Below are 57,671 nucleotides of genomic sequence, written 5' to 3'. Positions count from 1 at the left end.
ATCTATAGAGTTGTTAATCTACTTACGTATTTACCAATAACATCAAACTCTAAATTAACAATATTTCCTAATTTAAGGTTTTTGAAGCCTGTATTTTCTAAAGTATAAGGTATAATTGCTACACTAAACCCTTTCTTTTTAGAGTTTATTACTGTTAAACTTACCCCATTTACAGTAATTGACCCTTTTTCTATAGTTATGTTATTTTTATCAGAATTATAAGAAAATGTAAATATGGTACTTCCTTTTTGATTTTCAATATTTGTACAAATACCTATTTCATCTACATGACCTTGCACTATATGTCCATCGAGTCTATCGCCAAGTTTCATAGCGCGTTCTAAATTTACAGTATCATTTTTTTTGAAACCACCAAGATTAGTTTTGTCTAGCGTTTCTTTAATAGCTGTAACCGTATATTCATCATTTTCAATATTGATAACAGTTAAACAAACTCCATTATGTGCAACACTTTGGTCTATTTTTAACTCGTTAGTTATATTACTTTTAATGGTTAAGTGAAGGTTTTCTTGTTCTTTTTTAAGATTCGTAATTTCTCCAAGTGTTTCTATAATTCCGGTAAACATATTATTAAATTTTGGTTACTTTTGTACAAATCAAAAATACTAATATTACAAGAGTTACTATGGATAAATCTGATAAAATTATAGTTGGAATTTCAATTGGAGATTTAAACGGAATTGGAATAGAGGTAATTCTAAAAACATTTGAAGATAAAAGAATGTTAGAATTTTGTACGCCCGTCTTATTTGGGTCTACAAAAGTAATTTCTTATCACAAAAAAGCTTTGAATATAGATACTCCTATTCATGGAATCACTTCTATAAACCAAGTTGCTCATAATAAAATTAATCTATTAAATATTTGGAAAGAGGAAGTTGCTGTGGAATTAGGAAAGGCAACTAAAATTTCTGGAGAGTATGCCGCAAAATCTTTAGCCTTTGCTGTAAAAAGTTTAAAAGAAAAAACAATTGATGTTTTATTAACTGCACCAATTAATAAAGAGAATATTCAGTCAGAAGATTTTAATTTTCCTGGTCATACAGAGTATTTAGAAGCAAATTTAGAAGGGAAAAGTTTAATGATATTAATGACAGACAAATTAAGAATTGGTCTTATTACAGGTCATATTCCTATTTCTAAAGTCGCAAAAACAATTACACCTGAATTAATTAAAGAAAAAGTTGCTACAATGCATGCTTCTTTAAAGATGGATTTTGGCATTACTAAACCTAAAATTGCTGTTTTAGCATTAAACCCTCATTGTGGAGATAAAGGTGTTATAGGTAAAGAAGATGACGATATTATAAGACCAACAGTAGAAGAAATTAAAGAAACTGGTAAGCTTGTTTTTGGACCTTATGCCGCTGATGGTTTCTTTGGTTCAGAAACCTATAAACAGTTCGATGGTGTTTTAGCTACTTATCATGACCAAGGTTTAGCGCCTTTTAAAGCATTGTCTTTTGGTGATGGAGTTAATTTTACAGCAGGCTTAAGTGAAATTAGAACCTCACCAGATCACGGAACAGGTTATGACATTACTGGTAAAGGTTTGGCGAACTCATCTTCGTTTAAAGAGGCCTTATTTACTGCAATTCAAATTTTTAAAACGAGAACGGAGTATAAAGAACTGACCAAAAACCCGCTTTCAGTAAGGAAAATATCAATAAAATAAATTTTTAATATAAAAGAGTGTATAAAAACAATTTTTTATATCTTTGCCCGCTCAATTGATGTTTGATAATGAAAGTCTTAAAGCAATTCAACATACCGTTTGTAGGATTAACCGAAGGAATTCATTTATTTGAATATAATATTGACAATACGTTCTTTGAAGCATTTAATTATGATGAGTTTGAAAACTCTTCATTAGACATTAAGTTAGAGTTTGTGAAAAAAAGTACTTTGTTTGAGTTGACTTTTTCAGCATTAGGCACCGTAAATGTTCCTTGTGATAGTACAAGCGAATATTATGATCAGCAAATAACTACGGTTTTACCTTTAGTTATTAAGTTTGGGCCAGAGTTTAATGATGATAATGAAGAAATTTTAATTCTACCACATGAAGCTTTTCAGCTAGACGTTTCGCAATTTATTTACGAAATGATTGTGTTAGGACAACCATCAAGAAGAGTGCATCCAAAAGTTTTAGACGGTACAATGGAGTCTAAAGCTTTAGAGAAGTTAAAAGAATTACAATTAAAAGAAGAGAAAACTGTTGATGAACCAGCAGATCCAAGGTGGAATAAATTAAAGAATTTAATAACAGAAAAAAATACATAAAATGGCACATCCTAAAAGAAAAATATCCAAAACTAGAAGAGATAAAAGGAGAACACATTATAAAGCATCTTATCAACAGATTGCTACAGATCCAACAACAGGTGAATCTCACTTGTACCACAGAGCTCATTGGCATGAAGGAAAATTATACTATAGAGGACAAATAGTATTAGAATCTGCAGTTGCTGAAGCTTAAAAACATTAAGAATTAATGTGAAAAACCCTCAATTTTGAGGGTTTTTTTGCGTTTTTAAAGTAAAAATGATTGTTTTTGATAACTTTTAACCTAAAAAGTAAAATAATTTTCATTACTTTGGAATCCCTTAACATTTGGATAACACACAAGAAATATGACTAAAATCACTGCAGCAATTACAGCAGTAGGGAAGTATGTTCCTGAATACGTTCTAACAAATAAAGAGTTAGAAAACTATGTAGACACTAATGATGAATGGATAACTTCTAGAACAGGAATCAAAGAAAGAAGGATTCTTAAAGGAGAAGGTTTAGGTACTTCTTATATGGCAATAAAAGCAACTGAAGATTTGTTGCAAAAGTCAAATTTAGATCCATTAGAAATAGATTTAGTAATAGTAGCAACTGCAACACCAGATTTACCGGTAGCATGTACAGCTGCATATGTAGCAACGGAAATAGGAGCAATCAACGCTTTTGGGTATGATTTACAAGCAGCATGTTCTAGTTTTTTATATGGAATGTCAACAGCATCTAGTTACATAGAATCGGGTAGATATAAAAAAGTACTATTAATTGGTGCAGATAAAATGTCTTCTATTATAGATTATTCAGACAGAGCAACGTGCATTATTTTTGGTGATGGAGCAGGAGCTGTTTTATTTGAGCCTAATAATGAAGGTTTAGGTTTGCAAGATGAATTTTTAAGAAGTGATGGAATAGGAAGAAACTTTTTAAGAATAGAAGCTGGTGGATCTCAAATGCCAACTACAAAAGAAACTGTAGAAAATAAAAAACACTTTGTATATCAAGAAGGGAAAACAGTTTTTAAATATGCCGTTTCTAACATGGCAGATGTTGCAGATAAAATGTTAACTAGAAATAATTTAACAGAACCAGACATTCAATGGTTGGTTGCACATCAAGCAAATAAAAGAATTATTGAAGCTACTGCAAGAAGAGTAGGCGTTTCAACAGAAAAAGTAATGATGAACATTCATAGATATGGAAATACAACATCAGCTACTTTACCGCTTTTATTAGCAGACTACGAAAATCAATTAAAAAAAGGAGATAATTTAATTTTTGCTGCATTTGGTGGCGGTTTCACTTGGGGAGCTGCATACGTAAAATGGGCATACAACTCATAAACCAAACAATTAAATAATAAGAAAAATGGATATTAAAGAAATTCAAAATCTTATAAAATTTGTAGCTAAATCTGGCGCTAGCGAGGTAAAGTTAGAAATGGAAGATATAAAGATTACGATTAAGACTGGTTCAGAAAAAACAGAAACTACTATTGTACAAGCAGTACCTATGCAAGGTATTCCGCAAATGGCAGCACCAATTGCTGTTGCTCCTGTGGCAAGCGAAATTGCAGTAGCTGCAAGTTCAGAAGCAGATGATGCTAAATACATTACAATTAAGTCTCCAATAATTGGTACTTTTTACAGAAAACCATCACCAGACAAACCTAATTTTGCAGAAGTAGGTACAGAAGTAAGTGTTGGTGATACTGTTTGTGTTATTGAAGCAATGAAATTATTTAACGAAATTGAATCTGAAATTTCAGGTAAAATTGTTAAAGTTTTGGTAGATGATTCTTCTCCGGTTGAATTTGATCAACCATTATTTTTAGTTGATCCATCATAAATTAGACATTAGATTTTAGAGGTAAGAAGTTAGACTTTATTTTGGGTCTAAACTTTGAACTTTTAAACTTTTAACTTTAAACTCTAAAAAATATGTTTAAAAAAATATTAATTGCCAATAGAGGTGAAATAGCATTACGTGTTATTAGAACCTGTAGAGAAATGGGTATTAAAACTGTAGCTGTATATTCTACAGCAGATGCAGAAAGTTTGCATGTTAGATTTGCAGATGAAGCAGTTTGTATTGGTCCTGCACCAAGTTCAGAATCTTATTTAAAAATGTCTAACATAATTTCTGCTGCAGAAATTACAAATGCAGATGCCATTCATCCTGGTTACGGTTTTTTATCTGAAAACGCAAAATTCTCTAATTTATGTGAAGAACATAATATTAAGTTTATTGGAGCTTCTGGTAGAATGATTGACCAAATGGGAGATAAAGCAAATGCAAAATCTACAATGATTGCTGCTGGTGTACCTTGTGTTCCTGGTAGTGAAGGTGTCATTGTTGATTTTGAAGATTGTAAGAAAGTTGCATTAGCAACAGGGTATCCTGTTATGTTAAAAGCTTCTGCTGGTGGTGGAGGTAAAGGAATGCGTGCAGTATGGAAACCAGAGGATTTACTTGACGCTTGGGATTCTGCAAGACATGAATCTAAAGCAGCTTTTGGAAATGATGATATGTATATGGAAAAGCTTATTGAAGAGCCAAGACATATAGAAATCCAGATTGTAGGAGATTCTTTTGGTAAAGCTTGTCATTTATCAGAAAGAGATTGTTCTGTACAAAGGCGTCACCAAAAATTAACGGAAGAAACGCCATCTCCATTCATGACCGATGATTTAAGAAAAAGAATGGGTGATGCTGCTGTAAAAGCTTCAGAGTTTATTAAGTATGAAGGCGCAGGAACTGTAGAGTTCTTAGTAGATAAGCATAGAAACTTCTTCTTTATGGAAATGAATACTCGAATTCAAGTAGAGCATCCAATTACTGAAGAAGTAGTAAATTACGATTTAATTAGAGAGCAAATTTTAGTTGCTGCCGGAGTTCCAATTTCTGGAAAAAATTATTTTCCACAAATGCATTCTATTGAATGTAGAATTAATGCAGAAGATCCTTATAATAATTTTAGACCAGCTCCTGGAAAAATTACTACTTTTCACGCTCCTGGAGGTCATGGTGTTAGAATGGATACACATGTGTATGCAGGTTATATGATTCCGCCAAATTACGATTCTATGATTGCAAAGTTAATTACTACTGCTCAAACTAGAGAAGAAGCAATTAATAAAATGAAACGTGCATTAGACGAGTTTGTAATTGAAGGCGTTAAAACTACAATTCCTTTTCATAGACAACTTATGGATCATCCAGATTATGTAGCAGGAAACTATACTACTAAATTTATGGAAGATTTCGAAATGAGCTAAATAACTATTATTTAGCTACAATATAATATCTAAAATAGAGAACACAGTTTGTGTTCTCTATTTTTTTTATCTTTATGCTAAATATTTATTATGAAGATAGACGGAATAGATAAGATTATTATAAAAACGCTTTTAAAAGATGCAAGAACACCTATTTTAAGTATCGCAAGAGAAGTAGGTATTTCTGGCGCTGCAATTCATCAACGATTAAGAAAATTAGAGAAGTCTAAATTGATTAAAGGCTACCAAATGGTTCTTAATCCGAAATTATTAGGTTACACAACTACCGCTTTTGTTGGTGTTTTTTTAGATTCAACTAACCAGTTTTCTAATATAATAAAAAGTTTAAAGTCTATTCCAGAAGTTATAGAAAGTCATTATACAACAGGTAAATATGCTATTTTTATAAAGATTATTTGCAAAAATAATGAAAATTTAATGCACCTTTTAAATAAAGATATTCAAGGTATAAAGGGAGTATTAAGAATAGAGACATTTATTTCTTTAGAGCAACAAATAAATAGACAAGTTCAGGTGTAAGCTTAACGATAATATTAAACCATTCGTCAACTAAATAAAACGATTAAGCTAACAAAAATAGATTTTACTTTTTTTTTTGTCATTTTTGTAAACCCTTTGTAATTTAACCGTTTATTTATAATGAAATCTCTTTCTATACTTTTAATTGATGATGATGAAATTGAAAGATTAAAGTTTAAAAAAGTTTGTAAAGACATTAAATTTTCTTGTTCTATAGTTGAAGCTGTAAATGGGAGTGAAGCTTTTAGTTTTTTAAACAAAATAAAAAACTCTTTTGATATTATTGTTTTAGACTTACATATGCCTAAAATGAATGGTTTAGAGCTTTTAATGAAGATAAAATTGGATAGAAATTTTAAGAATATCCCTATTGTTATTATGTCTAATTCAGAGGATGATGAAGAGTTGAAAAAATGTTACGATATTGGAGTTTCAGGTTACTTTACAAAACCAGCAAAATATACAAAGTATGCAAAGAAAGTGAAGTCTTTGTTGAAATATTGGAAGCAAAACAAGCTTATTTATTAATATCTTATTACAATAAAACTAATTTAATTTAGATGGAAATTCCTAATTTACTATACATAAAAGAACTTTCTGGAGGAGATATTTCTTTCGAAGAGAGTATAATTACTATTTTAAAAAAAGAATTTCCAGAAGAAGTTTTATTGTTTTCTGAAAATTTTAAAAATAAAAATTATACTGAAACTGCCAATAATGTACATAAAATAAAGCATAAAATCAGTATTTTAGGTTTAGAAAAAGGTTTAGAAAAAGGTTTAGAATTAGCTTCTAAATTTGAAATGGAGTTAAAAAAAGAGCAAACAGGTTTATATGAACAATTTGTAAATATTTTAAACAAAATTCACGTATATTTAGAGGATAAATAATCCCTCTAAAGGTTATGAATTGTATTATAATAGATGATGATGCTACTGCTAGACTAATTGTAAGTCAGTTGTGTAAAAAAACAGAAGAAATCTCTGTAATAGAAGAGTTCTCATCTGCAATCGATGCTATTAAATACTTGAATGAAAATAGCATAGATCTTATTTTTCTAGATATCCACATGCCAACTTTTTCTGGTTTCGATTTCATTAAAACCTTAAAATCTTCACCAAAAATTATTTTAACAACTTCAGATAAAAACTTTGCATTAGAAGCTTTTGAATATGATTGTGTTGTAGATTACCTTTTAAAACCAATCTCTTTAGAGCGTTTTGAGAAATCAATACAAAAATTAGCTAATCTTAAAGGTTTAAATACAGAAATTTCAGAGAGTAATGTTAATACTGAAAATTTTGATTATTTATACGTTAATGTTGATAGAAGGTTGGTGAAAATAAATATTCCTGAAATCTTTTTAATAGAAGCTAAAGGAGATTACATTAACATAAAAACAGAAACCAAAAATTACATTGTTCATTCTACATTAAAGAAAATAGAAGAGAAGTTACCATCTTCATTGTTTCTTAAAATTCATAGATCTTATATAATTAATACTTCAAAAATTATAGATATAGAAGACAATACTGTTCTTATTAAAAAGAACGTTATTCCAGTTAGCCGATCCAAAAGAGGTGAGTTAATGAAAAAATTAAACTTATTATAGTTTCGTTGACACCTTTTAACCTAGTAAAACTTCCATTAAACGAACCTTCAAGTAAGGTTGTCGAAATTAATTAAAATTAAGAGCTTATTGTTATTTCTTTGCAGTGTAGTAAGTAGTTTACTACATGATAAAGTTGAGTTAATTATCAATCATAAGTTGGGGGATTTATTGATTGAAAAAAAGAGTAGAATTAATTTTCTACTCTTTTTTTTGTTTTAGAAAGAGTTTAAAAACAAAAAAAAACCGTAACAAATAAATATTACGGTTTCTTGTACTGAAGGCGGGACTTGAACCCGCACGGCCATTACTGACCACTGGATTTTAAGTCCAGCGTGTCTACCAATTCCACCACTTCAGCATGGTATTTATAGAATAGAGCGAAAGACGAGATTTGAACTCGCGACCCCCACCTTGGCAAGGTGATGCTCTACCCCTGAGCTACTTTCGCAGTCTTTTTTTTAATGAACTTATACTCTTTTTAAATATTCTTATTTAAAATTTAAAACTATAACTAAATATGGTTTTAAATAAATAAAGAACTCAATTATTAAGAGCGGTGCAAAGATAATAAGTTTTATTAATACTACAAATACTTTTCACTTTTTTTACTTCAATATATTATATTTATTAAAAAAATAGTTTTCATTATAGTTAACCTCTTGTTTATCAGAATTTTTCTTTGGCTTAAATTTTGTAATAAAACGAGCTAAGAGTTTTAAATTACTCCAAAAACATCATTAAATGACATAAAATCATTTTTTGAACCTATAAAAAAGCAATTACTAAAGTGTTTTTAATATTTTAGTAATTGGTTAATCAATTTATGATTATGAAATATTTAAAAAATGTATTTTTTGTTGATGAAGCTTTTGATGTAAACTTTAATAGTAATTATATAGATGCTTTATGAAGTATAGAAAAAGGTTTTAAATTAACTATAGTAGTTTGGAAAGAAATTAAAAATTTCTCTATTCCAACAATTCAAAACCCAAATTTATTGATTAGTTCTAGAAGTGATAAAAACCCTCAATAAGATATAACAAAGGATATTATACAAGTTTATAATGTTGGTGCTTTTAATTTAGATTCAAAAAAATAGCTAAATGATGGTTATTTGCAGATAGATGATTTTGGGAACTAACATTTTGGTTACCAGGACAATTCGATTTAATTTAACATGTAATTAAATTATTTTTATTACCATAATTACTAATAATTTCTTAAGATAGCACACATAAAAAATATTAAAACATGAAGTTAGAGATACTTATAAGATCAGATAATTTTAACGTTCAAAAAGGAATTATTTCTAAAATTAAAGATTTAATAAACTTTAAGAATTTAGAACCTGGTGAGAAATTACCTTCAGAAAGAATGTAGTCTGAAAAATTTCAAGTATCAAGAAGTAATGTTAGAGAAGCAATTCAAAAACTAAAATTTTATTAGAATTAAAAACAGTAAGATTAGCGGCTACAAGAAGAACAGAAGACGATTTAATATATTTAGCAATTGCAAAAGCTTTTGGTAACAATACCATGAACAACTTTATGCTTATAATTATTACAAATTTTGAAAAACATCATGTATGTGATGCTGGCTTACCTCAAAGAGGTATTAAAGACATCAAGCAATTTTTGATGCTATAAAAGGATAAAACCCTTAATTAGCAAAACAAAAAATGAAAAACCATTTAAAAGAGTTGTATCAATACTGCTATCAAACAGAGCAATAATACTTCAATTATTAACTACACCTCTAACGCAAGTTGGAATGCTGGTGGGTCTGGAGCAGGGATTTATGGTATTTCTAAAGCAGGAATTCATGCTCAAATTAAAGCTACTAAACCAGAAGTATTCGCTTCATGGGCAAACAATATTATGTTAGGTAGATTAGGTCAACCTGAAGATGTTGCAGGAGTAGTTTCATTTTTAGCTAGTAAAGATGCAGCTTTTATTACTGTAGAAACGATACAAGTAGGTGGCGGACAGGCTTTAGGTATTTAATATAAATAAACTTATTTATTAAGTCCCTTTTCATTTTTAATGAAAAGGGACTTTTTTTTATCAATTAAGAAAAATCCGATTTCATTGTTTTCAAAACCTATTTCAAAAAAGGAAGATATTTTATTTTAAGTTTTAATATTTTTTTGAGTCGAGTATTTTTTGAATATCTTCAAACATAATAAAAACAAACTAAAACATAAACAAGATTATGGACAAAAAACTAGTAACATTCGGAGAAGTAATGATGCGTTTATCGCCATCAGGATATACTATGTTTTCTCAAGCAACTTCTTTTGATCTTGTAGTTATTTGGGTATGAAAGCAGCACATGTAACACGTTTTCCAGATAATGCATTAGGTAAAGCTGCAACTCAATTTTTAAGAAAATACTGGTTAAGTACTATAAATGTTATTTATGGAGATAATATGTTAGGTAAGTATTTTCTACAAAAAGGAGCGGTTCACAGATCTAGTGAAGTAATTTATGAAAGAGAAGGTTCTGCCTTTTCATTAATAAAACCAGAAATGGTAAATTAGGAAGAAGTACTTGAAGAAGCAGATTGGTTACATTGAACAGGGATTACTCCAGCCGTTTCAGAAGGCACAGCTCAATGTTGTTTGGACGCAATTAAAACCGCCAATAAAATGAGAATTAAAGTTTCTGGTGATATAAATTCGCGTGATAATATGTGGTAATATGGAAAAACCATGCAAGAAGTAATTCCAGAATTAGTAAAAAATACAGACATTGTAATTACAAGCAATTATGGAATTCATCAAATGTTTGGTCTTGGAGTGTTAGGAAATAGATTTAGCGCTTCAGCTAAATTATTAATGGAAAAATTTCCAAGAATAGAAAAAGTTGTAGGAAAAACAAGAAAATCTATAAGTGCTTCACATCAACAAATTCAAGGTAAAATGTGGGATGGTGAAAAATATATTAAAGCTAAAAAGTTAGATATAACCCACGTAATAGATCGTGTTGGTACTGGAAATGCTTATGCGTCTGGACTTATTTATGGTTTGTTACAATATGAAAAGGACGATAAACAAGCATTAAATTTTGCAACTGCAGTTTGTGCATTAAAACACACAGTTGTTGGAGATGTAAATATGGTTTTATTAGACAATGTACTTAGTTTAATGGGTGGTGATACTTCAGGGAAAATTAAAAGATAAATAGTTTTATTTCTAGAAGCTATTTCCTGCTTTTCGCTGTATCTTTTTTTGAGAAAAACAAAAAAAGGATGTCGCTTCAATCAGGGCTAAACATGTTTGTTGACTATCTGTTTTATATGAAAATAGGTGTTTTTCCTTGTTCTTTTTTTAACTCAAAAAAGCTAACTTCGCTAACTACGTTTATTAAAAGTTGAATAAACGTGAAGACGTTAGCAAACATATGACCCAAACTGTATGAAAATAGGAAAGAAAATAATTAAATTGATTTTATATTTTTTGCTAATTCCAACAACTTATATAATTGTTTCTTTAATTCTATCTTCAATAACAGTTGACAGAATTGTGAATAATGAAAGTTCTGAAAAACTAATATATTTAAATACAAATGGAGTTCATCTAGATATTGTAATTCCAATGGAGAATGTTGACAGTTTATTGTTATCAGGAATAAAATACAACAGAAACGAAAAATATTTATCTTTTGGTTGGGGCGATGAAAATTTCTATATCAATACACCAACTTGGGGCGATTTAACTTTTAGCAATGCTTTTAAAGCAATGTTTTTGGAAAGTTCAACATTAATGCACGTAACTCGTTATAGACAGAAACGTTCAGGTTGGATTGAAATAAAAGTAAATGAATCTGAATTACAGAAATTGAATAGTTATTTACTGAACACATTTGAGATTAATGAAAACGGAATGAAGATAATTCTTGAAAATAAAGGTTATTCCTCAGTAGATGATTTTTATAAATCGAAAGGAAGTTATTCCTGTTTTAAGACTTGTAACAGTTGGGTGAATATCGGGTTTAAAGAAAGTGGTTTAAAGTCTTGTTTATGGACACCTTTCGATTTTGGATTAATGAATAAGTATGAGTAAAATACGTTTGCTAACACAGTATAAGATTAGTTGCTAGTTTTGTGAAACAACGTTAGCGAATGTCAAAATTCTAAGCAAACAAAGTAGCAAAAGATTCTTCAATCTTACCTACTAAAACCAATCTTATTCCGTGGTTTTTAGAAGAAATTTTGTTGTATTTAGAAGCAACTAAAGTTTTATAGCCTAATTTTTCTGCTTCAGTAATTCTTTGGTCAATTTTAGAAACAGGTCTGATTTCCCCTGCCAAACCAACTTCTGCAGCAAAACAAACATTTGGATTAATTGCAACATCTTGGTTGGATGATAAAATTGCAGCAACAACAGCCAAATCTATTGCTGGATCATCTACATTTATACCTCCAGTAATATTTAAAAAAACATCTTTTGCACCTAATTTAAAACCGGCTCTTTTTTCTAGAACAGCTAAAATCATGTTTAAACGTTTTAAATTATAACCTGTTGTAGAGCGTTGAGGTGTTCCATAAACTGCTGTAGAAACCAAGGCTTGTACTTCTATCATTAAAGGCCTAATTCCTTCTAAAGTAGAAGCAATTGCGGTTCCGCTTAAATCTGCATCTTTTTTAGAAATTAATATTTCAGACGGATTTGAGATTTCCCTTAATCCGTTTGAAAGCATTTCGTAAATTCCTAATTCATTGGTAGAACCAAATCTATTTTTTTGACTTCTTAAAATTCTATAGGTATGATTTCTGTCGCCTTCAAATTGTAAAACAACATCTACCATGTGTTCTAAAATTTTTGGCCCTGCAATGTTTCCATCTTTATTAATATGACCAATTAATAAAACTGGAGTTGCAGTTTCTTTAGCGTATTTAATTAATTCTGCAGCAGTTTCTCTAATTTGAGAAATACTTCCTGGAGAAGCTTCTATAGAGCTTGTATGCAATGTTTGAATAGAATCTATTACTAAAACTTCTGGTTCAGTTTCTTCAATATTTTTGAAGATATTTTGTGTGTTGGTTTCTGTAAGAATTAAACAATTAGAATTATTAGCTTCTAATCTTTCTGCTCTCATTTTTATTTGAGATTGACTTTCCTCACCCGAAACATACAATACTTTTTGACTAATATTTAAAGCAACTTGTAATAATAAAGTCGATTTACCAATACCTGGTTCTCCGCCCAAAAGTGTTACAGAACCTTTTACCAATCCGCCACCAAGAACTGTATCTAATTCGTTATTATTGGTAACAACTCTTTCTTCTGGGTTTAGTTGAATGTCAGCAATTTTAAGCGGTTTGTTTACGTTTTGTTTTGCAGTTGTAGATTGTTTCCAAACGCGTTTTTCTTCTTTTTGTATTACTTCTTCTACAATGGTATTCCATTCTTTACAAGCACCACATTGTCCTACCCATTTTGCATGTTGCGTTCCGCAATTCTGACAGAAAAAAGTTGTTTTGGTTTTAGCCATTTTAAAAAAGTTACAAAGTTTTAGAGTAACAAAGTTACAAAGTTTATAAGCATGTAACTTTTAAAATATCTTCTAAAAGTTAGCAAATACTCGCGTTAGTGATTGAAACGACATCCTTTTTGCTTTTTTTGCAAAAAGATATAGTGGAAAGCGAGACCTTTTTAGGGAACGCCCAAAAACTATTTATTCTTATTGTAAATAGGTAACATTAAAAATGCTAAACCACCAAAAACAACAATCATTGCAGTTTGTGCAGTCCACATAATCCAACCAAATGCGGTTGCAGGTTCTGTTGGAATATCAAACAAAGCCAAAGCACCAGCTACAGCAACAGGATATAAACCAACGCCACCATTAGTAGCGGCTATTGAAAAGCCACCAGCTATAAAGCCGATTAAAATTCCACCAATAGGAACATTTAAGTCTTCAATTGCAGGTATTGTTGCCCAAAACATTGCAACATACATTGCCCAAATAAACACAGTATGAAAGATAAAAGCCCATTTGTTTTTCATTTTAAAGATACTTGTAACACCTTCTAATAAACCAGAAACAAAGTTTTTAATTTTTAATAAAAAACCTGATTTTGCTTTTTTTACGAAAGATCTAAAAATGAAAAAACCAATAACTAGAATTGCTAAACCAATACCAATTTTTACTGGATCGAAGTTTTTTGTTAGCAAATCGTAAATAAAATCGAATTGAACAAAAAGTGTGATTACGATTATGGTAAGCATCATTATTAAATCTGCAATACGTTCTGCTACAATAGTTCCGAACCCTTTTTCAAACGGAATTTCCTCGTAGTTTGCCATTACTGTGGCTCTAGAAATTTCTCCTGCTCTTGGCAAAGCTAAATTTACTAAATAACCAACTAAAACTGCTAAAACACTATTTGTGAATTTTGGTTTAAAACCTAAAGGTTCTAACATAAACTTCCACCTGTAAGCCCTAGATAAATGACTTAAAACTCCGAAAAATAAGCCAAGAAATATCCAACTATAATTAGCTTCTTTAAAATATGTACCTAAAGTTTCGAGAGAAATATCCGATAAAGAATACCAAACTAAAAAACCTCCTAAAGCAAGAGGTAAAATAATTTTTAAAATATTTTTAATATTCAAACTACGTAAGTGTATTATCTTTCTCGTTTGGGAAAACCAATGATGGTTTAAAGTTTTTAGCTTCTTCTAATTCTAAAAACCCGTAAACAATTAAGATTAAAATATCGCCTTTTGCAACCTTTCTAGCTGCTGCTCCGTTTAATGTGATTTCTCCACTTCCACGAGGTCCAGGAATTGCATATGTCTCTAAACGTTCTCCATTATTGTTGTTCACAATTTGAACACGTTCTCCTTCTATAATATTTGCAGCATCCATTAAATCTTCATCTATGGTTATGCTTCCTATATAATTTAAATCTGCACCAGTTACTTTAACTCTGTGGATTTTTGATTTTACTACTTGTACTAACATATTACAAAAATAGTACTTTTTTAGTTATTAATTTTTAAACGAATATTATCTATCAATCTAATTTCTCCTGCAAAAACTGCAATAAAAGCTCTGTATTTATTATTAGATTCTTTGATTATTACTGTTTTTAGTGTTTTTTCATCAGCAATTGTAAAATATTCCAATTCTAATAAAGGATGCTTTTTAAATTGTTTTTCTACCCATTTATTAACTTTAGTAACATTTTCTGTACCAAATTTTTTCTTCGTTTTTTTAAGTATTTTATAAATAAGAGGTGCAATTTCTCTATGTTCTTTGGTGAGTCTTGTGTTTCTAGAGCTCATTGCTAAACCATCTTTTTCTCTAAAAATGGGGCAACCTTTAATTTTTACATCTAGGTTGCTTTTCTGTACCATTTTTTTAATGATTTGTAATTGCTGAAAATCTTTTTCTCCAAAATATGCTTTATTGGGTGTTACAATTTCAAAAAGTGTTTTAACTATAGTACCAACCCCATCAAAATGTCCATCTCTAAACTTTCCTTCCATTTGATGTTCTAAACCATCAAAATTAAACTTTTCTGAAGTGATTTTTTCTGAATAAATTTCTTCTACAGAAGGCGTAAATAAAATATCACAAGAAACAGATTTTAGTAATTTAACGTCGTTTTCTAATGTTTTTGGATACTTTTTTAAGTCCTCAACATTATCAAACTGTGTAGGATTTACAAAAATACTGACAACTGTTGTGTCGTTTTTTGTTGCTGCTTTTTTAATTAAAGACAAATGCCCTTCATGTAATGCACCCATAGTAGGTACAAAACCGATGCTTTTATTTTTTGCTTTTATTGTTGATAAATAGTCTTTTAATTCTTGTTTTGTTGTAAAAATTTTCATGCTTAAAAGTTCAGTAATGTGTGCAAACTTACCATTTTAACACGATATTAGCATATTAATTTGTACTTTTGCGCTTCTTATAAAAGAGATTGATTTAATGAAGGACAAGAGAATATTATTTGTTTCGTCTGAGGTAGTACCTTACTTGCCCGAAACAGAATTATCGTCAACAGCATTTACTGCTGCAAAAAACGCACATTCAAAAGGAGTACAGACTAGAATTTTTATGCCAAGATTTGGTGTAATAAATGAACGAAGACATCAATTACATGAGGTTATTCGTCTTTCTGGTATGAACCTGGTTGTTAATGATGTAGATATGCCACTAATTATAAAAGTAGCTTCTATACCAAAAGAAAGAATGCAGGTTTATTTTATTGATAATGAAGAATATTTTAAAAGAAAAGCGGTTTTTACTGATGAAGATGATGAATTGTTTTCAGATAATGATGAGCGTGCAATTTTCTTTGCTAAAGGAGTTATAGAAACTGTAAAAAAGTTGAATTGGGCGCCAGATATTATCCATGTTCATGGATGGATGGCTTCTTTGTTACCTCTTTATTTAAGAGAATTTTATAATGAAGAACCATTATTTACAGAAAGTAAAATAGTAACTTCGCTATATGATAATCCTTTTGAAGGAAGCTTAAATGAAGGTTTAGCAGATAAAGTTAAATTCGATTTAGGTAAAAATGAAAAAGTAGCAACTATAAAAACACCAAACTTTACTAATATATTAAAGAGTGCCATTGAAAATTCAGATGCAATTATTCATGGTAGTGAAACAATTTCTGATGATTTAACTTCTTTTATAGAAGAACAAAACATACCAGTTTTGGAATATCAATTAGAAAACTTAAAGGAAAGTTATTTAAATTTTTATACCGACTTAATAGCGGTTAATTAATTATTTTAGTGTGAGAAAAATTATTAAAAAGAGCGCTTATTTAAGCGCTTTATTATTGGTTCTTTCAGGAGTTATATCTTGTGAAGAAGACTTTACAGACATTGGTACAAGTATTATTGGTAATTCTAAATTTACTACAGACTCAATTTTTTTAGAAGTAGAAATTACTCAAAGAAATATTGATGCGATTCGAGGAGATAACTTATCAATAGGTTCTATCGGTGAATATTTATTAGGCGTATATCAAGATGAAAAAGGTCATTACGAGAAAATAGAAGGGTCATTAGTTACTCAAATAGGGAATTCTATTAATTTAGATCTTACCTTAAGAGAAACAGATACAACCACTGTAACATCAATTATGGAAAACGCTTTTATAAAGTTACCATATATTGCAACAAAAAAAACAGATAATACCGATGGTACACCTGTTTTTAGTTTAGATTCTGTTTTAGGAAGTACTACAGTTGGTGTGTCTTTAAAAGTATATAGAAATATGACATTTCTTAATACTTTAGATCCACAAAACCCAGTCCAAGGGAATTCATATAAAACAAATTCTATTTTTGAAAAAGGGGAGTTGTTAAATGAAAATGCAAATTTTACATTTATACCAAATGCTAATGATACTATTTATGAGTTTGATAGAACTTTAAAAGATGGAAGTATATTTAAAGATACCTTAAAGTTAACAAATGCAAATCCTTTTTTAGTGATTCCTTTAAATAAGGCCTTAATGAAATCTTTATTTTTTGATAAATTTGAAGATGACGAATTTGCTTCGCAAGATGCGCTTAACAATTATTTTAGAGGATTAATCATTGAAGCTTCTGGTAATGAAAATTCTTTGGTACCTTTTAGTAGTACAGCAGCTTTAAACCCAACTTTAGAAATTAACTATACAGGTACAGTTGAAAAAATTTCTAATGGTGAGGTTTTAGATACACTAAAAAGAACTGCTTCTTTTAGTCTATCTGGTTTGTCTATTGTTAATAATAGGTTATATAAAATGACACCAGAAACCAGTCCTGCAAACGCAAACCAAGTAATTGTGCAAGGTGCAGCGGGAAAAATTGCTGATGTTAAAATTTTACAAGGAACTCAATTACAGGATTTAAAGGATAAAAAATTGTTGATAAATGATGCAACCTTAACGTTCTATATAGATCAAAGTAGAGATGTTGCAGCAATTCCTGAAAGATTATTTTTATACAGAGAAGAACCAAATTTTTCTGCTCAAATTAAAGATGCATATAGCGAAGGGTTTGATAATTTTTCTGGAATTTTAGAAAAAAAAGATACGGATGGAGATGGTGTTAGTGATACGAATGATAACTATAAGTTTAAAATTACAGATTATATTTCTGATGTCCTAGGACCTGCTTCACTAAATAATTCTAATTTGGTTTTAAAAGTATATAATACAACAGATAACCCTGTTAAAAATCAAGCTTTAGATAAGGTAGTTACAAATTATAGTTGGAACCCAAGAGCGGTTACTTTAACAAATCATTTGCCTAGTAATGGTGTAATTGAAGGAACTAGAAAGGCACAGCTTAAGATTATATATTCAGAAAGGAAAAATTAAATAAAAAAATAATTGTTATGTGTGGAATAACTGGTTACATAGGTTTTAGAGAAGCATATCCAATAGTAATTAGCGGTCTAAAAAGATTAGAGTATCGTGGTTATGATAGTGCAGGAATAATGATGTATGACGGAGACAAAATATATCTTTCTAAAACAAAAGGAAAAGTATCCGATTTAGAATTAATTACGAATAAAGAAGAAGAAAGAAAAAATGGAAATATAGGAATGGGACATACTCGTTGGGCTACTCATGGAGTGCCAAATGATGTAAATTCTCATCCACATTTTTCTCAAACAGGAAATTTAGTTATTGTTCATAACGGAATTATTGAAAATTATGATTCTTTAAGAAAAGAACTAATTTCTAGAGGATATACTTTTCATAGTGATACAGATACAGAAGTTCTTATTAACTTAATTGAAGAAGTAAAAAAACAAGAAGGTTGTAAATTAGGAAAAGCTGTTCAATTAGCATTAAATAATGTAATTGGGGCGTATGCAATTTCTGTATTTGATAAAACAAAACCTAATGAAATTGTAGTGGCTCGTTTAGGAAGCCCTATTGCAATTGGTGTTGGTGTAAATAATACAGAGTTTTTTATAGCTTCTGATGCTTCACCTTTTATAGAATATACAAAAGATGCTATTTATTTAGAAGATGAAGAAATGGCTATTATCAAACTTGGTACAAGCATAGAAATTCGTAAAATAAATGATGATTCTTTAGTAGATGCAAATGTGCAGAAGTTAAAAATGAGTTTAGAGCAAATTGAAAAAGGTGGTTATGACCATTTTATGCTTAAAGAAATTCATGAACAACCAAAAGCTATTATAGACACCTATAGAGGAAGAATGTTAGCTGATGAAGGAATTATAAGAATGGCTGGTGTAGATGACCACATGAATAAATTCTTAAATGCAGAAAGAATTATAATTGTTGCTTGTGGTACTTCTTGGCATGCTGGTTTGGTAGGAGAATACCTTATTGAAGACAAAGCTCGTATTCCTGTAGAAGTAGAGTACGCTTCAGAATTTAGATATAGAAACCCAATTATAACATCTAAAGATGTAGTAATTGCTATTTCTCAATCTGGTGAAACTGCAGATACACTTGCTGCAATTAAATTAGCAAAATCTAAAGGTGCGTTTGTTTTCGGAATTTGTAATGTTGTCGGTTCATCTATTGCAAGAGAAACTGATGCAGGTGCGTATACGCATGCCGGACCAGAAATTGGTGTAGCATCTACAAAAGCATTTACAACTCAAATAACTGTTTTAACTTTAATCGCTTTAAAATTAGCATCAAAAAAAGGAACGATTTCAAAATCTGAATTGAGAACATTTTTACAAAAAATGCAATTAATACCTGCAAAAGTAGAAGCACTTTTAAAGATTGATGAAAAAGTGAAGGAAATTGCTGCGGTTTATAAGGATTCAAAAAACTGTTTATATTTAGGAAGAGGTTTTAATTTTCCTGTAGCATTGGAAGGAGCATTAAAATTAAAAGAGATTTCTTACATACATGCAGAAGGATATCCTGCTGCCGAAATGAAACACGGACCTATTGCATTAATTGATGAGAATATGCCAATCTTTGTAATTGCTACCAATAAAGGGCATTACGAAAAAGTGGTTAGTAACATTCAGGAAATTAAATCTAGAGCAGGTAAAATTATTGCTGTTGTTACTGAAGGAGATACACAAGTTAAAGAAATTGCAGATCACGTAATAGAAATTCCAGAAACAGAAGAAGCATTAGCACCTTTGTTAACTACAATACCTTTTCAATTACTGTCTTACCATATAGCAGTAATGTTAGATAAGAACGTAGATCAGCCTAGAAATTTAGCAAAATCTGTAACGGTAGAATAATATATTTTCACTTTTTGATATATAAATAAAATCCAGCAATAAGCTGGATTTTATTTATATATTATCATGTACTTTAACATGATTACCATCATTCCAAAGAGTTAAAATATTTGTGGCAACACTTGCGCCACTTCCTGCAGCAATTGCAAATTGACTGCGCCAACCAGCAATTGTCCCACAACAATAAAGATTATTTTTTATAAGATGATCTTTATTTTTAAGTTGAATTCTATCTTTTATAGGATCCGCTTTTTGATGCGGTTCAATAAAACGATCCAAACCATCAATACTAAAAGGTTTAGAGTAGTTTAAGGCAATAACTACAGTTTTACACGTGTAAGTGTCTTTATTTGTAGTTACTTGATATAGGTCCTTGAAATCTTCAATATCACAAACTTTTTCGTTTTCTATTTGAGAGATATGTGGATATAGTTCTGTAAGTTGTTCTTTCCCGTTAATTAAGACATTAGAACCTAATGTTTTTGGAGATAAACCCAAAACATTATTAAACAAGGCGTTTTGTAAATGAGAGGTTTTTTGATGTAGAATAATGCCAATATTTTTATCGGTAGCAAATGCTTTATTTTTGGCAGAACCTAAAACCAATGCGCATTGCATTCCAGAAACACCACCACCAATAATTAATACATCAAAATTCATGTTAAATAAATAAAGCTTTAATATTCGTAGCAAATAACTTTACAGAAATAGCTAATAAAATAACACCAAAAACTTTTCGTATAATTTGAATTCCGTTAGGGCCAATTATACGTTCTATTTTAGATGATGTTTTTAAAACAATATAAATTAAGATTACATTTAATAAAACTGCAGTAATTATGTTTTCTATATGAAATTCTGCACGTAAAGAAAGTAAGGTTGTTAAACTTCCTGGTCCAGCAATTAAAGGAAATGCTAAAGGAAAAACAGAAGCGGTTATTGCTGTTCCTTCATCTGTATCTTTATATAATGTTATTCCTAAAATCATCTCTAAAGCAATAAAAAACAGAATAAAAGAACCTGCAACTGCAAAAGAGTTTACATCTATACCAATTAGACTTAATAAACTTTGTCCTAAAAAAAGAAAAATAATCATAATTACACCAGCAATTATAGATGCTTTTTCAGATTGAATATGACCTACTTTTTTACGTAAATCAATAATAATAGGAATGTTTCCTATAATATCAATTACTGCAAACAATACCATAAACGCTGTGACAATCTCTTTAATATTAAAATTCATCTTGGTTGATTTTATTTTGTAAAATTAATCAACTAACTTTAGCAAAAGGTAAAATTATAGTAAAAATTTAATCTATTTTTGCAAGATGTTTCAACTAGGAAAAACCATCGTTTCAGAAGATATTATAGAAAAAGATTTTGTATGTAATTTATCTGCATGCGGCGGTGCTTGTTGTGTAGATGGCGAAGCTGGCGCACCGTTAGATAAAGAGGAAGCCAAAATTCTGGAAGAAATTTATCTGAAAGTAAAACCTTTTTTACGTCAAGAAGGAATTGACGTTATCGAAAAAGAAGGAACTTGGGTTACCAGCGAATGGGGAGAAATGGAAACTCCATTAATTAATAATGCAGATTGTGCGTATGTAATTTTCGATGAAAAGAAAACTGCACTTTGTGGAATTGAAGAAGCATATAATTCTGGGGCAATTGATTGGAAAAAACCAGTTTCTTGTCATTTATATCCAATAAGAGTTAAAGATTACAGTGAATTTTCTGCTGTAAATTACCATAAATGGGAAATTTGTGATGATGCTTGCTCTCTTGGTAAAGAGCTTCAAGTTCCTGTTTACAAATTTGTAAAACAAGCTCTGGTTAGAAAATTTGGGAAAAATTGGTACGATGAATTAGAAAAAGTTGCAGAAAAACACCTAGAATAAAGGAATCTTAAGAATCACTTTTGTGCCAATTGCAGTTTTACTTTCATCTATTAAATCTTCATAAATAATTGAATAATCATTTTTAAGATTTTTTACAAAGTTTGATAACCTTTCTCTTGTAAGATTTATTCCTATCGATTTTCTGTTTATAGACTTTTCCGATTTTATTTTAGCAGAAGCTGTTCTTCCTATTCCGTTGTCTTCAATTGTAATTAGAATGTACTTTTTATCCTCTTCATTTACAGAAAGAATAATGTTTTTGTTCGATTTTTTAGAAGATAAACCATGCCAAATTGCATTCTCTAAAAAAGGTTGCAATACCAAAGGTGGTATTTTTATTGTTTGCAGTTTTAGTGTATCATCAAACTTAATTTGAAAATCGATTTCATTAGAAAACCGAATGTTTTCAATAGCCATGTACAAATCCATTGTTTCTAATTCTTCTTGTAAAGAAATTTCTTTCGTGTTAGAAGCTTCTAAAATTCTTCGAATTAATTTAGAAAATTTGTTTAAATATCTGGCAGCAAGTTTCTGCTCATTGTTAATGATATATAATTTTATAGAGTTTAAAGCATTAAAAATAAAATGCGGATTCATCTGACTTAATAAACTCGTTAATCTTAACTCATTTATCTGTTTTTCATACAGGGTTTCTATTTCCGAAAGTTTATAAATTTCAACTTTTTCTGATAATTTTTCATTCAGTTGATCTTTTAACGCTTCATTATTTTTTAATTCTGTAATTAAAAGCAGATTGTAATCATCTCTTTCTTGTCTGTAAATATGAAATTTATACCCTAGACCAATAGAGATTGTAATTGCTTCTAAAAGTACGCCAATCATAAATAAATCTATAGGTCTTACAAACTCAAAAGGATATTCTCTTATTGTTGAGAAATAAAGTGCTAATAACGAAAACCCTAAAAAGAAAATGAGCCCAAAAACAAAGAATTTATTGATCTTATTTTCAATTCTATACATTGTTTTCAAAATAAAGAAAACAATAAGTAGTGAAACTGGCGTAAAAACAAGCATAAAAAATTTAGCCATGTATTGTCTATCAAAAACTACTAAATCAATAATGAAAAACAAGGTACAAAAGACACTTGTAATTAAAATATAGCGTGTAATTAGATTCGCTAATTTTTTATCTTTTACTTTTAAATTTAAAAAATGAATTGAAAACCAAGAGTATAACATCCAATAATAAATTTGTATAATCCAAGTAGCACCTATAAAAAAGGAATGAAATTTTTCTGATATATAATTAGAACTTTCATTAGTGGTTTTTGTTATTAAATAGATAGCTACCAATAATAAATACCCAGCATAAATTGCAAAACTCTTATCTTTTGTATAGAAATAAGAGACGGCATGATATATAATTAGAATGAATAGCACTCCTTGTAACCAGGTTGGAAAATTTTGAAAAAATAATTCCATAAGTTTAATTTAAAGGTATTTTTAGAGCTACTTTGGTTCCTAACGATTCTTTATTTTCATCAATTAAATCTGTAAAAATTAAACTAAAAGAATTTTTAAAACCTTTAATAAAATTATGTAAACGTTCTTTGGTTAATTCAATTCCTATAGATTTTCTGTTAATTGTTTTATTAGATTTTATTTTTGCAGAAGCTTTTCTACCAATTCCGTTGTCTTTTATTTCAATTTGAATAAAATCTAAAGATGGTTTAAAAACGGATAAAATAATTTTTTTATCACCTTTTTTAGATGATAAACCATGCCAAAGCGCATTTTCTAAAAATGGTTGTAGTACTAACGGAGGAACTTTTATAGTGGATAAATCTAAAGAATCATCAACTTTTATTTCAAATTGAATTTCATTAGAAAAACGAATATTTTCTATATTCATATATAAATCTACAGTTTCTAATTCTTCCTTTAAAGTAACTTCTTTTACAGAGGAGGATTCTAATATTTTACGAACCAATTTAGAAAACTTATTTAGGTAATGCACTGCATTTTTCTGTTCATTATTTATAATATAATGTTTAATGGAATTTAATGCGTTAAAAATAAAATGAGGGTTCATTTGGGTTCGTAAAACTTCTTGCTCTAAAGTTAAAATTCGTTTTTCTTTTAGAAACAAACGTTGTCTGTACAGAAAGTATAAAATGGCTATTAGTAAGGTTAAAGTTACTAAAACAATAATCCAAATATTTCTATTTTTAACAAGTTGTAGTTGTGCTATTTCGTTTTGTTTGGCTAAACTTTTTATTTCATTGTTTTGTCTGTCACTATCGTATTTTATAATTAAATCATTTACGTATTGCGTGTTTCTTTCATTAGAAGTTTTACTTTCAAATTCATCAGAAAGTTTATAATATTTTAAAGCAGTTTTATAGTCTTTTTTATACTGATATAATTCAGACAAATGACTAAAAGCATATGATATTGATGAAGAAAAGTTATGTTTTTGAGCAATTTCTAACCCTTTGTTTAGGTTTTTTTCAGCTTCAGAAAAAAGCTTTAATTTAGATTGTGCCCAACCTAAACTAACATAATAAAAAGATAGGTATTCTTTATTACCAAGTTTTACTACAGCATCAAAATTTTTAGTTAATAACTGGATAGCTACAGTTGGTTTGTTCTGTTTTATGTAGATATTTGCAATACTACTATTGCAAATTATTTTACCGTACGTATTATTAATTTTATTGTTTATAGTAATTGATTTTTGATAGTATTCTAATGCTTCTTCTATTTTTCCTTGTGCGTCTTTTGCATAACCTATATTCTGGTAATTAATAGCTAATCCTAATTGATTATTAATACTATTTTCTATTTCTTGAGATTTTTTAAAACGCTCAATAGCTAAATCGTACTGTTTTAAAAGTAAATAAATATTACCCATACTATTTAAAGAAACAGCAATACTTCTTCTTAAACCTAAACTTGGTTTTTCTATGGTTTCTGCTAATTTTAAAGCTTCATGATTATAATCTAATGCAGTTCTGTTTGCATCTATTTTTCTATAATCTACACCTAACATATTCAAGCTAAAAACTCTAAACTCTATGCTATTTGCTCTTATTGCAGTTTCTAATGCAGCTTTATGAGTTGTAATTGCTTTTTGATACAATGAATAGTTTCTGTATTGAATTCCTAAAAGGTTTTCTACATAAGCTTTTCCGTCTAAATAACTTTTCTCTTCAAACTTTAAAACAAGTGTTTTCAACTTTGCAGTATCTCTTCTAAACGGACGTAAAAAAGAATTAATACTTTTATAAGTAATTGGTTTTGTTATAAGAATACTATCTATTTGAATAGAAAAAACAGGTTTTTTTTTCTGTGCATTTACAGAGAAAAAAGTACAAAAAAGAAAAATAGCTACTAGTATATGTCTCATAGATTAAATTTTTTCTAAAAACTCCGATTTCCTTTGTCTAGAAACAGGGATTTTAGCGTTGTTTTCTAAAACAACATAACCATCAGTCTTTAAAAATTCTTTTATTTTATTAAGGTTAATGATATACGAATTATGAATTCTAAAAAAATGATCTTTAGGTAATAACTCATCTATTTCTTTTAACTTTTTAGTAACCACAATTTTCTTGTTTTCTGATAAAAATAAAGTAGAGTAATTACCATCTGAAGCGACATAAAAAATATCTTTAGGCTCTAAAAACACCAGCTTACCATCTGTATTTATAGTTATTTTTTTATGATTTAATTTTTTATTAAACTGCAATAAAATGTCTTCAAACTTATCAGCATTAAAACCTTTAGTAATATATTTTTTAACTTTAGTAATTGTTTCACTTAAATCATCTGTATCAATAGGTTTTAAGAGGTAATCTATTGCTTCATTTTTTAACGCCGTAATTGCATACTCGTTATAAGCCGTTGTTATAACCACTGCAAAATCTTTTTTATCTAATTTTTTTAAAAACTGAAAACCATCCATTGTAGGCATTTCTATATCTAAAAAAAGACAATCTATTTGCGAGTTTTTTAAATACTGAAGTGCTTTTTCGGGTTCTGTAAAGGTTGCAACAACTTCTAAATCATTTTCAAAATTAGAAAGTTCCCAGGTTAGTCCTTGTATTGCTTTTGGTTCATCGTCAATTATTACAGCCTTAATCATAGAAGTCAATTTTATCAAAGTTAAAACTTATTTTCTTACAAGTTAAAATTCTTGTGTAAACTGTTTGTTTTTATATGTATTTAGTACTTTTTTATTGATAGTTGGTGTTTTTTTTAATCATGTGTAGCTATAAACCAACTACACAGAATTTTAAGCCAGTTATACAGAAGCTATTTTTTTAAGCATATAATTATTAAATATTTGTTGTAGAAAAAAGTATTAACCAAAAAAAAATTCGATGAAACTGACTAAACTACTTGTTTTAAGTATTCTATTATTAGGAACAAGCACTTCTGTAAATGCACAATTTTGGAAAAAAATAAAAAAGAAAGTACAAGACAAAATAGAGCAAAAAGTTGAAGAAAAAATAGATAAGGAAACAGATAAAGTTATTGATAAAACTTTAGACGGAAAAAAGAAAACGGAGAAAAAAGAATCAAAAATTAAACAATCTACAGAGTTGCCAAAGTTTACTGGAGGTTCAGGGATTTTAAAACTGAATAATTATGGTTACCAATATATAACTAAAGATATTGGTATTTCTGTTTATGGTAAATTCACAAAAGAAAACATATCTAACTCTATAAAAACATATAATGAAGATAGAGTTATAAAACCTGTAGATGCTTACCCAGAAGGATATGCGTTAGCTTTTAATGGAAGCGGGTTTTTAAATCCAACTGGAGGACAAATTATAATTCATCATGCAGATAGTAATAAAATTGTTTTCTCTTTAAAAGGAACTTGGAACACTATTGGTGGAGATAAACCTATTAACGGGTCTTATATAAGTTTAAATGTTTCTAGTATTGAGGACAATAGAGTTGATAATAACAATTCCATTTTTAATAAAAACACAGTAACTGTTTCTATACCAGATACTTTTTCTTTTACTTCAAGTTTAGAAATGCAAATGACTTCAAACGGAGGTAACAGTGCAAATATGGAGTTCTTATTAGGAAACTACTCAGATATTTACGCAATGTCTATTTCGTCGAAAGAAATGGGAGAAAACGCTAATGTCTATAATGTAATTACTCCCAAAAGCATTACTATGTTTATTAGTGCTGCTGGTATGAAAATGAAAAAAACAGTTCCTCAAGAAAAATATTCACAAGCAGATTTTTCTGACAAAGTACCTAATAATCCGGAAGATTTAAAGAAAACAGGAGCGTCAAAATCTATTTTAGGATATACTTGTTACGAGTACAAGTATGAAAAAGAAGGAAATTATTTTACGGTTTGGGCAACTAAAAACTTTCCTATGCAAGGAGCAAATATTTCAATGTTAGGTATGCATGAAGGTGGTGTAATAGATGGTTTTGTTTTAGAGTTAAATTGGAAGTCTGGCAATGAAACTGCAAGTATGAAAGCTGTAAAATATAACAAATATAAAAATATAACCATTAACACAACAGAATATAAATCGATGGGATTTTAAAATTTAGAGTAAAAAAAAATAGAAAAAGTCACCGAATAAAAATAAATAAATTACTATGAAAACAAAACTACTATTCTTAATACTATTCTTTTGCGCCTTTTTTTTAAAAGCGCAAATAGACAATACACAAACTTGGGAAGTATTTTACCCTGGAGTAAAACTAACCTATCATATTAACGCTTGTGCAAACAATGAGGCAGAACCAACTACAGATGAATATTTTTGGTGCGATGGCCCAGATAGAGTAACAACAGAAAGTTTTGGGCTTACGCATGGAAATATTATTTCTTCTCATGAGTTTGCATTTAATAATGAAGACTATGTTGTTTTTGCTACCCAAAAAGGAATTTCAATCTACAATAAAACTCAAAAAAAATGGCATAATATTTCTTTTTTAATTTTTGGTGAAGATAGTGTGGGGAATGATTTTCATGGAGCAATTGACGATGGGAATGGGAATGTTATTTTTCATGGAGCAAGTAATGGAACACAAAAATATAGTCTAACAAACAATACAATTACCCAAATTAATAATCAAAATTATGGTTTTGAACAATTTAAAAAAAATGAAAATGCAGGTGATTTTAAAAATAGTATTTGGGCTGTTTCAGGTAGTAATTTAATGAAATATCACGATGGTACTTATGAGGTTTATAATTATCAAGATTTAGGAATTGGTTCTAGTAGAATTATTAAAGGAATAGATATAAGTGCAGATAATAAAATTTATTTAGCTGTTGAAAATGAGGGAATTGTGGTTTTTGATGCCCTAACAGAAACGACTACTTTAATTACGGAAGCAGATGGTTTACCATCGAAATTGTTATTAGATTTAGATTTTGATGCAGATGGATATTTGTGGATTACTTATCGAATTGGTTTTAATGGTGGAGTCTCTAAATGGGATATTACTAATAATTCTTTTGAGAATTTTGAACATACTTTAAGTAATGAAATACTTAGGTTTGATAGAGTAGAAGCTCTAGGTAACCAAATATGGCTTACTCTAAAAACAGCTACTGATCAAAACTTATATGGAGCTTATGCACTTACTTTTGATAGTAATAACGCTCCATTATGGAAACATTATGACGAAGCTTTTTTTCAAGAGAAAGGATTTGTAGAACACTTTTCCTTTTACAGTAATCGATCTGGAATTTATGATTTGACTTCTTATGGAGACAAGTTGTATATGTCAATGACAGGAAGTGGAACTGTAGTTTATGAGAATGGTAAATGGCAACACTATAGTGCTATGCATAACAATATTCCTTCAGGAAATAATAGAGAAATAGGTTACCTAAAGCAAGATAAAACTGGCGGAATTGTATTTAATACTTTTACTAATATTTCTAATAATAAAGATATTGTTGTAGTTTCTAAACTAAAAGATAATGTAATTGAAAACTACCCATTAGGAAGAGGTATTACACATGTAAGTGGCTTTCAAGAAAAAGGTCAAATAGATGAAAACGGAAACATTTACGGAAAATACATAATTAATAAAGATGGAAGTAATACAAATAGGTTTTCAGTACTTAATTACCCAGTGTTTAATAACTTGTTAGAAGATTACTCGCTTAATTCTGGAGATGAGTTTGCTGTAGAAGGGTTAAATAGATGGTACTATGATAAAAATGGAAAAAGATTGACCAATATAGACACAAATGTTAATTATAATGCAAATAATTCTAATTTCGATTTTGGAACAGCAAGTTTAGCTTTTTTAACAGAATCACCAGACGAACGTGTATGGGCAATTTCAGTTTCTAGCGGTATTCAATGGTATGATCCAATTACAGACACCAAAGGAGTTTTAACATTAACAAATTTAACAAATAGTAATCATACAGAAATTGGAAGCGTTTCTCAATTACTTTTTGCTACAGCTACAAACGAGTTATGGTTAATTGGCCAAAACGGAGTAATATTTTTAAAAAACGGAGTAGAAACTCACAAACTATTAAAAGCAGATTACCCAACTTTAAGCTTTATTAAAGATGCTAAATTAGATGCAGATAATAACTTATACGCCTTAAGTTCTAGTGGTATTTTAAAAATTTCAGATGTAGAAAATGCTTCACCTACAACTAAAGAATTTCTCTATACTTCAACAGATTTGGGGCCAAGTATAACAAATTTTAATAAACTTACAATTGATAATGAAGGCAATAAATGGTTGTCGACTACTAGTCAATCATTACCTAAATTATTAAAATTTAAAGAAGTAAATGATGCTGCCGGAATTGTGAACGCAGCAACAACAAGTAGTTTAAGAGGAAAGGTATCAGGAAAAATATTTGTTGATATTAATGAAAACGGAACCTATGATGAAGCAACAGAAATACCAGTCCCTAATCAATCTTTAAATATTAAAAACGCTAGTTCTTCTTTTATTGTCTATACAGATGCACAAGGAAATTATTCATTTCCTGTACATATAGCCAATCAAACTTACGAGATGGCTTTAACTTCTTTAGATGGTTTTTCATATTCTTCCGATAGAATATATAAAGTAGATGTTGCTAATTTAGATGCAGATTATAGTAATAATAATATCGCTTTAAAAAACGAGGATATTAAAAGTCTATATGTAAAAGGGTCTGCAAAAGAAGGTGCTTGGGGTTTTGTAAGAGATGGTTTTGATAATAGATTTGTATCTGCAATAGGGAATTTATCAACGACTAAAACATTTAATGATGTTAAAGTACGTTATCAATTTATTAATACAAATGAGAATGCTTCAAATTATAACGTTAATGCTATTGAATCGATTAGTATACATCGTGTAAAAGACAATCAGAATAATCATATTATTAATAAAATTAATATAGACCCAAGTAAAAGTCAATCTTGGAAAGTAAATTTAGATAGTAATAATTATACTGTTTCTACAGATAATAGCCCAAATTTTACAAAAGTAGATGTAGATAGAACAAAAACATTAGAAATTGAAATAGGAACTATAGATCCACATGAATCTATAGTTTTAGAAATAAAAACTACTCTTTTCGACCCAACAGCAATTGGAGATGTTATTCAGTTTGGACCTACAGCAATTTCTACTACAAATTGGGAAGCAGCAGCAAGTGGCAGAAATAATATTGAAACAGATAATTGGATAGATACTACTCCAGAAAGTGAAGACACAAGATCAGGTAGAGATGAAGATTTTTCACCCTATGAAGAACCAGAAGATATTTATGAAGATGAAGATGATATTTATAGAAAATCAAAAGACATTTATTCAGATGGACCTTATTATACTCCAATTTTTAGTTCCTATGACCCTAATGATAAATTAGTTACTCCAGGAGTTCCAGATAAATTAAATGAGGTAGATATAGATAAAAAATGGCTAACTTATACGGTGCGTTTTCAGAACAATGGAAACTTTTCTGCCAAAGACGTATATGTTTTAGATACTATTAATGATAAGTTCGATAGAAATTCTTTTAAAGTATTGGGCAGTAGTCATACTATTAAAGTATCCGAAGTTGGTAGCGAAACAAAAAGTATTAAAAAGTTCTTATTTCAAGACATTTATCTACCAGACAGTTTAACTAACCCAGAAGGAAGCCAGGGTTATTTTAAATACAAAATTAAAGCCAAAGAAACAATTGCCGAAAATACCATTGTAGACAATACAGCTTATATATATTTTGATCAAAACCCCGCGATTATTACCAATACAATTCAGAATAAATTTAGAACACGCGCAACTGCATCTGTAGCTACTATTGAAAAAAGGGAAGATTTTTTATTGTATCCAAATCCAACAACATCAATTTTTACAATAACAACAGCCTCAAAAAGTATTGAAAGCATAACAATCTTTAATCTTTTAGGAAGAAAAGTAAAACAAATAAAAGGAAAGAATAAAACCAAAGTAGAAGTACCAATTGTTAATTTATCAAAAGGGATGTATTTGGTGAAAGTTTATTCCGAAGGAAAAATTATATCTAAAAAACTCATTATTAAATAAATAATAACACTAAAAATCAGTTAACTATGAAACATTTAAAAACAATTTTTAAAAACAAAGTAAAAGTAACATTAGTAAGTTGTTGTATTGCTTTTATGACACTTACAAGTTGTGGTGTTAATGATGATGAAACGTTAGATTGCGCTAATGGTACTTGGGTGCAGTCGGTACAAACAGAACTTAACGCTTGGTTAAGCGCAGCGCAAGTTTATGGGTCAGCCCCAACATCTGCAAATTGTCAAAGCTATAAGACTTCTGGTCAAGCTTATTTAAATGCACTAGAAAAAATAAAAACATGTGTACCTACTGTAAGTTTAGAAGAGTTTGAAAAAGCGCTGCTAGAAGCAAAAGAAGCGTTAGAGGAAACTTCTTGTTAATTATTTAAGCTCATTACAAAATAAAAAGTGAGAGTAGTAAGAACCACAATTAATTAAATTAGGGGTTAATATGTATTAATTGTGTAAACAGCATCAAAGAAATTTGATGCTGTTTTTTTATGGCACGTTCTTTGTTTTAACATAGTCTTAACATTTAAAAACTTTCTAATTATGAAAAACTTAAAAAAGATTCCAACCAAACAATTAGAAAAGTTCTCTAACATTTTTACTCAGTTAGGACTTGTATTAGTGCTTTTTATTGTCTACTTAACATTAGAGCACCAAACCGTACAAAAAACAGCAATTGTTTTTGAACCCGAAAGAAGCAATGTAGTTTACATGGAGCTCGATACAGAGATTCTTTTTACGAAGGAACCCAAAGTTGTTCCTAAAGTAGAAATAGTTAAAGCGTATCCTTTTATTCTTGATAAAATAGAAAAAGGAGATAATACTATAATTGAAACAATTATTGACGTATCTACAGAAGAACCAACACTAATTGATCTTGATAGTTTCGTTGAAATTGATGAACCTGAAGTTTTTAAACCAGAAGATGCAGTTCCTTTTTTTAACTTACAAAATGCACCTGTTTTTAAAGGCTGTGAAAATTTATCAAAAGAAGAAAATAAAATTTGTTTCGATAAAAAAATGAAAAAATTTGTACAACGTAATTTTAATGCAGAATTGGCAAACGAATTAGGTTTACATTCAGGTAAGCATAAAATTCAAACACAATTTATTATCAATAAAGAAGGTAATATTATCGATGTAAAAATAAGAGCACCTCATAAAAGGTTAGAAAAAGAAACACAACGTCTTATTAATAAATTACCAAAATTTAAACCAGGTAAGCAGAATAATAGAACTGTAAAAGTCAGGTATATTTTACCAATTACTTTTAGTGTAGAGTAAAAGTAAAACCCAATCGAAAGGTTGGGTTTTTTATTGAAAAAATATTTTTTATTTGTTATTTTTGTAAAATGAGAATTAGTCAATTTTTAGATGCTACTTATTTAAAAACAGCAAATCAAGTAAATCTTACCGAACAAGAAAATCAACAAAAAGTAGTTGATTTAGTAAATGAAGCAATTTTGTACAATTATAAATTGGTTATGCTTCGCGCAAAATACATTCCTTTAGCAAAAGAAATGCTTAAAGAAGCAAATTCTAAAACTTTAATAGGAACTGTAATTGGGTTTCATGAAGGAATTTATTCTACAGAAGAAAAGTTAGAAGAAGCACAAAAAGCAATTGATTTAGGAGCAGACGAATTAGATTTTGTAATAAATTTTGAAGCTTTTAAAAAGGGAAATATTAATTTAGTTAAAAAAGAAGTGACCAAAGGCATAAAACTTTGTCTTAAAAATAATAAAGTAATAAAATGGATCATTGAAGTTGCTGCGTTAACAAACGAAGAAATAATTGTAATTTCGCAATTAATAAAAGAAATTGTTTTTAATAATTTTGGTAAAGAAAGTGCTGATAAAGTTTTTGTAAAATCATCAACTGGTTTTTATATCACAAAAGATAACAAACCAAATGGAGCTACTTTAGAAAGTATGAAGCTTATTTCTGAAAATGCAAAACCATTAAAAGTAAAAGCGGCTGGTGGCGTAAGAGATTATGAAACTGCATTAAAAATGATAACTTTAGGTGTAGATAGAATTGGTACATCATCATCTAAAGAAATTGTAAACAAAGAAAAAAATATAAATACAACTAGCTATTAAAGTTAACAAAATAGCAACTATATAATTATAGGATGATAAAAAAATATATACTACTAGTTTTATTGTTTCCTTCAATATTATTGGCACAATCAGAAAGATACCCAATTTTTGATGTCTGTAAAGGAAATGAAATTAACTCTATTAAAGATTGTTTTTATGAAACTACAAAAAAACACTTTTTTGCAGATTTTAAAACACCAGCAGTTGTAGAAAATGAAAAATTTAAAGGAACAGCAAATACCCTTTTTGTGGTTAATGCAGAAGGAGATTTTAAATTAATTTATGCAAATACACCTTATGATGAGGTTAGAAAAGAGATAGAAAGAGTTTTTAGTGAGTTCCCTAGAATTACACCAGGTTGGTATAATAACCACGCAATAGAAATGAAGTTCCAACTTCCAATTTCTTTTCCTGTTAGTAAAAATACAATTCATAATATAGTCAAAAACACAGCTACTGATAAAATTGAGTCAAAAGAAGATTTATTTGAAGTTGTTGAAAAAAACAAGATTGCAGATTCTACTTTTTTAGAACATAACAGCCAGTTAAATATTCCTTTTACACACCAAAAGTATGTAGATTATGAATTTGCACTGCACAAAGCAAACGGAACACATACAGCATCTAAACCATATATCTATAATGAAATTAATCAGTATTTAGATTTATCAAAAGAGAAAAAAAAGTTTCTAAAACCAGAAAAGAGAACATGGTTTGGCAATAAATTATGGAACGAGCATTTATTACAAATTAAAAAGAAAGATTATTGGTTAACATTAGATTTCTTGGTAGACGCTCAATTAGGAAAAGATAATTCAGACCAAACATATACTTATAATAATACTAGATTGGTAACTATAAATGGAGGTTTAGGAAAAAACTTTTCTTATTCCGCTACAATTTATGAAAGCCAAGGAAGGTTTGCAGATTATATAAATAGCTATATTTCTAATACAGCAGTAACTACAAGACCTAAATTTTCGGAAGGATTAGTTCCAGGAAGAGGAAAAGCGAAAGGGTTTAAAACTGATTCTTACGATTATCCTGTAGCAGAAGGTTATCTTTCTTATACGCCAAACAAGTTTATGCAATTTCAATTTGGTAACGGTAAAAACTTTATTGGAGATGGTTATAGATCTTTTGTGTTGTCTGATGTTTCTTCGCCAACAACCTATTTAAAAATGAAGGTTGATTTTTGGAAAGTACAATACACAAATGTTTGGATGTGGAATACAGAACCATCAATTTTAGCAGCATCTAACCCAAATGAACATGCAAGAAAATATGTTGCTGCCCATTATTTAAGTATTAATTTAAATAAAAGATTAAATATTGGCTTTTTTGAAAGCGCAATTTCAACAGGTGAACAAGGTTTTGATGCAGGTTTTTTAAATCCGATTATGTTTTACCGAGCTGTTGAATTTAATAGAGGAGAAGATGCAGGAAACGCATTGGTTGGTTTAACAGGTAAATACAAGTTAAATAATAACGTTTCTTTATACTCTCAATTAATTATTGATGAATTTTCCGTTGGTAATTTAAGTGATTTGGGAGATTGGCGTAATAAATTTGCATTTCAAATAGGTGCAAAATATTTTAATGCTTTTAAAGTAGAAAATCTTTTTCTTCAATTAGAATACAATTCTGCTAGACCATATACTTTTGCACATAAATCGCCAATTTTAAATTATGGTAATTACAGTCAACCTTTAGGACATCTTTGGGGAGCTAATTTTTGGGAGGCAATTGCAATTACAAGGTATAAGAAAGACCGTTGGAGTGGAAGTGCAAAAATAATTTTGGGTAAAAAAGGATTCGACTACCAAGATCAAGCTGTAAGTTATGGTGGAGATATTTATCAATCTTATGAAGATAGATTTGCAGATACTGGTAATGAATTAGGCCAAGGAAATACAGCAAATATATTTCTTGCAGAGTTTCAAGGAAATTATTTATTAAACCCAGCGAATAATTTAAGCCTTTTTGCAGGTTTAAGTTATAGAAGTTTTACGCCAGAAGTTTCTTTAACAGGTTTTCCTGAAGGAAATAACCTTTGGTTGTCTGTTGGTGTAAAGGCCGATTTGTTTAATTGGTACTTCGATTTTTAATTTTGTAAAACTTTTATAAAAACTTTAGTAAATAGTAAAAGATATTTATATATATTTACAGCGTGATTTTCATAGATCACACTTTTTCTTTTTCATAGCAATTTTCCCACTCAATTTATTGAGTGGGTTTTTTTATTTTATATATCTAACAAAACCTACTAAAATCTATGGTAAAGTCATAATTATCAAATATCTTTGCATCCGAATTGTAAGAGAATGAATTCAACCATTACAACAGATAATAAAACATCCATGCAAATACTAATTAATGACTTTAAACAGCTTACTAAAGTTGGTTTGTCTTTAAGTGTAGTGTTTTCTTCTGTTGCTGGTTATTTATTAGCAGTAGATGTTATTAATTACACCACGTTAATTTTGTTAGCTATTGGTGGTTTTTTAATGGTTGGTGCATCTAATGCTTACAATCAAATTATAGAAAAAGATACAGATGCCTTAATGAAACGTACAGAAAATAGACCTTTACCAACTGGTAGAATGTCTGTTAATGTTGCTTTAACTATTGCAATTTTGTTTACAATTGTAGGAATATCTATCTTATATAGCATTAATGCAAAAACAGCTTTGTTTGGTGCAATTTCAATCTTTTTATACACAAGTGCTTATACTCCATTAAAACCAGTAACACCTTTAGCCGTTTTTGTAGGTGCAATTCCAGGTGCAATTCCGTTTATGTTAGGTTGGGTAGCAGCTACAAATCAATTTGGTGTAGAAGCAGGTATTTTATTTATGATTCAGTTTTTCTGGCAGTTTCCACATTTTTGGGCAATTGGTTGGTTGCAATTTGAAGAATATAAAAAAGCAGGTTTTAACATGTTGCCAATGAATACTAAAGACAAAGGCGCAGTAAAGCAAATTATTTTTTACACAGTAATTATGATTTTAGTTTCTGTTGTACCTGTTTTAAAAGTTTCAGGAGCGTTTTATATTTATCCTGTAACGGCAGTAATTATTGCACTTTTAGGTGGAGTTATGTTATTTTATGGAATAAAATTACATAAAACGGAAGATAATGTTGATGCTAGAAAGTTAATGTTGGCAAGTGTTTTATATATTACAGTAGTGCAAATTATATATGTTGTAGATAAATTTTTACATTAAAAATGATAGACAAACAAACATTACAAGCAGAATTAACCACTGCAAAAAAGAAATCGGCAAAACCAATGTTATGGGTTTCTATGATTAGTATGGTTATGTTTTTTGCAGGATTAACAAGTGCCTATGTAATTAGTATGAAAAGAGACGATTGGGTTTCTTTTGATTTACCTGATTCATTTTTTATAAGTACAGTTTTAATTGTTGCAAGTAGTATTACTTTATTTTTATCTCAAAAATTATTAAAACAAAACAAAAGACAACTCTCATTAATATTAGTTGTAGTAACTTTATTATTAGGTATTGGTTTTGTTTGGCAACAATATGTAGGTTTCAATCAATTAAAAAGTGTTGGGTTGTTTTTTACTGGACCAGAAAGTACAGTATCAACATCTTTTATCATTGGTATTACATTTATGCACGTTATTCACTTGTTGGCGGGCTTAATTGTGCTTTTGGTTGTTATTTATAATCATTTTAAATACAAATATAAATCGGACGATATGCTTGGGTTTGAACTAGGTGCAATCTTCTGGCATTTTGTAGATATATTATGGATTTACCTATTTTTCTTTTTCTATTTTATCAAGTGATAGAAAATAGTTATTTTTGGCAAACTAATTAAGAATAAATTAACAGAGAATATATATGGAAGCAAATATTGCTGTACCTTCTGATAGTGAAGAAACTTGGAATGGTGGTGGAAAAAAACCATTAGGAGCAAGTTATGGTAAAATGATGATGTGGTTTTTTATCGTTTCTGATGCTTTAACCTTTTCGGGGTTTTTAGCAGCTTACGGTTTAACACGTTTTAAATTTATTGATTCTTGGCCAATTGCGGATGAGGTTTTTACGCACGTTCCGTTTTTTCACGGTAACTATCCAATGATTTATGTAGCATTTATGACGTTTGTCTTAATTGCATCTTCTGTAACTATGGTATTAGCGGTAGATGCTGGTCATCATATGAACAAAAAGAAAGTAACTTTTTATATGTTCTTAACCATTATTGGTGGTTTAATATTTATTGGTTCTCAAGCATGGGAATGGAATACTTTTATTAAAGGTTCTTATGGTGCTGTTAAAACTACGGATGGTAAAGTTTTACAATTTGTAAAAGATGGACATCAAATAGCATTATCTGATTTTGTTGTTGGAGAAAGAACTGATGATAGAGTACAACATGAAAGGCAAAACGGTTTATGGTTCGAAAGTGAAGGAACAGTTTCTACGTATTCTATAGCGCAAGTAATTAGTGCTTATAATGCAAACCCAGATATTCTTGTAAAATCAGAATATATAAATGCTGATGAAAAAAGCAAAGTAATTCTCTCTAGAGAAGAAGGCGCTTTGCAATTAGCAAAAACCAAAATGGTTGTAGAAGGAGCTAACTTGAAAGTAAATGAATATGGAAATACAATTTTTGCAGATTTCTTTTTCTTTATCACAGGTTTTCACGGATTTCACGTTTTATCTGGAATCATAATTAATATCATTATTTTCTTTAATGTTATTCTTGGAACTTATGAACGAAGAGGACATTATGAAATGGTAGAAAAAGTAGGATTATATTGGCACTTTGTAGATTTAGTTTGGGTATTTGTATTTACCTTCTTCTACTTAGTTTAATAAAAAAAAGGCCTTTAGGCTTCATTTAAAATTGTCTTTCCTGTAAAAGTAGGAATCTAAATAGCATTAAAAAATGGCACACGAATCGAATTTAAAAAGAATTTGGGTAGTTTTCGGAATTTTATCTGTAATTACTATAGTAGAGGTTATCTTAGGTATTTATAAACCTGCAGCCTTACATCTTACTAGTTTTTTTGGAACAAGTCCTTTAAACTGGTTATTTATCATTTTAACTTTAGTGAAAGCTTATTATATTACTTGGGCATTTATGCACATGGAAGGAGAAACAAAATGGTTAAGACGCTCTGTTGTTTGGACCGCAGTTTTTCTAATCTGTTATTTAGTAACTTTACTCTTAATAGAAGGAGATTACTTACATAGCACACTTGCGCCACTTGTAAAATGGTAATTTAAATAATTTATAAGGTGGTTTTAACCACCTTTTTTTTTGCAATAAAATTAATTTTTGCATTTTAATAAAACCAAAATGAAACAATTAACAAAAAAGAGAATTGTATTATTCTTGCTTTTTATATTTCCTTTAATCTGTTTTTTAATATTATCTACAGGAACAAATAATTTTACAAGACTACCTATAATCACTAAAAATATTTTAGACATTTCAACAATTGATACTACAAATACATTTAAAGAAAATGTAACCATAGTTTGTTTTGTTGGTAACGATGTAAAAAAGACGAAAGGTGGTTTCTTTAATTTAAATGAGAAGGTTTACAAGAATTTTATTGAGTATAAGAAATTTCAAATTGTTGCCATCTTTCCTGAAGGAAAAGAAATAGAAGTTGAAAAATTACAGAAAGAAATAAGCGCTTTTACAGATATGGTAAAATGGAATTTTATTTCTGGTTCAGAAGAAAATATAACAAACCTTTATAATAGTTTTAATACAAATGACTCTTTAGATAATCTGTATTCGTCAAAAGTGTTTTTAGTAGATAAAAATGGTGAATTAAGAGGTAGAATTGCAGACCAAGATAGTAAGAATGGTAAGTTGTTTGGTTACAATATGCAATCTGTTTCTGTATTAAACGCAAAACTAAAAGACGATGTAAAAGTTCTTTATTATGAGTATTACGCTGCGTTTAAAGATAAAAACAAAAATAAAGCAGATAGAAAAGAAGTAGGGTTATGAAAAAAAAATATTCTTATATAGGTGTTTCATTTATTATACTTTTATTCGGAATTTATGTAGTTAGAAACATAGACAGAAGAATAGATGATAATGATCTTGTAGAAGGAGATCGTTTAAATAAAGTTGATAAAAAATCTAAAAATAAAGAAGTTTTATATACTTTTAATAAAGTGCCAGATTTTGAGTTTATCAATCAGAATGGAGAAATAGTAACCAATAAAAGTTATGACGGTAAAGTATATGTAGTAGAGTTTTTCTTTTCTACTTGTCCTACTATTTGCCCAATTATGAACAAACAAATGGTAACAATTCAAGATGAGTTTTCTTCAAATTCTAATTTCGGGATTGCTTCTATTTCTATAACTCCAGAAATTGATACTCCAGAAACTTTAAAAGAATATGCAGTAGCAAATAGTATTACTCATAAAAATTGGAATTTGTTAACTGGTAAGAGTGAAGATATAGTGTATGCATTATCTAATAAAGGATTTAAATTGTATGCAGGAAAAGGGGATGAAGATCATGGTGGTTTTGAACATTCTGGCTTATTTGCTTTGGTAGATAAAAACGGATTTATTCGTTCTAGAAAAGATAAATATGGTAATCCCATAATGTATTATAGAGCTCTAGAAGAGCAAGGTTTTTCAGATCAAATAAAAGAATTAAAAGAGGATATTAAAATTTTGTTAGATGAGTAATTCAGCGCAAGAGAAAAAATATAAGAATGTAATTACTGCATTATCAGTTATAATTCCGTTGGCTGTAGCTGCATTGTTTGGTGTTAATTTAAGAAAGTTAGGGTTTAATGTAGAGCCATTTACTTTTTTACCACCTATTTATGCGTCTATAAATGGTTTAACAGCAATTGTTTTAATTGCCGCAGTAATAGCAATAAAAAAAGGAAATAGAAAATTACACGAACAGTTAAATACGTTTGCAATTGGGTGCTCTTTAGTTTTCTTACTGCTGTATATTGCATATCATATGACATCAGATTCAACTAGTTTTGGTGGAGAAGGAGTAATAAAGTATGTATATTATTTTATTTTAATTACACATATCTTGTTATCAATAATTGTAATTCCTTTTGTATTAACAACTTTTATGAGAGCAAAGTTGGGTAATTTTCCTCAACATAAAAAAATAGCAAAAATTACGTTTCCATTGTGGCTTTATGTTGCAATAACGGGTGTTGTAGTTTATTTAATGATATCTCCATATTATGTTTAAGAAATCACTTTTATTAATTTTATTGGTAGTTTTTACAGTAAAATCTACCTATTCTCAATGTGCAATGTGTAAAGCTGTAGTGGAAAATGGCGATATTTCTATGGCAGAAGGTGTTAATAACGGAATTACCTATTTAATGGTGTTTCCTTATCTTTTAATAGGTCTTTTATTCTTTGTAATATACCGATATAAAAAGAATGAAAAAAATTAACATTTCAATAAGAGAAAATTTCTGTAACATATTTTACTTTTAGTCGTCTTATTAAAACTATCAAAAGATAGAAGTGTTCAATATTTGATTAAAAGTGTTCGGTTTTAAGTAATTATAAAATTATTTAAATTTGTAACAACATGATTATCAAAGTGTTTCTCCTTTTTTATTTTTTGGTACAACCATTGAAAACTAATCATAAGAAATTATAAAATTTAAAATTTTGAAAACCAAACTTATCTTATTAGTAGCATTAATTACTTCAATAGCTACTTTTTCACAAAAAAAATGGACATTAAAAGAGTGTGTAGATGAAGCTTTAAAAAAGAATATTTCTATACAGCAAAATCAGTTAAGCGTAGAATTAGCTAAAAAAAGTGTAGAAATTGCTAAAGGTAATTTTTTGCCAAATTTGAGTGGAAATTTTGGTAATTCTGCAAATTTTGGGCTATCTACAGGAGTAGATAATACAAGAAGTTCTGCTGATAGATATAGTTTATCACTTGGTTTAAATGGTGGAGGTACCATTTTCAACGGATTTAGAAATACTAATACTTATAAACAAGCAAAATTAGGTGTAGAAACAAGTTTATTAGATCTTAAACAAATTGAAAATGATATTTCTTTAAGAGTTGTTAATACCTATTTAAATGTCTTATTTGCAAAAGAAAATTTAGAAGTTGCAAAAGTACAAGCAGAAATTAGCAAGAAGCAAATTGAAGCAGCAAATGCAAGATTTAAAGCAGGAGTTATTGCAAAAGGAGAATTGTTAAATTTTCAATCTACAGCCGCAAATGATTTACAAAACGTAGTTACACAAGAAAATGCACTAGATTTAGCACTTTTAAATTTAGCACAATTATTGCAAGAATCTGTTGAGAATTTCGATGTAGCTCCTATTGATGTTGGTTCACCTTCAGCTAATCTTTTATATGCTAATTCTTCTTCAGTTTTTCAGAAATCTTTAAATTACATGCCAGAAATTGCAAATGCAGAATTGGCAATTGAGAACGCAGGATTAAATATCGAATTAGCTAAAGGCGCTTTTTTACCAACTTTAAGCTATTCTTTTGGAGCTAATAGTTTCTATAATACCGTTTTTGGACAACCAGAAGTTATTACAGGAGTTGATAATAGCGGTAACCCTTTTGTAATCGATAATAGATTTGCTAATCAGATAGAAAATAATCTAGGTTATAGTATTGGCGTTTCTTTAAATGTTCCAATCTTTAATAGATTTCAAACTAAAAATAGAGTTGCACAATCAGTAATCAATAGAGAGATTTCCGAAACAAGATTAGAGAGTCAGAAATTAATATTAAAACAAACTATAGAACAAGCCTTTTTAGATGTAAAATCTTCACTAAAAGCTTTTGAAGCTGCTAAAATTTCTCTAGAAGCACAAAAAGAGGCATTTAAAAATGCACAAGAAAGATATAACTATGGCGCAATGACTTTGTTTGATTTTGATTTGGTTAGAACACGTTTGGTAAATGCGGAAGGGTTAATGATACGTTCTAAATACGACTACGTTTTTAAAACAAAAGTTTTACAATTCTATTCTGGTGAATTAGTTTTAGAATAGAAATTATTAAAATAACAATATACACCTCACAAGTTTTAAACTTGTGAGGTTTTCTTTTTAGTAAAACTTATCTTTGTAAAAAAAATAGAAATTGGCAATTATCTTAAACATAGAAACCGCAACCAAAAACTGCTCTGTAAGCTTAGCAAAAGATGGGGAAATCCTTGCAATTAAAGAATTGAATAATGGTAATTATTCGCATGCAGAAGTTTTACATCTTTTTATAGTTGATATTTTAGATGAAACTGAAATTACAGTTCAAGAAATAAGCGCTGTAGCAGTTAGTAAAGGCCCTGGTTCTTATACTGGTTTAAGAATTGGTGTTTCTGCCGCAAAAGGGCTTTGTTTCGCTTTTAACAAGCCTTTAATTTCTATAGATACATTACTTTCTTTGGCGCATGCTATTTCTATTGAAGATGGATTCATAGCGCCAATGTTAGATGCAAGAAGAATGGAAGTGTATTCATCAGTTTTTGATAAAGACTATCAGCAAATAAAAGAAATTAAAGCAGAAATTATTGATGAAAATTCTTTCTCTGAAGAATTGACTAAAGGGAAAGTATATTTTTTAGGTGATGGTGCAGATAAATGTAAAGAGATTATTACACATTCTAATGCTGTTTTTATAGATGATAAATTTCCATCAGCTAAAGAAATGGCAGCTTTGTCTTTTTTTAAGCACAAAAAAAACGACATCGAAGATGTCGCTTATTTTGAACCTTTTTACTTAAAAGATTTTGTGGTTATTCCTCAAAAGAAAAAGAAACCTATTTATTAACGTTTACTCTATGTGGATAAGGAATTTCAATTCCTGCCGCATCTAATGCTATTTTAACACTTTCAGTTACATCAAAATAAACAGTCCAATAATCTTCAGTTTTACACCAAGGACGTACAGCAAAATTCACAGAACTATCTGCTAATTCTATCACTGTAACTCCAGGTGTAGGATCTTTTAAAACTTTAGGGTGTAAAGTAAGTACATTCATTAAAACCTCTTTAGTTTGTTTAATGTCTGCATCATAAGAAACACCAATTGTTAAATCAACTCTACGAGTACCTTCGGTTGAATAATTAATAATATTTCCATTTGATAAAGAACCATTTGGAATAATAATTTCTCTGTTTGATAAACCAGTTAGCTTTGTAGTAAAAATTTCAATTTCTTTTACAACACCAATCTCTCCTTGAGCTTCAATTAAATCACCCATTTTAAAAGGTTTAAAAATCATGATTAAAACACCACCAGCAAAGTTTGCAAGAGAACCCTGTAAAGCTAAACCAACGGCTAAACCTGCGGCTGCAAGAATTGCTGCAAAAGAAGTGGTTTCTACTCCTAATTTAGAAATTACTGCTATAATTAATAATATTTTAAGAATCCAGCCAAGTAAATTTCCAAGAAATTTTTGAAGTGTAACATCTACACCTCTTTTTTCCATTACCTTTCTAGATGTTTTTACAATTAAGTTAACAATAAATAAACCAATAATTAAAATAGCCAATGCCATTAAAATATTGGGTGTATATTCAATAATTAATACTTTTAATTTTTCAAGATATTCTTCCATTTTAAATTTATTTAATATATAGCGTGCAAAAGTAATGGAAAATTTAAAAAAGTAACTTAATTAATTGAACTAAAATAATTGGTAATTTTTACTAAATCATCTCCTTTTTTGTGGCTTAATCTATTTTTCTTCATAAATTTTTTAATTTCTGAAGACTTATCTCCAAATAGATTATAGAAAGTTTTCTTTTTTTTAGGAATCTCTTGTAGGTTTTTATTATTAAAAGCTATAAATAATTTATCTTTTCCTAAATAATATTTTGGCTTAACTTCTATATCAAACTGTGTAACTTTTTTTTTGCCTTTTTCTAATTTTATAGTTTGTTTCGCTAGTACTAAATTTTTTCCAGAACTTTTTATTAAAAAATAATTTAATTTACCATTTAAATCGAAAGCGACATATTTTGTTTTAGACTCAAAGAAGTCTATAATCTGATTTTCTTTTTTAAAAAGATCATAAATTTGGTTATTTTTTACAAATTCCATTTCATCGGAATAAATATTATACCTTAATAAATAAACCTCTTTAGATGTAGTAGTGTAGGCTTTTTTATAGTCTAAATGAGAATATTGTAAATGAGCAGTTTTTGCCAGTTCCTTATCATCTATAGATTTTACTTTTTTTGGAGATCCTAGATGATCCCTAGCAGCGTTTCCAAATTCAACTTTAGCGCTTAATTGAGCAAATGTATTTGCAATTGTTAACGAAAATATTGTAAATAGTATAAAGGTTTTATTTTTCATTTTTTTAGAATTTTAGTAGTATTAGAATTGAAATTAATGCTGGTATTGATTGAATGTATAAAATACTTTTCTTTTTAGTAGAATACGCTCCATAAAGACCAGCAATAAATACACAAATTAAAAAGAAAAGCGCAAATTCTGTCTTTTGAATTACTATTGACCAAATTAATCCTACAGCTAAAAATCCATTATATAAACCTTGGTTTGCCGCCAAGACTTTTGTCTCTTCTGCAAATTCTTTACTTTTTAAACCAAAAATTTTTATTCCTTTTTTGGTTGTCCAAAGAACCATTTCTAGATATACAATGTATAGATGAATGATTGCAACCAAGCCGATAAAGATAATTGGTATTGTTTTCATATAAGGTTAATAAATAAAAAACGATTTAATATGAGTACTAAATCGTTTTTAATAGTAGTTTTTTTATAGTTTTAGTTTACTTCAAAAGTAATTTTTAAGTTTACTCTAAATTCAGTAACTTCATCTCCATTAACAACAGCACTTTGAGATTGTACGAAAACAGATCTAATGTTTTTTACTGATTTTGAAGCTTGCTTTACAGCTTTCTTTGTAGCTTCTTCCCAACTTTTTTCAGAATTTGCTAGTACTTCAATAACTTTCATGATTGCCATAACTTTTTAATTTTTGTTAGATTAATATTAGTAGTAAATATAGATTTTTTTATTTTAATCTATAAAAAACAATTTCTTTGTTGTAACTATTAAATAATTTTATGGTTGTAATTAATATGAATTGGATTTTTTTATAATGTATTCTAAAATAGAAACTTAATTTTAGTTGTAATTTTAAGGTTGTTTTAAACTTGTTGTGTTTGTAGTTAGATAAGTTTTAAATGTTGTTCCTTTAATTGATTTGAAGGGTTTAAAATTTTATTTTCAAACTTACGATTTTTAGCCTTGAAATAATATATAGACACAAAAAAACCGTTTAGAATATTCTAAACGGTTTTTTTAAGTTGTAATTCCTTGTTTAATTTATTCTACAATTAAAGTAAAAGGAATACTATATTTTACACCAACTGGCTTTCCTCTTTGCTTACCTGGTTTCATTTTTGGTAATTGTTTCATTACTTTAATTACCTCACTTCTAATTTTTGGGTGTGGTGCTCTTGCGTTAACATTTACAATGTTACCATTTCTATCAATTTTAAAACCAATAAATACTCTCTTTCTTCCTGAAGACAAACCAAGTTCGTTTGGTAACTCTGCGTCAAATTTTCTAGAAAAATGTTTTTGTACCATTTTACTAAAACAAGCTTTTAACTCTTTTTTATTTCCTTTACAACCAGGGAAAACAGGTACGTCTTCAATAATCATAAAACTTACATCTTCTACAACTTCTTCAACTTCCTCAATCTCAACAATTTCTTCAACTTCTATAGCTTCAGTTTCATCTGTTTCAGTAGATTCAATTACAGTTTCTTCAACTTCTTTTTCATCTTCAACAATTTCTATTTTTTCTGGAGCTGGTGGTGGTGGTGTTTTTGGTTTAATTGGCTCTATTCTTTCAGTAATTGGAATTTCTTCTTCCATTTCTGCATTCATATTAACTGAACCTAAATCACCAATATTTCTATCGTATGTTTTCTTTTCAATGGCAGCATATGTTACAAAAAGGGCTAAAACTAAACCAATTTGCATAAATATTTTGCTGTAATTTTCTAAATTCGATTTCGGATTTTTCTTAATTTCCATTATGATAGTTTTATATAGTTCGCTAATTTAATTAAAATAATGTGTTAAATACAAGTCTTATTGTAAATTAACTTGATTTTTTTTCAAAATTTGATTAAAAATCAATAAAGCCATGAGTACTCCTGTGGTATTTGCTAAAATATCTAAATAGTCTCCAGTTCTATAAGATGTTAATTTACTTTGTAAAATCTCAATTATTATGCCATAAATAATACATGCAATAATAACATAATATTTTTTTCTTGGTTTTTTATAAAAAGTAAATAGCCAAGAGATCGTTAAAGTGAAATAAGCAAAGCCATGTCCCCATTTATCAATACCTGAAATACTTGGCCCATTTTTGGGCATTTTCATTAAACTCAAATAGGCTATTGCAATTGTAATACAAATAGCTATTATAAAAATATTATCCTTCAATAAGGCTTTTATACGCTTCTGCATCTAATAAATCATCTATTTGAGAACTGTCAGAAAGCTTTATCTTTACCATCCAACCTTTTCCATAAGGGTCAGAGTTCACCAATTCTGGTTCATCTTCTAATCCTTCATTAAACTCTATCACTTCACCAGAAAGAGGCATAAATAAGTCTGATACCGTTTTAACAGCTTCTACAGAACCAAAAACTTCTCCTTCTTCTACTGTATCATCTACAGTATCTACATCTACATATACGATGTCTCCTAATTCTCCTTGCGCAAAATCTGTAATCCCTACAGTTGCAATGTTGTCTTCAATTTTAAGCCACTCGTGGTCTTTAGTGTATTTTAATTCTGATGGAATATTCATGCTAACTTTAATTTTAATTTTTTTAATTTCCTCCTAAATTGTAAACAATGTTAAATCCACCATTAATTGCTTGTCTAGGGAATGTGGTAGAAATAGCATATTTAGACGTTTGATGATTGTAATAAAACGACGCGGTTAAATTACTACTTAATCTATAATCTGCAGTAAATTTAATAGAAAATAATTTTTGACCACCACTTATTTGGTCATTATCTTCATCTACAGATCTTATTTGTGTAAGATTATCCCTTAAGGATACGTCTGCTCTTAAATTAATGTCTCCTTTTAAGGTTTGCTTTTTTCCTGTAAAGCGAGTATTCATTTTTACATCTTTAAATACATAACCAAAACCAAATATATATTCTGTTCCTTTAATATCTGTTAAAGTACTATTGTTAAAGTTCATAGTTAAAGTTCTATCTCTTTTTACTTCACCCCTCAAAGAAAAAGAATTTTTCATTTTCATGTCTAATTTTATTAGTGGTGAAAATTCATCAACCAAAGTAACTGCTGAAACTAATAATTGGGGTTCGTAATTATTAGAATTATTATTTATTGCACCAAAAGATCCATCTGCATTATATTGTAAATTATTTGTAAAACTAGAAACGGTATAAGATGATCTGTATCCGTGAGAAACCACAAAATTGCTAAAATTGTTCTTAATAAATTTTAACTTCATCAAACCATTATATCGTAAAGTCCAATTAGGTAAAGGAATATTTCTAAACAAACCCGTTTTTACTTTATCTGGGTTGTCACCAGAATATGCGGCCATAAATGCTGGTAATAACACATCTTGACTATTTGCACCAAAACCTTTTATGGTTCCGTCTGTATTTATATTATTCGGGTCTGTAATATCGATTCCGTTTTGAGTAGCAATTCTTGAAGATAAACCAACTCTGTAATCTCTCATTTTTTGAAATAACACATCACCATTTGTAAAAGCAGTAGAAATCATAGAGTGACTTGAACTAAAGTTACCTGTTACAAAACCACTTATATTTCTATCTATTGCACCGAATTCTGAACCATCTTCAATTACATCTAATTGTTGTTGTATATCTCTAGTTTGAATTTTATTTCCTCTAACATCAATATTTAAATCTTTAAAAGGCTTTACAGTAAATGTATAATCTAATTTGTTATAATGTGTTTTACTATAGGTTTTGTTGAAATAAGCACTTTCATCTATATCAATGGTACTTGGGTCATCTACAGCTGCTCTAGGTTCTACTAACCAGCCATTTTCTAGCGCTTTATTTCTAATATCTATTTGGCTACCAAATGCAAACGCGGTTGGTGAACCACCTAAAAAGCCAATACCTTCTGTGTAACCAGGTAATAATTGCCCATTGTTTTCAGAATAACTAATTTTACCTTGTTTTACAGAAGTAACTACATCATAAACTCCTTTTAAAATTTTCTTTCCTACGGATATTTTTTTCTGATTCTTAATTCTTCCTGGTCTAGCAGGTGGTCCAACGCTTTTTAGACCTTTAGATTTTTTACGTTGCGTTTTGGGTAATAATAATTTTTCGAAACCAAGACCTTTATAAAAACGTTCTAAACTTAAAGTAGTATTAATATTGTGCGTGTTTGCATTCTGAATAACGTTTCCTATTTTTTCTACTACTAATTGATCTTGTGAAGATGCTTGCCAATCAAAATCTGCGGTATATGCATAATCTGCTTTTATAAATTTTAAAAACGGAATTTTATCAATAGGTAAATTATAAGTTGCATTTAATTTTTGATGATAATGTGTTGCTCTTCCTGTGTTAAAGAAATTATCATAAATTTCTAGTTCCTCATTAGTGTCAAAAGCATCATAAATATAGCTGTTGGTAGCATTAAAGTTTAATTGTAATGATTTTGTTAAATCGAAACCAATGGTATAATCCCAATCAAACAAAAATCTACGTTGTTTTAACTCTGGTTGTTCAGACAAACCTTCTACTAAATTTCTAGATTGTTGCTCGCTGTAATTTCTATTAATTCTAGAATTAATACCAAACGTTTTTGGAAAAGGATTAAAGTTAATGTCTTTTAATAATTTCCAGTATTTACCTCTAAAGATTGAGTCGTTATTTTTAAAAGGTTCAAAAGATTTACCTTCGAAACTAAAATTATACGAAGCAGAAGCAGTTACATTTTCGTTTATGTATTTTTTTACGTTATAATCTCTATGAAACTCTTTGTTATGCGAGTAAGAAACAGAGACGTTTTCTACATCGTAAAACTTTGGTTTTTTGGTGGAATTAGGATTTCTATTCTTTTTTACATTGATAAAACTAATGCTTGTTCTTTTTGTATAATCTCTAGAAAACTCGCTATTGTCATTTGCGCCTAATGCATCTTTTAAAGTTACATCTTGGTATTGAGGATCAAATTTTGGGTCTATATATTTCTCACCAATACTATAACTCATTGGTAATTGAATTCCCCATTTTTTTGGTGTTAATACTTTTCCTAAATTAATACTTGTAGCAACATCATATTGTTTTGTTTCGCTTAAACTACGTTGACCTACTCTGTCTTCTACATTTCCAAAACCAATAGTAGACATACTTCCTGCAAGAGAAACATTTGCTACATCAGCAAAATTAGCATCTGCATTTACAACAGCAGCCCAACCACCTTTATTATCGAAACCAGCTGAACGTAGTTCGTTAAACCAAACTTCTCCACTTCTTGGTGAAGTTGTTGTGTTTTTTACACCCAACATTATGGTTCTTAATTCTGCTAAAGTTGGGTTTCCTTTTACACTAATTATATAAGGTACTTCTGCACTTTGCTCAATAGATGTATAAAGTTCATTTGGTGGCGCAACAACAATACCTAAAGCATCTCTTTCTAGTTTTATTTTACCAAAACTTTTTAAAAATGCATCTAAATTATTTATTTCTGGCCAAACATCTAATTGAGAAGAACCGCTTCCACTTACAGTTAAAGGCAATTCTATTTGGTAATAATTATCATCTAAATCTGTACCTAATCTAATAATTGCAGCTAAACCTTCAGCTTCTAAACCATTAGTAATGTTAGGCTGTAAATGCATAAACATTTTAAGGTTTTTAAACCTTCTTAAATCGATACTAATATTTTTGTAAATTGCTCTTACTTGATCTGCAGGTAAGTTGTTTACTTTTAAAGTTACAGATTGTTCGTTTTGTAATTGTACTGTCGTACTTCCTTGTAAACGTTCTCTTTCTATCCCTGGAGGTTGTATATAAATTCCATCATTTTGCTCTATACTTACTACACCAACTTCAAAATCTTTTAAATCATCTGCTACTAAATCTTGTGCCGGACTTATGTTTTCATCTAATGTTTTTGTGTAACGTCTCCAATCTCCACGTACCAAATCTAATTCTCCAAAACGAAGAACTACTGGCATTTTAAAATTAGTTAAATACATTCTTATAAAACGAATACTATTAAAATCTTGAATGTCATTTACAGCTTCTCCGCTTCTAACAGGAACTCTAAATTGATACCATTTAGTTTGTTGTGTATTTCCGTTTTCTAAAGTTACTTGTGTTGTTTTTTCATCTACAATAAAGTTTTTTCCTTTTTGTAAATCGTTTCTATTCATAGAGATTTTATACTGAAAATAGCTTTCTACAGTATTCATGGTTTGATCTCTATTAATATCTTCTACATCAGGGTAAGTAGACGATGAAGTTGGATACGCTTCTGGAGATTGATTTAATGTAGGTGAATTCCCTTGCGTGTTGTTGTAGTTTTTATATCTAGAAACAATAGATGCATTTGCCGCGTCTAGACTACTACCTCTAAAAAATTGAAAATCATCGGCAGCAGGATCTATTAAATTAGTAAATTTATTAGATATATTTAAAAGGTTTTTTTCTTCCTCATTATTTAAACCATCAAAACCAACATCTTGATTTATTCTTGCCGTATCTTCTTCATTAAATGCATAAATAATTGATGGATTTCTTGGTACATCTCCCCAAGTTGTTCTGTTTACGTTTACCGTATTTACTTTTGCGCCATCTTCTGGTAAACCGTTTTCGAACATTTTACGGTTGTCTTTTAAAACATCTTCAGAAATATTACCAAGGTTAATAAATAAATTTCCTACTTGATTTGATGGATCTTGTGGATTAATATTATTTGGTAAACCTTCATCATTTTTTATAGAATAATTCTGATAAGGATCCATTATCCAAAACTGAATATATTCTACATTTGCTTGGTCAAAATTATTAGTAGTTAACGCACGAGTAATTCCACCCCAATTGCTTTCTGCATTTGGTAATGTTAAATTACTTCCATCATTATCTATTGCATTTGGGTTAAAGTTATAAGAACCTCTCTCTGCAGGGAAATAAGCTAAATCTAACGATCTAACTAATGTGTTTTGTGTAATATCTCTTTGTTGATTAGGAAACAATTCAACATAATTAATCTGTCTTGTTTCTGCTCTAGAAAGTTCATCAGCATTTATGTTTGCAGGCGTATCTCCAACTCCGTAAAAAATTTGATCTACACTATACCAAGCTAATTTTGCTCTTTTGTAATTGTATTCTAAATCGCTACTTCCTCCGTTAAAAATATCGTTAGCTTTATTTTGTGGTGTACTTGCTTCATACCAATCTAAAGGAGATAATAAACTAATTGGCACTTGTGAAGCTTCAAAATCATCTATATAAGAAGTTGCTGCGCCAGCCACATCAATTCCGCTTGGTGTTCCTGGTAGTAAATACGCCATATCTGCCCTTACAGATAAGTTTGAAGGCGCATCTGTATCTACAAAAGGTAATTTATTGGCTAGTTTTGTAAAGTAAGGCACTTCTGTAGAAAAATCTACATTTACACCAAACATAGTATTGTTTATTGGTTCTGAACCAAAATTTACTTTTGGCGTAATTGGTCTTTCTTCAACATTTAAAATCGTAGCACCAACAATAAAATTATCAGAAAATTTATGTTCAACATCTACACCCATAAAGGTTTTTCTTTGTTGATTAAAAACAGCATTGTTTTCTGTTGAAACACTAATTGGCGTTCCAGAAGATTGTAAACCAGGATCTATAATTTGTACACGACCTAAGTTATAATCTACCACAAAATCTACTCCTTCCACCAATTGTCTTCCACCTGCAGATACTTTTACAGAACCTCTAGGAACGTTAAAAGCACCAATAGGAATTCCACCAGCATTTTCCGATTTAAAATATCCTTTTAATAAAAATTTATCTTTATTTTGGTTGTTATTTTTTACATTTATTTTGGTGTTTAAATACAGTTCATTAAACAAGTAACTAGCATCCCCTGAGTTAGTTAATTTATTTTTTAAGTCATTTCCAAAAGGTTCTGATTCTGGAAAAAAGATATATCCGTTTTGAGAATTTACCGTAATTCCTTCTACATAATCAAAAAATCCATCAGGATTTCTAAACTGACTTTGATCTAGTTGATCTAATTTTAAAACTTGTATTAATGGTTGATTTGAAATTCCTGCAGTTTGTGCATTTTGTAAGGTGTTAGAAGGGATTCCTGTTGCATCGTCTCTATATTGAATTTCGAAACGGAAACCATCTTGTGATAACGGAAAAGCACCTAAAGCATACACGTTTTTCATCATTAAACGCCAAGTAGGAAAAGATTCCTCTTCATTTGCAGTATTTGTACGTTTGGTTTGTAAAATCTCTGAACGTAATAATTTTACGGCTAAATTTTGCGGAGCCTGAATTCCGTCATTAGAAAATTCACCAACTTTAAAAGAAGTTTTAGAAGTTCCGCTTACATTTCCTGCAACTGTATATTCGTAAGCAACTGCTAAAACTTCACCATCATTTAACCTACTATTTAAAGAAATAAAACCTAATTGTGGATTTAATGTAAACTCATTTGCACTTAATTGCCTCGCATTTTCTAACATAGAAAAGTCGGTTCCTGGAGCCATTGAAAACTCATCTCTTAACGTTTTTTCAACGTTAGAAACATCTCTAATTCCAGTTAAAATATTTTGTACATAAATGTTGTTAGACTCGTTTACAGGTAAGTTTAGAGGGCTTCCATTTACGTTTACACTAACAGGGTTTGTGGCAGTAATATTATTACTTACTAGGTTTTGGTAAGTGTTGTTTGTATTGTTAGTTTCTCCAATATCTGCAAAAGCTACAATACTCCTATAATCTTCTGTACTTGCATTTCTATTGGTAATCCAAACTTCAACCCTAGTAATATTAATTTGACTGCTAATTAATGGATAACTCTTTAGTGAGTTCGCGTAATTATCAACAAAAAATTGTGATAAGAAAAAGTGTCTATCATTATCATAATCTGTTGCTCTTAATTCAAATTCTTGAATAGATGCGCCACCTTTAGCAATAACTGTTTTACTTTCTGAATTTTGTTGAGAAAATACAGCCGTAACATTTGTGTTACCAAATTTTAATTGCGTTTTTACACCAAACAAGCTTTGTGCTCCGTTTATTAAAGAGTTTTTAATTGGCATTGATATATTACCAGCTTCAATTCCTTGAATAATGTCGTCTTCTGTAGGTGTAAAATCTATTTTTACTAAATTCTGAAAATCGAATGTAGATTGTGTATCATAATTTGCAGAAAACTCTAAACGCTCACCAACTTTTGCTTTAATACTTGCGTTAATTTGTTGGTCGAAATCAAAGGTTAAACTGCTTCTGTTTTCTTCGGATATTTGTGGATTTTCTGTGTTCTGATAAATGAAACCTAATTTTAGATTTAAACTTCCGGCCGGAGTAACTTTCACTTCTGTTCCACCAAATATAGATTCAAAAAATTTTGAATTCACATAATAGGTTGGTAATAAGTCTTTTTGAGCCTCTTCAGACCCTTTCTTTTTGCCATCTGCAGCACTCACTTTATCTTTAAAATATTCTAACATATCTCGCTTTAAGCGATATTGTTCATATTCTTTTCTTGTTAAATAAATAGGAGTTCTTGTGTAGTAATCTCCAATTTTTTCAACAATTACATATTTGTTTAAAGCTTTGTCAAAAATGATAGTTTTTTCAGTTAAATCATCTAAAAATAACCCACCAGTCTGATTTCTTTTAAAATCGTATCTTAATTTTAGGGTGTCTTTTTTTACAGTAATAGTATCTTTTTTTGTTACTGTTTGCGCGTAAGAAAAACTACTAACACCAAAGGTAAAAAGTACTATTGAAAATATGTGTTTTAAAAAACGATTCAATGGATTATAAATTTTTTAAGGCTAATTTTATGATTTGTTCTACTGTAGCGTCAGGGTTTTCTTTTGTAATTGCAGATATAATTTTATCAGATTGTTTTCTTTGAAAACCTAAAACTTCTAAAGCAGATAACGCTTCATCTTTGTTCGTATTGCTTGTGTTTACAGAAAGTTCATCAATATCGAAGGTTTTTAAAATTTTATCTTTTAAATCTACAATAACTCTTTGTGCTGTTTTTGCACCAATTCCTTTTACAGATTGAATTAAAGCTACATTTTCTGTAGCAATAGCATTTTGTATTTCTTCCGAAGTCATAGAAGAACACATAGTTCTTGCAATACTTGGCCCAACGCCAGAAACCGAAATTAATAATTTAAAAACTTCTCTTTCTGTTTTGTTGATAAACCCAAAAAGTGTGTGTGCATCTTCTCTAATAGATAAATGTGTGTATAAAACTACATTTTCATCCGAAGGTAAACTAGAGAATGTATTTAAAGAAATATGCAATAAATAACCAACTCCACTACAATCTACAACAACTTCTGTTGGACTTTTTTCTACTAACCTTCCTCTAACTTGTGTTATCATAAATTTATTTTCGGTGCTCTAAAGTAATAAATTATTTGTTCTTTTCTCTTTGTTGTGCATCTACACATGCTAAAGCAGCCATATTTACCATTTCATCTACACTAGCACCTAGTTGAAGAACGTGTACTGGTTTACTTAAACCTAAAATTACTGGGCCAATAGATTCTGCTCCTTGTACTTGTTTTAATAATTTATAAGTAATATTTGCTGATTCTAAATTAGGGAAAATTAGCACATTTACTTTTTTACCATTTAATTTAGAAAAAGGAAATTCTTTTGCTAACATTTCTGGGTTTAAAGCAAAGTCAGCTTGTATTTCTCCATCTACAACAGCATCCGGAAAATGACGATGAATATAAGAAACTGCTTCTCTAATTTTTCTTGAAGTTTCTGTATTTGATGAACCGAAATTAGAAAAAGATAACATAGCAACGTTTGGTTTCATTCCAAACATTTTTGCTAACTTCGATGTCATTTGAGTTATTTTAACTAAATCTTTTGCAGAAGGATTAACGTTTATAGTTGTGTCGGCTAAAAATAATGGACCTTGTTTAGTAAGCATTAAATTACAGGCCGCAACTTTAGAAATTCCTTTGTCTTTTTCTATGAGTTCTAATATTGGTTTTACAACGGTTGGGTAAGGCCTAGAATAACCGGTAATTAAAGCGTCTGCTTCACCTTCATTTACCATCATTGCTGCAAAATAATTACGTTCACGCATTAATTTTTTAGCTTCAGATAAAGTTCTTCCTTTTCTTTGTCTTGTTTTCCAGTAGGCCATTCCAAAACGATCTCTACGTTCGTTTTCTTCGTCTGTCTTTGGATCAAAAATTGGCACTTCAGAAGTAAAACCAATTTCTTCTTTTAATGCTAAAATCAATTCTTTTCTTCCTAATAAAATAGGTAGTCCTATTCTTTCGTCATGAACTCTTTGTGCTGCTTTTAAAACATCTAAATGATCTGCTTCTGCAAAAACAATACGTTTACGGTTACTTTTAGCTCTGTTGTGTAATAACCTAATTTCTTTACTACCAGAACCAGAACGTTCCATTAATTCTTCTCTATACTTTTGCCAATCTTCAATTGGTTCTAATGCTACGCCAGATTCCATGGCAGCTTTTGCAATTGCTGGTGGAATTTCATAAATTAATCTTGGATCAAATGGTTTTGGAATAATGTATTCTCTTCCGTAAGCTAAACTTACCTCATCATATACAATGTTTACTTGTTCAGGTACAGATTTTTTAGCCAAATCTGCTATAGCAAGTACCGCAGCCATTTTCATTTCTTCATTAATTTTAGTTGCTCTAACATCTAAAGCTCCTCTAAAAATAAATGGAAAACCAAGAACATTATTTACTTGATTAGGATGGTCTGAACGACCAGTTGCCATTATAATATCTTCTCTTGTTGCTACAGCAACATCATATTCTATTTCTGGGTCTGGATTTGCCATTGCAAAAACAATTGGGTCTTTTGCCATCGATAAAAGCATTTTTGGCGTAACCACATTTCCTTTAGATAAACCAATAAAAACATCTGCATTGTGCATTGCTTCATCTAACGTTTGTAAATCTCTATCTGTTGCAAATTCTACTTTTTGAGATGTAAGGCTGTCTCTATCTTTTCTAATAACACCTTTACTGTCGCACATAACCACATTTTCTCTTTTTACGCCTAGTTTTAAGTATAAACGAGTACAAGAAATTGCAGCAGCTCCAGCGCCATTCACAACAATTTTTACTTTGCTAATGTTTTTTTCTGTAATATCTATTGCATTTTTTAATGCAGCTGCAGAAATAATTGCAGTACCATGTTGGTCATCATGCATTACAGGAATGTCTAATTCTTCTATTAATCTTCTTTCGATTTCAAAAGCTTCAGGTGCTTTAATGTCTTCTAAATTAATACCTCCAAAAGTTGGTGCAATTGCTTTTACTGTTTGTATAAAAGTTTCTACATCTGTTGCATCAACTTCTATATCAAAAACATCTATATCTGCAAATATTTTAAAAAGCAAACCTTTTCCTTCCATAACTGGTTTAGAAGCTTCAGGGCCAATATCACCCAAGCCTAAAACAGCTGTTCCGTTTGAAATTACAGCGACTAAATTACCTTTAGCAGTATACTTATAAACGTTGTTTTTGTCTTTTGCAATTTCTAAACAAGGTTCAGCAACTCCTGGAGAATAAGCTAACGCTAAATCATGTTGCGTTGCATATTTTTTGGTAGGTATAACTTCAATTTTACCTGGTTTTGGTTTTGCATGATATAATAAAGCTTCGTGTCTTTTTCTAGAATCGCTCATAAAATATTTGTTTACAGATATTAACTTACAAATATATGGTTTTCAATGGAAGAGAAAATGTATTTTTGATTCTTTTAAAAAGTTTAATTTTATTACTTATTTTACCCGTTGTGCATTTAAATAATACTAATTTTTAAGTTGTTAATATTTCTATCAAAAGTAAACTTATTAATGAATTGAATAATTGTTAATGAGGTTAATTTTGAGAGTATTCTAGTCTTAA

General features: G+C 29.3%; 54 protein-coding genes, 2 tRNA genes and 3 pseudogenes (1 of these 59 running past the window's edge). 36 read left to right on the top strand and 23 right to left on the bottom strand.

What is annotated here, in order from left to right:
• Position 1, top strand: partial view of a PID-CTERM protein-sorting domain-containing protein gene (locus V3V28_RS10110; RefSeq protein WP_331364896.1) — a 1-nt sliver only. The gene continues 179 nt to the left of window position 1, outside the view; only 1 of the gene's 180 nt is visible here; its start codon lies off the left edge, out of view; its stop codon straddles the left edge of the window (only 1 of its three bases is visible, at position 1).
• A 1-nt stretch (position 2) separates the two neighbouring features.
• On the opposite strand, the gene V3V28_RS10105 is transcribed toward V3V28_RS10110, so the two are convergent.
• On the bottom strand, positions 3 to 587 hold the full coding sequence (locus V3V28_RS10105; protein WP_331364895.1) for a riboflavin synthase: 585 nt from the start codon (positions 585 to 587) through the stop codon (positions 3 to 5).
• A gap of 59 nt (positions 588 to 646) precedes the next feature.
• Between V3V28_RS10105 and pdxA the strand changes: the two genes are divergently transcribed.
• The 10 genes from pdxA (at position 647) to V3V28_RS10055 (ending at position 7,737) form a co-directional block, all read left to right on the top strand.
• Positions 647 to 1,696: a 4-hydroxythreonine-4-phosphate dehydrogenase PdxA gene (gene pdxA / locus V3V28_RS10100; RefSeq protein WP_331364894.1), complete on the top strand. Its 1,050-nt coding sequence runs from the start codon at positions 647 to 649 to the stop codon at positions 1,694 to 1,696.
• A gap of 68 nt (positions 1,697 to 1,764) precedes the next feature.
• Positions 1,765 to 2,304: a YceD family protein gene (locus V3V28_RS10095; protein WP_331364893.1), complete on the top strand. Its 540-nt coding sequence runs from the start codon at positions 1,765 to 1,767 to the stop codon at positions 2,302 to 2,304.
• A 1-nt stretch (position 2,305) separates the two neighbouring features.
• Positions 2,306 to 2,500: a 50S ribosomal protein L32 gene (gene rpmF / locus V3V28_RS10090; RefSeq protein WP_331364892.1), complete on the top strand. Its 195-nt coding sequence runs from the start codon at positions 2,306 to 2,308 to the stop codon at positions 2,498 to 2,500.
• A gap of 154 nt (positions 2,501 to 2,654) precedes the next feature.
• Positions 2,655 to 3,650, top strand: a complete 996-nt coding sequence (locus V3V28_RS10085) for a beta-ketoacyl-ACP synthase III (protein WP_331364891.1) — start codon at positions 2,655 to 2,657, stop codon at positions 3,648 to 3,650.
• A 25-nt stretch (positions 3,651 to 3,675) separates the two neighbouring features.
• Positions 3,676 to 4,155 carry an acetyl-CoA carboxylase biotin carboxyl carrier protein gene (gene accB, locus V3V28_RS10080; RefSeq protein ID WP_331364890.1) on the top strand — a complete coding sequence of 160 codons (480 nt, stop codon included), beginning with the start codon at positions 3,676 to 3,678 and terminating at the stop codon, positions 4,153 to 4,155.
• A 92-nt stretch (positions 4,156 to 4,247) separates the two neighbouring features.
• Positions 4,248 to 5,585 carry an acetyl-CoA carboxylase biotin carboxylase subunit gene (gene accC, locus V3V28_RS10075; RefSeq protein WP_331364889.1) on the top strand — a complete coding sequence of 446 codons (1,338 nt, stop codon included), beginning with the start codon at positions 4,248 to 4,250 and terminating at the stop codon, positions 5,583 to 5,585.
• Between the two features lie 90 nt (positions 5,586 to 5,675).
• Positions 5,676 to 6,125, top strand: a complete 450-nt coding sequence (locus V3V28_RS10070; RefSeq protein WP_331364888.1) for an Lrp/AsnC family transcriptional regulator — start codon at positions 5,676 to 5,678, stop codon at positions 6,123 to 6,125.
• 120 nt (positions 6,126 to 6,245) lie between these two features.
• Positions 6,246 to 6,653, top strand: coding sequence for a response regulator (locus tag V3V28_RS10065; RefSeq protein WP_331364887.1), 408 nt, complete (start codon positions 6,246 to 6,248; stop codon positions 6,651 to 6,653).
• 32 nt (positions 6,654 to 6,685) lie between these two features.
• Positions 6,686 to 7,015: an Hpt domain-containing protein gene (locus tag V3V28_RS10060; RefSeq protein WP_331364886.1), complete on the top strand. Its 330-nt coding sequence runs from the start codon at positions 6,686 to 6,688 to the stop codon at positions 7,013 to 7,015.
• Between the two features lie 14 nt (positions 7,016 to 7,029).
• Positions 7,030 to 7,737: a LytR/AlgR family response regulator transcription factor gene (locus V3V28_RS10055; RefSeq protein ID WP_331364885.1), complete on the top strand. Its 708-nt coding sequence runs from the start codon at positions 7,030 to 7,032 to the stop codon at positions 7,735 to 7,737.
• A 272-nt stretch (positions 7,738 to 8,009) separates the two neighbouring features.
• Here the strand turns inward: V3V28_RS10055 and V3V28_RS10050 are convergent.
• Both V3V28_RS10050 and V3V28_RS10045 read right to left on the bottom strand, forming a co-directional pair.
• Positions 8,010 to 8,095, bottom strand: a tRNA-Leu gene (locus V3V28_RS10050).
• An 18-nt stretch (positions 8,096 to 8,113) separates the two neighbouring features.
• Positions 8,114 to 8,185: transfer RNA gene (locus V3V28_RS10045), tRNA-Gly, on the bottom strand.
• An 803-nt stretch (positions 8,186 to 8,988) separates the two neighbouring features.
• Between V3V28_RS10045 and V3V28_RS10040 the strand changes: the two are divergent.
• The 5 genes and pseudogenes from V3V28_RS10040 (at position 8,989) to V3V28_RS10020 (ending at position 11,801) form a co-directional block, all read left to right on the top strand.
• Positions 8,989 to 9,469 (top strand): annotated as a pseudogene (locus V3V28_RS10040) (FadR/GntR family transcriptional regulator).
• Positions 9,453 to 9,740, top strand: a pseudogene (locus V3V28_RS10035) (SDR family oxidoreductase); the annotation flags it as partial. The pseudogenes V3V28_RS10040 and V3V28_RS10035, both read left to right, overlap by 17 nt.
• Before the next feature lie 315 nt (positions 9,741 to 10,055).
• Positions 10,056 to 10,277 carry a hypothetical protein gene (locus V3V28_RS10030; protein ID WP_331364884.1) on the top strand — a complete coding sequence of 74 codons (222 nt, stop codon included), beginning with the start codon at positions 10,056 to 10,058 and terminating at the stop codon, positions 10,275 to 10,277.
• A 171-nt stretch (positions 10,278 to 10,448) separates the two neighbouring features.
• On the top strand, positions 10,449 to 10,919 hold the full coding sequence (locus V3V28_RS10025) for a PfkB family carbohydrate kinase (RefSeq protein WP_331364883.1): 471 nt from the start codon (positions 10,449 to 10,451) through the stop codon (positions 10,917 to 10,919).
• 234 nt (positions 10,920 to 11,153) lie between these two features.
• Positions 11,154 to 11,801 carry a DUF2459 domain-containing protein gene (locus V3V28_RS10020; RefSeq protein WP_331364882.1) on the top strand — a complete coding sequence of 216 codons (648 nt, stop codon included), beginning with the start codon at positions 11,154 to 11,156 and terminating at the stop codon, positions 11,799 to 11,801.
• Between the two features lie 70 nt (positions 11,802 to 11,871).
• On the opposite strand, the gene radA is transcribed toward V3V28_RS10020, so the two are convergent.
• The 4 genes from radA to panC all read right to left on the bottom strand — a co-directional run bounded on the left by radA (position 11,872) and on the right by panC (position 15,584).
• On the bottom strand, positions 11,872 to 13,233 hold the full coding sequence (gene radA, locus V3V28_RS10015; protein ID WP_331364881.1) for a DNA repair protein RadA: 1,362 nt from the start codon (positions 13,231 to 13,233) through the stop codon (positions 11,872 to 11,874).
• 179 nt (positions 13,234 to 13,412) lie between these two features.
• The gene (locus tag V3V28_RS10010) at positions 13,413 to 14,357 is read right to left on the bottom strand and encodes a lysylphosphatidylglycerol synthase transmembrane domain-containing protein (protein ID WP_331364880.1); all 945 of its coding nucleotides are present in this window, start codon (positions 14,355 to 14,357) and stop codon (positions 13,413 to 13,415) included.
• 1 nt (position 14,358) lies between these two features.
• Entirely contained in the window at positions 14,359 to 14,709 is a 351-nt protein-coding gene (gene panD / locus V3V28_RS10005) for an aspartate 1-decarboxylase (protein WP_331364879.1), read from the bottom strand.
• Positions 14,710 to 14,729: 20 nt separating this feature from the next.
• On the bottom strand, positions 14,730 to 15,584 hold the full coding sequence (panC, locus tag V3V28_RS10000; protein ID WP_331364878.1) for a pantoate--beta-alanine ligase: 855 nt from the start codon (positions 15,582 to 15,584) through the stop codon (positions 14,730 to 14,732).
• 97 nt (positions 15,585 to 15,681) lie between these two features.
• Here panC and V3V28_RS09995 point away from each other — a divergent pair, with 97 nt between their 5' ends.
• The 3 genes from V3V28_RS09995 to glmS are packed head-to-tail and all read left to right on the top strand — an operon-like array spanning position 15,682 to position 19,953.
• Positions 15,682 to 16,491, top strand: a complete 810-nt coding sequence (locus V3V28_RS09995; RefSeq protein WP_331364877.1) for a glycogen/starch synthase — start codon at positions 15,682 to 15,684, stop codon at positions 16,489 to 16,491.
• 10 nt (positions 16,492 to 16,501) lie between these two features.
• Positions 16,502 to 18,079 carry a DUF4270 family protein gene (locus V3V28_RS09990; RefSeq protein ID WP_331364876.1) on the top strand — a complete coding sequence of 526 codons (1,578 nt, stop codon included), beginning with the start codon at positions 16,502 to 16,504 and terminating at the stop codon, positions 18,077 to 18,079.
• Positions 18,080 to 18,096: 17 nt separating this feature from the next.
• Positions 18,097 to 19,953 carry a glutamine--fructose-6-phosphate transaminase (isomerizing) gene (gene glmS, locus V3V28_RS09985; protein WP_331364875.1) on the top strand — a complete coding sequence of 619 codons (1,857 nt, stop codon included), beginning with the start codon at positions 18,097 to 18,099 and terminating at the stop codon, positions 19,951 to 19,953.
• A 54-nt stretch (positions 19,954 to 20,007) separates the two neighbouring features.
• Here glmS and V3V28_RS09980 read toward each other — a convergent pair whose 3' ends face one another.
• Complete coding sequence (locus tag V3V28_RS09980) at positions 20,008 to 20,613, bottom strand: FAD-dependent oxidoreductase (protein WP_331364874.1); 606 nt, start codon at positions 20,611 to 20,613, stop codon at positions 20,008 to 20,010.
• Position 20,614: 1 nt separating this feature from the next.
• Positions 20,615 to 21,199: a MarC family protein gene (locus V3V28_RS09975; RefSeq protein ID WP_331364873.1), complete on the bottom strand. Its 585-nt coding sequence runs from the start codon at positions 21,197 to 21,199 to the stop codon at positions 20,615 to 20,617.
• An 85-nt stretch (positions 21,200 to 21,284) separates the two neighbouring features.
• On the opposite strand from V3V28_RS09975, the gene V3V28_RS09970 reads away from it, so the two are divergent.
• Positions 21,285 to 21,854: a DUF3109 family protein gene (locus V3V28_RS09970; protein WP_331364872.1), complete on the top strand. Its 570-nt coding sequence runs from the start codon at positions 21,285 to 21,287 to the stop codon at positions 21,852 to 21,854.
• Here V3V28_RS09970 and V3V28_RS09965 read toward each other — a convergent pair.
• From V3V28_RS09965 to V3V28_RS09955, 3 genes are read right to left on the bottom strand one after another with little or no spacing between them, the layout of a single operon-like run.
• Positions 21,846 to 23,297, bottom strand: a complete 1,452-nt coding sequence (locus V3V28_RS09965) for a sensor histidine kinase (protein ID WP_331364871.1) — start codon at positions 23,295 to 23,297, stop codon at positions 21,846 to 21,848. The two genes, V3V28_RS09970 and V3V28_RS09965, sit on opposite strands and share 9 nt — an antisense overlap.
• Positions 23,298 to 23,301: 4 nt before the next feature.
• Positions 23,302 to 25,224 (bottom strand): tetratricopeptide repeat protein, encoded by a 1,923-nt coding sequence (locus tag V3V28_RS09960; RefSeq protein ID WP_331364870.1) that lies wholly within the window; start codon positions 25,222 to 25,224, stop codon positions 23,302 to 23,304.
• Between the two features lie 3 nt (positions 25,225 to 25,227).
• A complete protein-coding gene (locus V3V28_RS09955; RefSeq protein WP_331364869.1) occupies positions 25,228 to 25,962 on the bottom strand; it encodes a LytR/AlgR family response regulator transcription factor in 735 nt (244 codons plus the stop codon).
• 238 nt (positions 25,963 to 26,200) lie between these two features.
• Here V3V28_RS09955 and V3V28_RS09950 point away from each other — a divergent pair, with 238 nt between their 5' ends.
• The 16 genes from V3V28_RS09950 to tsaB all read left to right on the top strand — a co-directional run bounded on the left by V3V28_RS09950 (position 26,201) and on the right by tsaB (position 43,305).
• Positions 26,201 to 27,403, top strand: coding sequence for a DUF4412 domain-containing protein (locus tag V3V28_RS09950; protein ID WP_331364868.1), 1,203 nt, complete (start codon positions 26,201 to 26,203; stop codon positions 27,401 to 27,403).
• Between the two features lie 55 nt (positions 27,404 to 27,458).
• The gene (locus tag V3V28_RS09945) at positions 27,459 to 31,388 is read left to right on the top strand and encodes a T9SS type A sorting domain-containing protein (RefSeq protein WP_331364867.1); all 3,930 of its coding nucleotides are present in this window, start codon (positions 27,459 to 27,461) and stop codon (positions 31,386 to 31,388) included.
• Positions 31,389 to 31,414: 26 nt separating this feature from the next.
• On the top strand, positions 31,415 to 31,765 hold the full coding sequence (locus V3V28_RS09940; protein ID WP_331364866.1) for a hypothetical protein: 351 nt from the start codon (positions 31,415 to 31,417) through the stop codon (positions 31,763 to 31,765).
• Between the two features lie 171 nt (positions 31,766 to 31,936).
• Positions 31,937 to 32,677: an energy transducer TonB gene (locus tag V3V28_RS09935; RefSeq protein WP_331364865.1), complete on the top strand. Its 741-nt coding sequence runs from the start codon at positions 31,937 to 31,939 to the stop codon at positions 32,675 to 32,677.
• A 68-nt stretch (positions 32,678 to 32,745) separates the two neighbouring features.
• Positions 32,746 to 33,495 carry a deoxyribose-phosphate aldolase gene (gene deoC / locus V3V28_RS09930; RefSeq protein ID WP_331364864.1) on the top strand — a complete coding sequence of 250 codons (750 nt, stop codon included), beginning with the start codon at positions 32,746 to 32,748 and terminating at the stop codon, positions 33,493 to 33,495.
• Between the two features lie 32 nt (positions 33,496 to 33,527).
• On the top strand, positions 33,528 to 35,603 hold the full coding sequence (locus tag V3V28_RS09925; protein ID WP_331364863.1) for a gliding motility protein RemB: 2,076 nt from the start codon (positions 33,528 to 33,530) through the stop codon (positions 35,601 to 35,603).
• Between the two features lie 216 nt (positions 35,604 to 35,819).
• Entirely contained in the window at positions 35,820 to 36,722 is a 903-nt protein-coding gene (cyoE, locus tag V3V28_RS09920) for a heme o synthase (protein ID WP_331364862.1), read from the top strand.
• Positions 36,723 to 36,724: 2 nt separating this feature from the next.
• Positions 36,725 to 37,312, top strand: coding sequence for a cytochrome c oxidase subunit 3 (locus V3V28_RS09915; RefSeq protein ID WP_331364861.1), 588 nt, complete (start codon positions 36,725 to 36,727; stop codon positions 37,310 to 37,312).
• Between the two features lie 55 nt (positions 37,313 to 37,367).
• Positions 37,368 to 38,348 carry a cytochrome c oxidase subunit 3 gene (locus V3V28_RS09910; RefSeq protein WP_331364860.1) on the top strand — a complete coding sequence of 327 codons (981 nt, stop codon included), beginning with the start codon at positions 37,368 to 37,370 and terminating at the stop codon, positions 38,346 to 38,348.
• A 73-nt stretch (positions 38,349 to 38,421) separates the two neighbouring features.
• A complete protein-coding gene (locus tag V3V28_RS09905; RefSeq protein ID WP_331364859.1) occupies positions 38,422 to 38,757 on the top strand; it encodes a cytochrome C oxidase subunit IV family protein in 336 nt (111 codons plus the stop codon).
• 78 nt (positions 38,758 to 38,835) lie between these two features.
• Complete coding sequence (locus V3V28_RS09900) at positions 38,836 to 39,501, top strand: hypothetical protein (RefSeq protein WP_331364858.1); 666 nt, start codon at positions 38,836 to 38,838, stop codon at positions 39,499 to 39,501.
• Complete coding sequence (locus tag V3V28_RS09895) at positions 39,498 to 40,199, top strand: SCO family protein (protein WP_331364857.1); 702 nt, start codon at positions 39,498 to 39,500, stop codon at positions 40,197 to 40,199. The genes V3V28_RS09900 and V3V28_RS09895 overlap by 4 nt, the downstream gene beginning before the upstream one ends.
• Positions 40,192 to 40,731, top strand: coding sequence for a DUF420 domain-containing protein (locus tag V3V28_RS09890; protein ID WP_331364856.1), 540 nt, complete (start codon positions 40,192 to 40,194; stop codon positions 40,729 to 40,731). Before V3V28_RS09895 ends, V3V28_RS09890 begins: the two co-directional genes overlap by 8 nt.
• Positions 40,724 to 40,942, top strand: coding sequence for a hypothetical protein (locus tag V3V28_RS09885; protein ID WP_331364855.1), 219 nt, complete (start codon positions 40,724 to 40,726; stop codon positions 40,940 to 40,942). The genes V3V28_RS09890 and V3V28_RS09885 overlap by 8 nt, the downstream gene beginning before the upstream one ends.
• Positions 40,943 to 41,165: 223 nt before the next feature.
• The gene (locus tag V3V28_RS09880; RefSeq protein WP_331364854.1) at positions 41,166 to 42,527 is read left to right on the top strand and encodes a TolC family protein; all 1,362 of its coding nucleotides are present in this window, start codon (positions 41,166 to 41,168) and stop codon (positions 42,525 to 42,527) included.
• 91 nt (positions 42,528 to 42,618) lie between these two features.
• On the top strand, positions 42,619 to 43,305 hold the full coding sequence (gene tsaB, locus V3V28_RS09875; protein WP_331364853.1) for a tRNA (adenosine(37)-N6)-threonylcarbamoyltransferase complex dimerization subunit type 1 TsaB: 687 nt from the start codon (positions 42,619 to 42,621) through the stop codon (positions 43,303 to 43,305).
• Here the strand turns inward: tsaB and V3V28_RS09870 are convergent.
• The 11 genes and pseudogenes from V3V28_RS09870 to V3V28_RS09820 all read right to left on the bottom strand — a co-directional run.
• Positions 43,295 to 44,095: a mechanosensitive ion channel family protein gene (locus tag V3V28_RS09870; RefSeq protein ID WP_331364852.1), complete on the bottom strand. Its 801-nt coding sequence runs from the start codon at positions 44,093 to 44,095 to the stop codon at positions 43,295 to 43,297. The two genes, tsaB and V3V28_RS09870, sit on opposite strands and share 11 nt — an antisense overlap.
• 56 nt (positions 44,096 to 44,151) lie before the next feature.
• Positions 44,152 to 44,838 carry a hypothetical protein gene (locus V3V28_RS09865; RefSeq protein WP_331364851.1) on the bottom strand — a complete coding sequence of 229 codons (687 nt, stop codon included), beginning with the start codon at positions 44,836 to 44,838 and terminating at the stop codon, positions 44,152 to 44,154.
• 4 nt (positions 44,839 to 44,842) lie between these two features.
• Complete coding sequence (locus V3V28_RS09860; RefSeq protein WP_331364850.1) at positions 44,843 to 45,199, bottom strand: DUF1304 domain-containing protein; 357 nt, start codon at positions 45,197 to 45,199, stop codon at positions 44,843 to 44,845.
• 71 nt (positions 45,200 to 45,270) lie between these two features.
• Complete coding sequence (locus V3V28_RS09855; protein WP_331364849.1) at positions 45,271 to 45,471, bottom strand: dodecin family protein; 201 nt, start codon at positions 45,469 to 45,471, stop codon at positions 45,271 to 45,273.
• 363 nt (positions 45,472 to 45,834) lie between these two features.
• A complete protein-coding gene (locus V3V28_RS09850; protein ID WP_331364848.1) occupies positions 45,835 to 46,554 on the bottom strand; it encodes an energy transducer TonB in 720 nt (239 codons plus the stop codon).
• A 57-nt stretch (positions 46,555 to 46,611) separates the two neighbouring features.
• Positions 46,612 to 46,995 (bottom strand): VanZ family protein, encoded by a 384-nt coding sequence (locus tag V3V28_RS09845; protein WP_331364847.1) that lies wholly within the window; start codon positions 46,993 to 46,995, stop codon positions 46,612 to 46,614.
• Positions 46,961 to 47,341 (bottom strand): glycine cleavage system protein GcvH, encoded by a 381-nt coding sequence (gene gcvH / locus V3V28_RS09840; RefSeq protein WP_331364846.1) that lies wholly within the window; start codon positions 47,339 to 47,341, stop codon positions 46,961 to 46,963. Before gcvH ends, V3V28_RS09845 begins: the two co-directional genes overlap by 35 nt.
• Positions 47,342 to 47,363: 22 nt before the next feature.
• The gene (sov, locus tag V3V28_RS09835; RefSeq protein ID WP_331364845.1) at positions 47,364 to 54,554 is read right to left on the bottom strand and encodes a T9SS outer membrane translocon Sov/SprA; all 7,191 of its coding nucleotides are present in this window, start codon (positions 54,552 to 54,554) and stop codon (positions 47,364 to 47,366) included.
• 4 nt (positions 54,555 to 54,558) lie between these two features.
• On the bottom strand, positions 54,559 to 55,140 hold the full coding sequence (gene ruvA / locus V3V28_RS09830; protein ID WP_331364844.1) for a Holliday junction branch migration protein RuvA: 582 nt from the start codon (positions 55,138 to 55,140) through the stop codon (positions 54,559 to 54,561).
• Between the two features lie 31 nt (positions 55,141 to 55,171).
• On the bottom strand, positions 55,172 to 57,448 hold the full coding sequence (locus V3V28_RS09825; RefSeq protein WP_331364843.1) for an NADP-dependent malic enzyme: 2,277 nt from the start codon (positions 57,446 to 57,448) through the stop codon (positions 55,172 to 55,174).
• Between the two features lie 116 nt (positions 57,449 to 57,564).
• Positions 57,565 to 57,671, bottom strand: a pseudogene (locus tag V3V28_RS09820) (IS982 family transposase); the annotation flags it as partial.

Origin of the sequence: Polaribacter sp. (genome assembly GCF_036480315.1) — a bacterium.
In the GTDB taxonomy this organism is placed as follows: domain Bacteria; phylum Bacteroidota; class Bacteroidia; order Flavobacteriales; family Flavobacteriaceae; genus Polaribacter.
Note: the sequence above shows the minus strand (reverse complement) of the source record. Positions and strands in the feature narration are given on the sequence as shown.

Coding starts and splice junctions, on each gene's coding strand:
- V3V28_RS09850 (WP_331364848.1), bottom strand. CDS start 46,554: ATGGAAATTAAGAAAAATCCGAAATCGAATTTAGAAAATTACAGCAAA.
- V3V28_RS10085 (WP_331364891.1), top strand. CDS start 2,655: ATGACTAAAATCACTGCAGCAATTACAGCAGTAGGGAAGTATGTTCCT.
- radA (WP_331364881.1), bottom strand. CDS start 13,233: ATGGCTAAAACCAAAACAACTTTTTTCTGTCAGAATTGCGGAACGCAA.
- V3V28_RS09965 (WP_331364871.1), bottom strand. CDS start 23,297: ATGGAATTATTTTTTCAAAATTTTCCAACCTGGTTACAAGGAGTGCTA.
- V3V28_RS09870 (WP_331364852.1), bottom strand. CDS start 44,095: ATGGAAGAATATCTTGAAAAATTAAAAGTATTAATTATTGAATATACA.
- accC (WP_331364889.1), top strand. CDS start 4,248: ATGTTTAAAAAAATATTAATTGCCAATAGAGGTGAAATAGCATTACGT.
- V3V28_RS10055 (WP_331364885.1), top strand. CDS start 7,030: ATGAATTGTATTATAATAGATGATGATGCTACTGCTAGACTAATTGTA.
- panC (WP_331364878.1), bottom strand. CDS start 15,584: ATGAAAATTTTTACAACAAAACAAGAATTAAAAGACTATTTATCAACA.
- gcvH (WP_331364846.1), bottom strand. CDS start 47,341: ATGAATATTCCATCAGAATTAAAATACACTAAAGACCACGAGTGGCTT.
- V3V28_RS09970 (WP_331364872.1), top strand. CDS start 21,285: ATGTTTCAACTAGGAAAAACCATCGTTTCAGAAGATATTATAGAAAAA.
- V3V28_RS09865 (WP_331364851.1), bottom strand. CDS start 44,838: ATGAAAAATAAAACCTTTATACTATTTACAATATTTTCGTTAACAATT.
- V3V28_RS09910 (WP_331364860.1), top strand. CDS start 37,368: ATGGAAGCAAATATTGCTGTACCTTCTGATAGTGAAGAAACTTGGAAT.
- rpmF (WP_331364892.1), top strand. CDS start 2,306: ATGGCACATCCTAAAAGAAAAATATCCAAAACTAGAAGAGATAAAAGG.
- V3V28_RS10025 (WP_331364883.1), top strand. CDS start 10,449: ATGCAAGAAGTAATTCCAGAATTAGTAAAAAATACAGACATTGTAATT.
- panD (WP_331364879.1), bottom strand. CDS start 14,709: ATGTTAGTACAAGTAGTAAAATCAAAAATCCACAGAGTTAAAGTAACT.
- V3V28_RS09925 (WP_331364863.1), top strand. CDS start 33,528: ATGATAAAAAAATATATACTACTAGTTTTATTGTTTCCTTCAATATTA.
- V3V28_RS10065 (WP_331364887.1), top strand. CDS start 6,246: ATGAAATCTCTTTCTATACTTTTAATTGATGATGATGAAATTGAAAGA.
- V3V28_RS10105 (WP_331364895.1), bottom strand. CDS start 587: ATGTTTACCGGAATTATAGAAACACTTGGAGAAATTACGAATCTTAAA.
- V3V28_RS09950 (WP_331364868.1), top strand. CDS start 26,201: ATGAAACTGACTAAACTACTTGTTTTAAGTATTCTATTATTAGGAACA.
- V3V28_RS09845 (WP_331364847.1), bottom strand. CDS start 46,995: ATGCAGAAGCGTATAAAAGCCTTATTGAAGGATAATATTTTTATAATA.
- V3V28_RS09960 (WP_331364870.1), bottom strand. CDS start 25,224: ATGAGACATATACTAGTAGCTATTTTTCTTTTTTGTACTTTTTTCTCT.
- V3V28_RS09900 (WP_331364858.1), top strand. CDS start 38,836: ATGAAACAATTAACAAAAAAGAGAATTGTATTATTCTTGCTTTTTATA.
- V3V28_RS09890 (WP_331364856.1), top strand. CDS start 40,192: ATGAGTAATTCAGCGCAAGAGAAAAAATATAAGAATGTAATTACTGCA.
- V3V28_RS09995 (WP_331364877.1), top strand. CDS start 15,682: ATGAAGGACAAGAGAATATTATTTGTTTCGTCTGAGGTAGTACCTTAC.
- V3V28_RS09825 (WP_331364843.1), bottom strand. CDS start 57,448: ATGAGCGATTCTAGAAAAAGACACGAAGCTTTATTATATCATGCAAAA.
- V3V28_RS10030 (WP_331364884.1), top strand. CDS start 10,056: ATGAAAGCAGCACATGTAACACGTTTTCCAGATAATGCATTAGGTAAA.
- pdxA (WP_331364894.1), top strand. CDS start 647: ATGGATAAATCTGATAAAATTATAGTTGGAATTTCAATTGGAGATTTA.
- V3V28_RS09860 (WP_331364850.1), bottom strand. CDS start 45,199: ATGAAAACAATACCAATTATCTTTATCGGCTTGGTTGCAATCATTCAT.
- accB (WP_331364890.1), top strand. CDS start 3,676: ATGGATATTAAAGAAATTCAAAATCTTATAAAATTTGTAGCTAAATCT.
- V3V28_RS09855 (WP_331364849.1), bottom strand. CDS start 45,471: ATGGCAATCATGAAAGTTATTGAAGTACTAGCAAATTCTGAAAAAAGT.
- V3V28_RS10070 (WP_331364888.1), top strand. CDS start 5,676: ATGAAGATAGACGGAATAGATAAGATTATTATAAAAACGCTTTTAAAA.
- V3V28_RS10020 (WP_331364882.1), top strand. CDS start 11,154: ATGAAAATAGGAAAGAAAATAATTAAATTGATTTTATATTTTTTGCTA.
- V3V28_RS09980 (WP_331364874.1), bottom strand. CDS start 20,613: ATGAATTTTGATGTATTAATTATTGGTGGTGGTGTTTCTGGAATGCAA.
- V3V28_RS10060 (WP_331364886.1), top strand. CDS start 6,686: ATGGAAATTCCTAATTTACTATACATAAAAGAACTTTCTGGAGGAGAT.
- V3V28_RS09975 (WP_331364873.1), bottom strand. CDS start 21,199: ATGAATTTTAATATTAAAGAGATTGTCACAGCGTTTATGGTATTGTTT.
- glmS (WP_331364875.1), top strand. CDS start 18,097: ATGTGTGGAATAACTGGTTACATAGGTTTTAGAGAAGCATATCCAATA.
- V3V28_RS09895 (WP_331364857.1), top strand. CDS start 39,498: ATGAAAAAAAAATATTCTTATATAGGTGTTTCATTTATTATACTTTTA.
- V3V28_RS09905 (WP_331364859.1), top strand. CDS start 38,422: ATGGCACACGAATCGAATTTAAAAAGAATTTGGGTAGTTTTCGGAATT.
- V3V28_RS09955 (WP_331364869.1), bottom strand. CDS start 25,962: ATGATTAAGGCTGTAATAATTGACGATGAACCAAAAGCAATACAAGGA.
- V3V28_RS09940 (WP_331364866.1), top strand. CDS start 31,415: ATGAAACATTTAAAAACAATTTTTAAAAACAAAGTAAAAGTAACATTA.
- cyoE (WP_331364862.1), top strand. CDS start 35,820: ATGAATTCAACCATTACAACAGATAATAAAACATCCATGCAAATACTA.
- V3V28_RS09915 (WP_331364861.1), top strand. CDS start 36,725: ATGATAGACAAACAAACATTACAAGCAGAATTAACCACTGCAAAAAAG.
- ruvA (WP_331364844.1), bottom strand. CDS start 55,140: ATGATAACACAAGTTAGAGGAAGGTTAGTAGAAAAAAGTCCAACAGAA.
- V3V28_RS09945 (WP_331364867.1), top strand. CDS start 27,459: ATGAAAACAAAACTACTATTCTTAATACTATTCTTTTGCGCCTTTTTT.
- V3V28_RS10095 (WP_331364893.1), top strand. CDS start 1,765: ATGAAAGTCTTAAAGCAATTCAACATACCGTTTGTAGGATTAACCGAA.
- V3V28_RS09885 (WP_331364855.1), top strand. CDS start 40,724: ATGTTTAAGAAATCACTTTTATTAATTTTATTGGTAGTTTTTACAGTA.
- V3V28_RS09935 (WP_331364865.1), top strand. CDS start 31,937: ATGAAAAACTTAAAAAAGATTCCAACCAAACAATTAGAAAAGTTCTCT.
- deoC (WP_331364864.1), top strand. CDS start 32,746: ATGAGAATTAGTCAATTTTTAGATGCTACTTATTTAAAAACAGCAAAT.